Annotated in this window: 53 protein-coding genes (2 of these 53 running past the window's edge); 31 read left to right on the top strand and 22 right to left on the bottom strand. The window is 62.5% G+C overall.

Features of this window, described 5'->3' with window-relative positions:
• Both ACFQ6Y_RS03120 and ACFQ6Y_RS03125 read right to left on the bottom strand, forming a co-directional pair.
• Positions 1 to 1,250, bottom strand: the 5' portion of a protein-coding gene (locus tag ACFQ6Y_RS03120; RefSeq protein ID WP_378628862.1) for an NAD-dependent succinate-semialdehyde dehydrogenase. The gene continues 127 nt to the left of window position 1, outside the view; only the first 1,250 of its 1,377 coding nucleotides appear in the window; the start codon lies at positions 1,248 to 1,250; the stop codon falls past the left edge of the window.
• 99 nt (positions 1,251 to 1,349) lie between these two features.
• A complete protein-coding gene (locus tag ACFQ6Y_RS03125) occupies positions 1,350 to 2,663 on the bottom strand; it encodes a YhgE/Pip domain-containing protein (protein ID WP_378628864.1) in 1,314 nt (437 codons plus the stop codon).
• A 171-nt stretch (positions 2,664 to 2,834) separates the two neighbouring features.
• On the opposite strand from ACFQ6Y_RS03125, the gene ACFQ6Y_RS03130 reads away from it, so the two are divergent.
• The 10 genes from ACFQ6Y_RS03130 to ACFQ6Y_RS03175 are packed head-to-tail and all read left to right on the top strand — an operon-like array spanning position 2,835 to position 13,387.
• A complete protein-coding gene (locus ACFQ6Y_RS03130; protein ID WP_230815187.1) occupies positions 2,835 to 3,467 on the top strand; it encodes a DUF4178 domain-containing protein in 633 nt (210 codons plus the stop codon).
• The gene (locus tag ACFQ6Y_RS03135) at positions 3,464 to 3,964 is read left to right on the top strand and encodes a DUF2617 family protein (RefSeq protein WP_378628867.1); all 501 of its coding nucleotides are present in this window, start codon (positions 3,464 to 3,466) and stop codon (positions 3,962 to 3,964) included. The genes ACFQ6Y_RS03130 and ACFQ6Y_RS03135 overlap by 4 nt, the downstream gene beginning before the upstream one ends.
• 26 nt (positions 3,965 to 3,990) lie before the next feature.
• Positions 3,991 to 4,368, top strand: a complete 378-nt coding sequence (locus ACFQ6Y_RS03140; protein ID WP_378629789.1) for a DUF4247 domain-containing protein — start codon at positions 3,991 to 3,993, stop codon at positions 4,366 to 4,368.
• Positions 4,365 to 4,868: a DUF350 domain-containing protein gene (locus tag ACFQ6Y_RS03145; protein WP_269068308.1), complete on the top strand. Its 504-nt coding sequence runs from the start codon at positions 4,365 to 4,367 to the stop codon at positions 4,866 to 4,868. The genes ACFQ6Y_RS03140 and ACFQ6Y_RS03145 overlap by 4 nt, the downstream gene beginning before the upstream one ends.
• A complete protein-coding gene (locus ACFQ6Y_RS03150) occupies positions 4,868 to 6,442 on the top strand; it encodes a polyamine aminopropyltransferase (protein WP_378628869.1) in 1,575 nt (524 codons plus the stop codon). Before ACFQ6Y_RS03145 ends, ACFQ6Y_RS03150 begins: the two co-directional genes overlap by 1 nt.
• A 52-nt stretch (positions 6,443 to 6,494) precedes the next feature.
• Entirely contained in the window at positions 6,495 to 7,235 is a 741-nt protein-coding gene (locus tag ACFQ6Y_RS03155) for an enoyl-CoA hydratase/isomerase family protein (RefSeq protein ID WP_378446891.1), read from the top strand.
• Positions 7,232 to 8,794: an acetolactate synthase large subunit gene (locus ACFQ6Y_RS03160; protein WP_378628871.1), complete on the top strand. Its 1,563-nt coding sequence runs from the start codon at positions 7,232 to 7,234 to the stop codon at positions 8,792 to 8,794. The genes ACFQ6Y_RS03155 and ACFQ6Y_RS03160 overlap by 4 nt, the downstream gene beginning before the upstream one ends.
• Positions 8,795 to 8,837: 43 nt before the next feature.
• Positions 8,838 to 9,515, top strand: a complete 678-nt coding sequence (locus ACFQ6Y_RS03165) for a GAP family protein (RefSeq protein WP_378628873.1) — start codon at positions 8,838 to 8,840, stop codon at positions 9,513 to 9,515.
• An 18-nt stretch (positions 9,516 to 9,533) separates the two neighbouring features.
• Positions 9,534 to 11,429 carry an SEC-C metal-binding domain-containing protein gene (locus ACFQ6Y_RS03170; protein WP_378628875.1) on the top strand — a complete coding sequence of 632 codons (1,896 nt, stop codon included), beginning with the start codon at positions 9,534 to 9,536 and terminating at the stop codon, positions 11,427 to 11,429.
• Between the two features lie 35 nt (positions 11,430 to 11,464).
• A complete protein-coding gene (locus ACFQ6Y_RS03175; protein WP_378628877.1) occupies positions 11,465 to 13,387 on the top strand; it encodes an SEC-C metal-binding domain-containing protein in 1,923 nt (640 codons plus the stop codon).
• Positions 13,388 to 13,423: 36 nt separating this feature from the next.
• Here ACFQ6Y_RS03175 and ACFQ6Y_RS03180 read toward each other — a convergent pair whose 3' ends face one another.
• Positions 13,424 to 14,854, bottom strand: a complete 1,431-nt coding sequence (locus ACFQ6Y_RS03180; RefSeq protein ID WP_378628879.1) for a coniferyl aldehyde dehydrogenase — start codon at positions 14,852 to 14,854, stop codon at positions 13,424 to 13,426.
• A gap of 109 nt (positions 14,855 to 14,963) precedes the next feature.
• Between ACFQ6Y_RS03180 and ACFQ6Y_RS03185 the strand changes: the two genes are divergently transcribed.
• From ACFQ6Y_RS03185 to ACFQ6Y_RS03205, 5 genes are all read left to right on the top strand, one after another.
• Positions 14,964 to 15,761: an enoyl-CoA hydratase gene (locus tag ACFQ6Y_RS03185; protein WP_378531354.1), complete on the top strand. Its 798-nt coding sequence runs from the start codon at positions 14,964 to 14,966 to the stop codon at positions 15,759 to 15,761.
• Positions 15,762 to 15,806: 45 nt separating this feature from the next.
• Positions 15,807 to 17,327, top strand: coding sequence for an acyl-CoA synthetase (locus ACFQ6Y_RS03190; RefSeq protein WP_378628881.1), 1,521 nt, complete (start codon positions 15,807 to 15,809; stop codon positions 17,325 to 17,327).
• 120 nt (positions 17,328 to 17,447) lie between these two features.
• Positions 17,448 to 18,614: an acyl-CoA dehydrogenase family protein gene (locus tag ACFQ6Y_RS03195; RefSeq protein ID WP_007729538.1), complete on the top strand. Its 1,167-nt coding sequence runs from the start codon at positions 17,448 to 17,450 to the stop codon at positions 18,612 to 18,614.
• 45 nt (positions 18,615 to 18,659) lie between these two features.
• On the top strand, positions 18,660 to 19,400 hold the full coding sequence (gene fabG, locus ACFQ6Y_RS03200; RefSeq protein WP_214880049.1) for a 3-oxoacyl-ACP reductase FabG: 741 nt from the start codon (positions 18,660 to 18,662) through the stop codon (positions 19,398 to 19,400).
• Positions 19,401 to 19,488: 88 nt separating this feature from the next.
• Positions 19,489 to 20,685 (top strand): CaiB/BaiF CoA transferase family protein, encoded by a 1,197-nt coding sequence (locus ACFQ6Y_RS03205; RefSeq protein WP_378629791.1) that lies wholly within the window; start codon positions 19,489 to 19,491, stop codon positions 20,683 to 20,685.
• A gap of 6 nt (positions 20,686 to 20,691) precedes the next feature.
• On the opposite strand, the gene ACFQ6Y_RS03210 is transcribed toward ACFQ6Y_RS03205, so the two are convergent.
• Positions 20,692 to 21,912 (bottom strand): acetyl-CoA C-acetyltransferase, encoded by a 1,221-nt coding sequence (locus ACFQ6Y_RS03210; RefSeq protein WP_378628883.1) that lies wholly within the window; start codon positions 21,910 to 21,912, stop codon positions 20,692 to 20,694.
• Positions 21,913 to 22,220: 308 nt separating this feature from the next.
• Between ACFQ6Y_RS03210 and ACFQ6Y_RS03215 the strand changes: the two genes are divergently transcribed.
• Complete coding sequence (locus ACFQ6Y_RS03215; protein WP_378628885.1) at positions 22,221 to 23,411, top strand: acyl-CoA dehydrogenase family protein; 1,191 nt, start codon at positions 22,221 to 22,223, stop codon at positions 23,409 to 23,411.
• 50 nt (positions 23,412 to 23,461) lie between these two features.
• Here ACFQ6Y_RS03215 and ACFQ6Y_RS03220 read toward each other — a convergent pair whose 3' ends face one another.
• A complete protein-coding gene (locus tag ACFQ6Y_RS03220) occupies positions 23,462 to 25,132 on the bottom strand; it encodes a chitobiase/beta-hexosaminidase C-terminal domain-containing protein (RefSeq protein ID WP_378628887.1) in 1,671 nt (556 codons plus the stop codon).
• Between the two features lie 182 nt (positions 25,133 to 25,314).
• Between ACFQ6Y_RS03220 and ACFQ6Y_RS03225 the strand changes: the two genes are divergently transcribed.
• The gene (locus ACFQ6Y_RS03225; protein WP_378628889.1) at positions 25,315 to 26,205 is read left to right on the top strand and encodes a LysR substrate-binding domain-containing protein; all 891 of its coding nucleotides are present in this window, start codon (positions 25,315 to 25,317) and stop codon (positions 26,203 to 26,205) included.
• Here the strand turns inward: ACFQ6Y_RS03225 and ACFQ6Y_RS03230 are convergent.
• Complete coding sequence (locus tag ACFQ6Y_RS03230; protein WP_378628892.1) at positions 26,139 to 27,083, bottom strand: LysR family transcriptional regulator; 945 nt, start codon at positions 27,081 to 27,083, stop codon at positions 26,139 to 26,141. The genes ACFQ6Y_RS03225 and ACFQ6Y_RS03230 overlap by 67 nt on opposite strands.
• 187 nt (positions 27,084 to 27,270) lie before the next feature.
• On the opposite strand from ACFQ6Y_RS03230, the gene ACFQ6Y_RS03235 reads away from it, so the two are divergent.
• Genes ACFQ6Y_RS03235 through ACFQ6Y_RS03260 form a run of 6 tightly spaced genes read left to right on the top strand, consistent with a single transcriptional unit; the run spans position 27,271 to position 33,314 of the window.
• Entirely contained in the window at positions 27,271 to 28,830 is a 1,560-nt protein-coding gene (locus ACFQ6Y_RS03235) for a long-chain-fatty-acid--CoA ligase (protein ID WP_378628895.1), read from the top strand.
• Entirely contained in the window at positions 28,827 to 29,873 is a 1,047-nt protein-coding gene (locus ACFQ6Y_RS03240; RefSeq protein ID WP_378628898.1) for an MBL fold metallo-hydrolase, read from the top strand. Before ACFQ6Y_RS03235 ends, ACFQ6Y_RS03240 begins: the two co-directional genes overlap by 4 nt.
• Before the next feature lie 37 nt (positions 29,874 to 29,910).
• Positions 29,911 to 30,672, top strand: a complete 762-nt coding sequence (locus tag ACFQ6Y_RS03245) for a crotonase/enoyl-CoA hydratase family protein (RefSeq protein ID WP_283302961.1) — start codon at positions 29,911 to 29,913, stop codon at positions 30,670 to 30,672.
• Positions 30,669 to 31,481 carry an enoyl-CoA hydratase/isomerase family protein gene (locus ACFQ6Y_RS03250; RefSeq protein ID WP_378542429.1) on the top strand — a complete coding sequence of 271 codons (813 nt, stop codon included), beginning with the start codon at positions 30,669 to 30,671 and terminating at the stop codon, positions 31,479 to 31,481. The genes ACFQ6Y_RS03245 and ACFQ6Y_RS03250 overlap by 4 nt, the downstream gene beginning before the upstream one ends.
• A 30-nt stretch (positions 31,482 to 31,511) precedes the next feature.
• Entirely contained in the window at positions 31,512 to 32,414 is a 903-nt protein-coding gene (locus ACFQ6Y_RS03255) for a LysR family transcriptional regulator (protein ID WP_378531376.1), read from the top strand.
• Positions 32,415 to 32,417: 3 nt separating this feature from the next.
• Entirely contained in the window at positions 32,418 to 33,314 is an 897-nt protein-coding gene (locus tag ACFQ6Y_RS03260; protein WP_378531378.1) for a LysR family transcriptional regulator, read from the top strand.
• Here ACFQ6Y_RS03260 and ACFQ6Y_RS03265 read toward each other — a convergent pair.
• From ACFQ6Y_RS03265 to ACFQ6Y_RS03285, 5 genes are all read right to left on the bottom strand, one after another.
• The gene (locus ACFQ6Y_RS03265; RefSeq protein ID WP_378531380.1) at positions 33,311 to 34,273 is read right to left on the bottom strand and encodes an NAD(P)H-dependent flavin oxidoreductase; all 963 of its coding nucleotides are present in this window, start codon (positions 34,271 to 34,273) and stop codon (positions 33,311 to 33,313) included. The two genes, ACFQ6Y_RS03260 and ACFQ6Y_RS03265, sit on opposite strands and share 4 nt — an antisense overlap.
• A complete protein-coding gene (locus tag ACFQ6Y_RS03270; protein ID WP_378531382.1) occupies positions 34,270 to 35,967 on the bottom strand; it encodes a class I adenylate-forming enzyme family protein in 1,698 nt (565 codons plus the stop codon). Before ACFQ6Y_RS03270 ends, ACFQ6Y_RS03265 begins: the two co-directional genes overlap by 4 nt.
• Positions 35,964 to 36,728, bottom strand: coding sequence for an SDR family NAD(P)-dependent oxidoreductase (locus ACFQ6Y_RS03275; protein ID WP_378628900.1), 765 nt, complete (start codon positions 36,726 to 36,728; stop codon positions 35,964 to 35,966). The genes ACFQ6Y_RS03270 and ACFQ6Y_RS03275 overlap by 4 nt, the downstream gene beginning before the upstream one ends.
• A 53-nt stretch (positions 36,729 to 36,781) precedes the next feature.
• Positions 36,782 to 37,912, bottom strand: coding sequence for a thiolase family protein (locus tag ACFQ6Y_RS03280; RefSeq protein ID WP_378531386.1), 1,131 nt, complete (start codon positions 37,910 to 37,912; stop codon positions 36,782 to 36,784).
• A 134-nt stretch (positions 37,913 to 38,046) separates the two neighbouring features.
• Positions 38,047 to 39,510 carry an MFS transporter gene (locus ACFQ6Y_RS03285; protein WP_378628903.1) on the bottom strand — a complete coding sequence of 488 codons (1,464 nt, stop codon included), beginning with the start codon at positions 39,508 to 39,510 and terminating at the stop codon, positions 38,047 to 38,049.
• A 195-nt stretch (positions 39,511 to 39,705) separates the two neighbouring features.
• On the opposite strand from ACFQ6Y_RS03285, the gene ACFQ6Y_RS03290 reads away from it, so the two are divergent.
• Entirely contained in the window at positions 39,706 to 40,863 is a 1,158-nt protein-coding gene (locus tag ACFQ6Y_RS03290) for an acyl-CoA dehydrogenase family protein (RefSeq protein WP_378628905.1), read from the top strand.
• A gap of 66 nt (positions 40,864 to 40,929) precedes the next feature.
• On the opposite strand, the gene ACFQ6Y_RS03295 is transcribed toward ACFQ6Y_RS03290, so the two are convergent.
• The 3 genes from ACFQ6Y_RS03295 to ACFQ6Y_RS03305 are packed head-to-tail and all read right to left on the bottom strand — an operon-like array spanning position 40,930 to position 44,052.
• Entirely contained in the window at positions 40,930 to 42,150 is a 1,221-nt protein-coding gene (locus ACFQ6Y_RS03295) for a CoA transferase (protein ID WP_378446868.1), read from the bottom strand.
• A gap of 31 nt (positions 42,151 to 42,181) precedes the next feature.
• Positions 42,182 to 43,180 carry a MaoC family dehydratase gene (locus tag ACFQ6Y_RS03300; protein WP_378628908.1) on the bottom strand — a complete coding sequence of 333 codons (999 nt, stop codon included), beginning with the start codon at positions 43,178 to 43,180 and terminating at the stop codon, positions 42,182 to 42,184.
• Positions 43,177 to 44,052, bottom strand: a complete 876-nt coding sequence (locus ACFQ6Y_RS03305) for an HpcH/HpaI aldolase/citrate lyase family protein (protein WP_378628911.1) — start codon at positions 44,050 to 44,052, stop codon at positions 43,177 to 43,179. The genes ACFQ6Y_RS03300 and ACFQ6Y_RS03305 overlap by 4 nt, the downstream gene beginning before the upstream one ends.
• Before the next feature lie 199 nt (positions 44,053 to 44,251).
• Between ACFQ6Y_RS03305 and ACFQ6Y_RS03310 the strand changes: the two genes are divergently transcribed.
• From ACFQ6Y_RS03310 to ACFQ6Y_RS03330, 5 genes are all read left to right on the top strand, one after another.
• On the top strand, positions 44,252 to 45,403 hold the full coding sequence (locus tag ACFQ6Y_RS03310; protein ID WP_003940468.1) for an acyl-CoA dehydrogenase family protein: 1,152 nt from the start codon (positions 44,252 to 44,254) through the stop codon (positions 45,401 to 45,403).
• 31 nt (positions 45,404 to 45,434) lie between these two features.
• Complete coding sequence (locus ACFQ6Y_RS03315) at positions 45,435 to 46,181, top strand: GntR family transcriptional regulator (RefSeq protein WP_003940169.1); 747 nt, start codon at positions 45,435 to 45,437, stop codon at positions 46,179 to 46,181.
• A gap of 80 nt (positions 46,182 to 46,261) precedes the next feature.
• The gene (locus ACFQ6Y_RS03320; protein WP_378531399.1) at positions 46,262 to 46,714 is read left to right on the top strand and encodes a MaoC family dehydratase; all 453 of its coding nucleotides are present in this window, start codon (positions 46,262 to 46,264) and stop codon (positions 46,712 to 46,714) included.
• Between the two features lie 40 nt (positions 46,715 to 46,754).
• Positions 46,755 to 47,951 (top strand): acetyl-CoA C-acetyltransferase, encoded by a 1,197-nt coding sequence (locus ACFQ6Y_RS03325; RefSeq protein WP_378628914.1) that lies wholly within the window; start codon positions 46,755 to 46,757, stop codon positions 47,949 to 47,951.
• Between the two features lie 61 nt (positions 47,952 to 48,012).
• On the top strand, positions 48,013 to 48,402 hold the full coding sequence (locus ACFQ6Y_RS03330; protein ID WP_317552083.1) for a metalloregulator ArsR/SmtB family transcription factor: 390 nt from the start codon (positions 48,013 to 48,015) through the stop codon (positions 48,400 to 48,402).
• A gap of 7 nt (positions 48,403 to 48,409) precedes the next feature.
• On the opposite strand, the gene ACFQ6Y_RS03335 is transcribed toward ACFQ6Y_RS03330, so the two are convergent.
• The 3 genes from ACFQ6Y_RS03335 to ACFQ6Y_RS03345 all read right to left on the bottom strand — a co-directional run bounded on the left by ACFQ6Y_RS03335 (position 48,410) and on the right by ACFQ6Y_RS03345 (position 50,639).
• Positions 48,410 to 48,907 carry a hypothetical protein gene (locus ACFQ6Y_RS03335; protein WP_378531404.1) on the bottom strand — a complete coding sequence of 166 codons (498 nt, stop codon included), beginning with the start codon at positions 48,905 to 48,907 and terminating at the stop codon, positions 48,410 to 48,412.
• A gap of 111 nt (positions 48,908 to 49,018) precedes the next feature.
• Positions 49,019 to 49,669, bottom strand: a complete 651-nt coding sequence (locus ACFQ6Y_RS03340; RefSeq protein ID WP_378628917.1) for a pyridoxamine 5'-phosphate oxidase family protein — start codon at positions 49,667 to 49,669, stop codon at positions 49,019 to 49,021.
• Positions 49,670 to 49,685: 16 nt separating this feature from the next.
• A complete protein-coding gene (locus tag ACFQ6Y_RS03345; protein ID WP_378628920.1) occupies positions 49,686 to 50,639 on the bottom strand; it encodes a DNA-3-methyladenine glycosylase family protein in 954 nt (317 codons plus the stop codon).
• A 45-nt stretch (positions 50,640 to 50,684) separates the two neighbouring features.
• Here ACFQ6Y_RS03345 and ACFQ6Y_RS03350 point away from each other — a divergent pair, with 45 nt between their 5' ends.
• Complete coding sequence (locus tag ACFQ6Y_RS03350) at positions 50,685 to 51,236, top strand: ribonuclease H (RefSeq protein WP_317552080.1); 552 nt, start codon at positions 50,685 to 50,687, stop codon at positions 51,234 to 51,236.
• A gap of 5 nt (positions 51,237 to 51,241) precedes the next feature.
• Here the strand turns inward: ACFQ6Y_RS03350 and ACFQ6Y_RS03355 are convergent, their stop codons facing one another.
• The 3 genes from ACFQ6Y_RS03355 to ACFQ6Y_RS03365 all read right to left on the bottom strand — a co-directional run bounded on the left by ACFQ6Y_RS03355 (position 51,242) and on the right by ACFQ6Y_RS03365 (position 54,011).
• Positions 51,242 to 52,240 (bottom strand): MDR family oxidoreductase, encoded by a 999-nt coding sequence (locus ACFQ6Y_RS03355; RefSeq protein ID WP_378628923.1) that lies wholly within the window; start codon positions 52,238 to 52,240, stop codon positions 51,242 to 51,244.
• Positions 52,241 to 52,345: 105 nt separating this feature from the next.
• Positions 52,346 to 53,479 (bottom strand): 12-oxophytodienoate reductase, encoded by a 1,134-nt coding sequence (locus ACFQ6Y_RS03360; protein WP_378628926.1) that lies wholly within the window; start codon positions 53,477 to 53,479, stop codon positions 52,346 to 52,348.
• A gap of 4 nt (positions 53,480 to 53,483) precedes the next feature.
• Positions 53,484 to 54,011, bottom strand: a complete 528-nt coding sequence (locus ACFQ6Y_RS03365; protein ID WP_378446857.1) for a nuclear transport factor 2 family protein — start codon at positions 54,009 to 54,011, stop codon at positions 53,484 to 53,486.
• Between the two features lie 125 nt (positions 54,012 to 54,136).
• Here ACFQ6Y_RS03365 and ACFQ6Y_RS03370 point away from each other — a divergent pair, with 125 nt between their 5' ends.
• The gene (locus ACFQ6Y_RS03370) at positions 54,137 to 55,042 is read left to right on the top strand and encodes an amidohydrolase family protein (RefSeq protein WP_378628928.1); all 906 of its coding nucleotides are present in this window, start codon (positions 54,137 to 54,139) and stop codon (positions 55,040 to 55,042) included.
• Positions 55,043 to 55,064: 22 nt separating this feature from the next.
• On the opposite strand, the gene ACFQ6Y_RS03375 is transcribed toward ACFQ6Y_RS03370, so the two are convergent.
• Together ACFQ6Y_RS03375 and ACFQ6Y_RS03380 are read right to left on the bottom strand one after the other, a co-directional pair.
• On the bottom strand, positions 55,065 to 55,808 hold the full coding sequence (locus tag ACFQ6Y_RS03375) for an SDR family NAD(P)-dependent oxidoreductase (protein ID WP_283302923.1): 744 nt from the start codon (positions 55,806 to 55,808) through the stop codon (positions 55,065 to 55,067).
• A 27-nt stretch (positions 55,809 to 55,835) separates the two neighbouring features.
• Positions 55,836 to 56,649 carry the 3' portion of a 3-oxoacyl-ACP reductase gene (locus ACFQ6Y_RS03380; protein WP_378628931.1) on the bottom strand. 125 nt of this gene lie beyond the right edge of the window, so 814 of the gene's 939 nt are visible here — the last part of the coding sequence; the start codon falls outside the window, past its right edge; it ends in the stop codon at positions 55,836 to 55,838.

Here is a 56,649-nt window from a genome sequence, read left to right on the forward strand (position 1 = left end):
TCGTTGACAAACGCCATTCCCACGTCGAGATCGGCAGCTACCGACCGCGCGGAATCGAGATCGCTGCTCCAGACGGATCCGCTCAGTCCGTAGACCGACGAATTGGCAAGTTCCACAGCCTCGGTGGCCGACTTGACCTTGTAGACGACGCCGGCAGGTCCGAACAGTTCTTCGCTGTAGGCCCGCATGTCCGGTGTCACGTCTGCGAGCAATGTCGGTTGAACGTAGGCGCCCGGGCCGTCGATCTTCTTTCCCCCGGTCAGCAGTGTGGCGCCCTTGGACACAGCGTCGTCGATCTGCTCGATCAGAGTATCTGCCGCGCTCTGCGAAGAGAGCGGACCTAAGACTGTGGATTCGTCCAACGGGTCACCGGCAGTGACGGATTCGAAGGACGTCGCCAACTTGTTGGTGAAGTCGTCGTAGAAATCTTCGGTGACGATGAAACGCTTGGCCGCGTTGCAGGCCTGGCCGGCATTGGACAGACGTGCCTTGGTTGCGGACTTGACGGTGGCATCCATGTCGTCGGAATCGAGGACGATGAACACGTCTGATCCGCCGAGTTCGAGGACGACCTTCTTGAGATTGCGTCCGGCAGTTTCGGCGACGCTGGTTCCGGCGCGTTCGCTGCCGGTCAGTGACACACCTTGAACTCGGGGATCGGCGATCATGTCCGCGATCTGCTCATTGGTCGCGAAGACGTTGACGTAGGCGTCGTCCGGCAATCCGGCTTGTCGCAGAATCTCTTCCATCAGCAGCGCCGACTGCGGACAGTTGGATGCGTGCTTGAGAATGATCGTGTTGCCGAGCATCAGATTCGGTGCTGCGAAGCGGGCGACTTGGTAGTACGGGAAGTTCCACGGCATGACGCCGATGAGAGCGCCGATCGGTCGCCGGTACACAACCGACTCCTCGGCCCCGGGAACGTCGAGTCGTTCTTCCTCGAGCAGTGCGGGACCGTGATCTGCGTACCACTGATAGATCGCGGCCGAGAGCTGCACTTCGCCCTTGGCCTCGCGGACCGGCTTACCCATCTCCAACGAGATCATTCGAGCCAGTTCGTCTGCGCGCTCTGTGTACAGTTCGGCGGTCTTGCTCAGGACTGCCGAACGCTGCTGAGGCGCACTGTTGCGCCAGGTCAAGTAGCCGCGATGCGTGTTCGCAAGTGCGGCTTCAACTCCGGCGTCATCCAAAGTATCGAATTCCCTGACGGTTTCACCTGTCGCGGGATTGACTGTTTTGTAATTAGCCATAGTTGTACAACGTGCGGAGGGGGCTCGAAGATTCCCGAAACGCGCAATCGAAATGAATCGGCTCAACAGGTTTCGATCAAATACCTGCTGGGTACCATGTCACGCCACCTTGGGGCGATGGGTGCGTTCGTAGCCCTTGCGGTCGTAGAAACGGGTGGTCACGATGCCGAGTACGACGCCGATCAGGAGACCCACCAACGTCATCCAGATGGCATGCAGCAGGCCGGCCTCACCGCGCGCACCGAAGAACAGGATCGACCGTGTGCCCATGTAAATCTGGTGCATCGGCTCGAACTGGGCCAGCCAGGCATACAACCTGGGGCTGGCTTCGAGGGGGATGGTGCCGCCGGACGAGGGCAGCGCGAGAATGACGAAGACGAACAGGTTGATCAACATGCCCAACGAGCCGAACGCGGCCATCACCGACATTGCCGTGATGCCGACCGCTGTGATGACCAACGCCCCGTACTCCCACAACGCAAGCCCGTGAGTGACCGGCATACCGAGGGCACGACTGATCCATTGGAACAACGCGGAGACTATCCCGGACAGCACGATCATGAACGCCCATTTCACTAGCAGCGTCCGAAACCTGTTGATACCCACCACATCGTTCTGAACGAAGAGTGGACCGAATTCCGTGGGCGCATAACCGAGCATGCCGTCCACCAAGGAATTGACGACGGTTGCTCCGGTGAACCCGGCAAGTACCAACAGCAGCGCGAAATAGAATGCAACCAAACCGAATCCGGTGCCGTCGGGAAGCGGATCGTGAGCCACGGTGAGTACATTCACCGGATTCTCGAGCAGCAGGCGGCTCGCTCCGGAGATCTGGGTTCCGGTGCCTCCCGTCTCCAACTGCGCGGTGACAAGGGTGGTGAGCTGCTCGCCCATGTTCTTGTTGACCGATGCGAGCGCTGTAGTACCGATCGATTGGACCAGAGATGCGGAGACGGAACCGGCTCGAGGATTGGTGTAGATCGTGATGATCGGTTGTTCTACATCACCGGCGACGACGCTCGCCTCCGCCAGGATGATCGTCCTTTTCGTGAAATCACTGGGAATCACGATCGCCCCGTACAGCGTGCCGGAGTTCAGCCGTGATTGTGCTTCGGCGATGCCGATCTGCTGCAGGTCGATCTTCTGGTGGTCGATTCCGCTTTCGAGGCCGGCGACTATGTCGTTTCCGAAATTCTTGCGATCGGTGGGATCACCGCCCGGGAGGGTGTCACCTTCGTCTTGGTTGACCAGGGCGATCGGGAACTGGTCCAGATGTTTCTTGGGGTCGAGTATCCCGCCCATGTACAGCGCTGCCAGCGCGGACATCAAGAGGGTGACCACTATCAATGGTGTCAACCAGAATCGTGGTGTGTGCATGACGGTGCGGGCAGACGGCTCCGTGTTCTTGCTCATCGTCAGTCGACCGGCTTTCTTTCGCGCGGAGTTCCTCGGGCTGAGCGTAAACGCAAAGGTGCGCCGGGGCAGTCTTTCGATCTGCCCGCGGTGCTGGAGACCTGCCGGGCCGGCGACAGGCCGGATTGCCGGCAGTCTCATCCGAAAAGGCTGAGAACGGATCGGTAGGGTATGGCCCGCGGCAACCCTGCCGAGACGATTTCGGAGAAACCGTTGACCAACGTGCTGATAGTTGTCCTGATACTCGTGGTGATCGCTGCCGTCGCGTTTGTGGTCCTGCGTGGACGCCAGGGCAAGCCGAATGCCCGCGTCGACCCGCTCGCCGACTATCCCGAGGTGTACGACCCCCACAAGATCGGGGTCGGCGACATCATCACGTACGCGGGTATCGACCACGTTGTTCGAGGGACCATCACGCTCGACGAAGAGGGGTACATCTGGCGTGAGCACCTTCTCGACGGGTCGACCGGTCGCCGCTGGCTGACGGTCGAGGACGACGAGGGTGAACTGGAGATGACTCTCTGGATGCGTCGAGAAGGAACCAACCTGGTCCCGAACGGCGACGTCATTCTCGACGACAAGGTTCACCGCAAGATCGAAAGTGGAACGGCGAAGTTCACTGCCGAGGGTACGACGGGTACAGCCCCTGCCGGTTCGATGGAATACGCGGACTACGCAACCGCCGACAAGACCGGCCTGATCGCATTCGAGAAGTGGGCGCGTGGACAGTCGTGGGAGGTTTCCACGGGACGAGCGGTCACGCGCAGCGAACTCACCGTCATCCACTCCGGCCCACCGGAATGAGTCTGTATCTACTCGACGTGGAACCGACCGACGTGGACGCCGCTGCACTGGGGTTGGTACTGGGAGCTCCCGCGCCGCCGACCCTCGCCGAGTTGGTGATCGAAACTGCCGATGCGACGTTGACGCTGGGGGTGCTCGGGGCGTCGCACGTGGTGACGGCCTGGGTGTCGGGAACGAAGCTGACCGAACAGGTTTCGTGTGATGCTCTTGCGGCCGGCGGTGAACCGTTGCCCGCAATGGAGTCCACGGCAAACTACCGGTTCGAGTCTTCCTCCACGGTCCTGGACCGAGTCGAATTCGATTCGGAAGCTGCGTCGTTGAGAGAATCCGCCGGTCAGGACGGCTGGATCTGCGGATCGTTTCCCGGTGACGAGACGGCATTGACCGCGTTGTGTGGCGTTCGAGACCGACAGGGGTGGAGTTGGCAGAGTTGGCATTTGTACCCAGGGGAGGGGACAGGAGTGATCGTGAAGACACGTAGCAGGTGGCAACCGTGAGGGGACGGACATGGTTGCCGCCCGTGATGGTGGCGGCCGCAATTGCGTTGTCCGCGTGCGGTGGCGGAGCCAAGGACTTCATCGCGGACAACTATTCAGAGTCGTCCCAGAACGGTGACGTCGTTTTGTACTCGTCGAACGATCCAGTAGGTACGACGGTGTCGCGAATCGTCGACGCTGACGAACCGGCGGCGCGAAGTGCTGACGGCGGCAACGAATACCTGCGCTACGACGACGACATCGTCACTGTCAGTTCAGCTTCGGGCGGTGGCAGCACCATCAAAGTAGAGGACATCGACGGCACGTATCGCAGCGGCGGATACGCGTATCTGGGTCCGGGTTTCAACCCGGGATCCCCAGCGGGTGGAAGCAGCGGCAGCGGCGGCTCGGGTAGTGCCAAATGACGGTAATGCTCAATGAGAAGGAGAACGGCGTGACGAACATCTTTGCATCCACTTCCGTCGAGATCGGGACGGTGGATCCGGCATTGCTCGTCGGTGGCGTTCTCGGCACCCTCGCCTATTTCGCCGTCGGCGTAGCGGTCCTGGCCACGGGTTTCCTTGTCCTCGACCTCATGACACCCGGAAATCTCCGCCATCAGGTGTACGTCGACAAGAACCCGAATGCCGCGATTCTGTTGGCTTCCAACCATCTTGCGCTGGCGATCATCGTGGTGACGGCAATCCTGACCAGTTCGGACGGCTTTGCTCAGGGGCTCGCCGACTCCGCGGTGTACGGACTGTTCGCGATCGTGTTGCAAGCGATCGCGCTGCGTTTGATGAACGCATTCCTTCCCGGCAAGCTGGTTGCACTGGTGCAGGATCCGAAGATGTGTGGCGCCGCGTGGGCTGTGGGTGTGAGCTTGCTGTCCATCGGTTTGGTGAATGCCGCAGCGCTCACCTGATGGTTGCCGCTGATCCCGATGTGAGGGTTGACGAGCGTTCGACGATGCTCGGCCCGCGTGCACGTGTGCTTCTCCTTGCGGCTGTTGCCGCGTGCGCGGCGTGCGGCCTGATTTACGAGCTGGCGCTGTTGACGCTGAGCGTGAGTCTGACCGGCGGCGGCATCACCCAGACGTCGTTGATCGTCGCGGGATTTGTTGCGGCTCTGGGTATCGGAGCGCTGGCCGCCAAACCTCTGCTGGGACACGCTGCCGTTTCGTTCGTGACGGTCGAGATACTGCTCGGCCTGATCGGCGGATTCAGCGCCGTCACTCTGTACGTGACCTTCACCTTCTTCGGTTCCAGCGCAGCAGTTCTGGTGGCCGCAACGGCGCTGATCGGCATCCTCGTCGGTGCCGAAGTGCCTCTGCTGATGACGCTCTTGCAATCTGGTCGGAGCGACAACGACGCGCAGAGCACTGGAAAAGTGCTGGCAAACCTCAATGCCGCCGACTACCTCGGCGCGTTGATCGGTGGCCTGCTGTGGCCGTTCGTACTGCTGCCGTGGGCGGGCATGATTCGCGGCGCCGCACTCACCGGCATGATCAACCTCGTGGCCGCGGCAGTTGTCGCGTTGATCCTTCTCCGGTGGCAGCTCAGCCTGCGAGCACGATCGATCGCCGTCGTCGCAATGCTGTTGGCGGCGAGCTTGATCGGATGGCTGCTGATCGCGGCCTCGGACATCGAGACCACGTCGAGGCAGCGTCTGTACACCGATCCGGTGGTGGCCGCCGAGCGGTCGGTGTACCAGGAAATCGTCGTCACCGAGCGGGGAAACGACGTGCGCTTGTTCCTCGACGGAGACCTGCAGTTCTCCAGTGTCGACGAGCATCGCTATACCGAGTCGCTGGTGTATCCGGCACTGGTGAACGATCCGCGGCGGGTGCTGATTCTGGGCGGCGGTGACGGCCTCGCTGCACGGGAAGTGCTGCGGATGAACAGCGTCGAGCAGATCGTCCAGGTCGAACTCGATCCGGCCGTGATCGAATTGGCCAACACCCGTCTTCGCGATCTGAACGAGGGAGCCCTCGAGGATCCGCGGGTGAACGTCGTTCTCGACGACGCGTTCCGGTGGTTACGAGAAAGCCCGGAACCGGGTTTCGACGCGGTCATCGTCGACCTACCGGATCCTGACACGCCTGCACTGGGCAGGTTGTATTCCGTGGAGTTCTACGGACTTGCCGCTGCCGCGATGAATCCGGGCGGGTTGATGGTCGTCCAGTCCGGCAGTCCGTACTCGACACCGGATGCGTATTGGCGAACGGTGTCGACGGTATCGGCTGTCGGGCTGAGTGTCTCGCCCTACCACGTCTTCGTGCCGAGCTTCGGTGACTGGGGATATGTGCTCGCGCAAGCAGGATCCACTCCACCCGGCCTTCGTCTGCCCGCTGATGTGCCGGAATTACGGTTCCTCGACGAGCCGACGCTGGCGTCGGCATCGGTGTTTCCGCGCGATCGCCCGAGGCGGGAGTTGGAGCCCTCGACCCTCGACCGGCCACGCATCGTCGACGATATGCGCAAGGGCTACGAACGCTGAACTCCGGACCTAGTAGCTTGAATCGAGACTCTCGGCTACGACGGAGGTACGAATGACTGTTCGGATCGAGGAGCACACACCGGGAGTTCGGTTGCTCACGATGGACCGCCAGGAGAGGCGCAACGCGCTCGACGCGAAGACGTACCGCGAACTCACGAACGCGATCCGGGATTCGGACGGCGACGATGCAGTGCGGGTTTCGGTGCTGACGGGTGCCGGTGGTGTCTTCACCAGTGGTAACGACATCGGAAGTTTTCAGGACACTGCCGGCGAGGACGGCGGTGAGGCCAAGGATCTGTTGATCGCACTTGTCACCGCACGTAAACCGATTGTCGCAGCGGTCGAAGGATTTGCAGTCGGGATCGGCACCACGATGTTGTTGCACTGCGACCTGGCATTTGCCGGACGAGGTACACGATTCCGCTTGCCGTTCGTTCCGCTCGGGCTCTCGCCCGAGGGTGGATCGAGCTATTTGTTGCCACAGATCGCGGGCCTCAAACGCGCGACCGAACTGTTGATGCTCGGAGATATGTTCGACGCCGACGAGGCCGCCGAGGCCGGTCTGGTCAATCGCGTCGTGGAGGCCGGCACCGCACTCGACGTGGCGCTGGACCGTGCAGTTCGCATTGCAGACTCCCCGGCTGAATCGGTAGCGCTCACGAAGATGCTGCTCCGTCGACCGCATCTCGACTCCCTGCTGGAAACCATCGACGTGGAGTCGGATCATTTCGCGAGACGGCGACGATCCGATGAAGCGCAAGAAGCATTCGCAGCTTTCATGAAGAAGAGGTGACCGATATGAATGGTGCACAGTCACTTATCCAGAGTCTGGTCGACTCGGGTGTCGAGGTGTGCTTCGGTAATCCCGGAACGTCCGAGATGCATTTTGTTGCCGCACTCGATTCCGTTCCCCGGATGCGAGCCGTACTCGGCCTATTCGAGGGCGCTGTGACCGGTGCCGCGGACGGCTACGCACGGATCGCCGGAAAGCCTGCCGCGACGCTGCTCCATCTCGGCCCCGGTATGGCGAACGGACTGGCGAACCTTCACAACGCGCGCCGCGCCCACACACCGATCGTGAACATCGTCGGGGACCACGCGACATATCATCACGGTTTCGACGCTCCTCTCGAATCGAACATCGACGCGCTGACCGAATGGCTGGAGGGGTGGAGTCGACGTTCCGAATCCACTGCGACCGTCGGTAGCGATGCGGCTGACGCCGTTGCCGCGTCAATGGATTCGCCCGGAAGGATCGCGACACTGGTCCTACCTGCTGACGTCTCGTGGGGCGAAGGTGGAGTGCTTGCGGAGCCTCGGGACATACCGCCGCGAGCGGAAGCTTCTGCAGCACAGATCGACTCGGTGGTAGGCGCGCTCAATGCCGAGGGCCGCGCGACGCTACTGCTGGGCGGCGCAGCGTGTTCCGAAGCCGGACTGCGCGCCGCTTCCCGGATCGCCGTCGCGACGGGTGCGCAGATTCTGGTCGAAACCTTCCCAGCGAGGCTTCAACGGGGCGCCGGGCTACCGTCATTCGAGCGCTTAGGGTACTTCGCCGAGCACGCCACCGAACAACTTCGCGGAACAACTCAGCTGGTTCTGGCCGGCGCGGTTTCGCCGGTCTCATTCTTTGCGTATCCCGGAAAACCGAGTGATCTGGCACCGGAGGGCGCTGCGGTGACAACGTTGGCGAGCGTCGGCGACGATGTTGCCGGTGCTCTGGAAGCAGTGGCAGAACTCGTGGCACCGGGAGTCGAACCTGTTCTGCAGGAAGTGAATCGGCCAGCACTACCGAGCGGGCCTCTGGACGTTCGAAATTGGGCCGACGTTATCGGTGCCCTGCTGCCAGGCGATGCCATCATCTCCGACGAGGCTGCCACTTCCGGTTGGGCGATTCCGATCGCCCTCGCCGGAGCGCCGCGCCACGACGTGCTTACGCTCACCGGAGGGGCCATCGGCCAGGGAATTCCGGTTGCGACGGGCGCCGCGGTGGCAGCGCCGGAGCGGCCGGTGATCAATCTCGAAGCCGACGGAAGCGCGATGTACACGATCACGGCGTTGTGGACGCAGGCGCGAGAGCAGTTGAACGTCACGACGATTCTGCTCAACAATCGCGCCTACGCCATTCTGCGTGGCGAGTTGCAACGCGTCGGCGCAGAAGGCGCCGGCGTCGTCGCACAGTCGATGCTGGATCTGTCGTCTCCGAACATGGATTACGTCAAGATCTCCGAGGGCCTGGGTGTGCCGGCGTCACGGGCGAGCACGGCGGAGGAGTTGGCGGAGCAGTTTGCCGCAGCGCTGGCGGAGCCCGGTCCGCATCTCATCGAGGTCATGCTGCCACCCCCGTCATGATTTCGTGTCGGTCATCGATCGTGTGTTCAACTGGAGGTTTTCGGTGCTAGCCGCGATCGGTCTGTCTCTGCCTCTTGCCCTCGGTCTGCTTTTCGTCTCGATGCCCATGGCAGTGATCGTGCTCGTGATGGTTACCGCCGGAGCACTTCGCGGGGCGGCATCTTTTCTCCTCGGGTGGGTGCTCGGTATATCGGCGGTCGTTGCAGCGACCATCGTGATCGCGGACTACTCGTTCGCGGAGTCGGAGTCGTCGCAGACTTCGGTGTGGTCGAGCGTCGTACGAATCGTGTTGGGCCTTGTTCTGTTCGGATTGGCGTACAAGCAGTGGCGAGCGCGACCGAGAGACGGAAGTGATCCGACAGTTCCGAAGTGGATGAAGAGCATCGACGGATTGACGCCGCGCAAGGCTTTCGGGTTGGCGTTCTTGTCCGCGGCGGTCAATCCCAAGAACGCTGCGCTGGCGGTATCCGGTGCGGCCACTATCGCGGTCGCCACGAATGTTGTTGCTCAACAGATTGTTGCGGCGGTCGTCTTCACGGTGATCGCCAGCGTCGGCATCGCGTCGCCGATCCTGGTGAAGGTGTTCTCCGGCAAGCGAGCCGACGAGATCCTCGCCTCCGCGAAGGCATGGATGACCGCCAACAACGCAGTGATGATGGCGGTCATCCTGGCGATCCTCGGTGCGACCGTGCTGGGCGAGGGGCTCAGTGGACTGCAATAAGTCGCCTACCATTGGCGGGTGACTGATTTCGACGACGACGCTGCTGGTTCCATTGCCTCCGCTGCTGTGGCTGTTCTGCGCGAGCAAGGCCCGCTGAGTCTCGAAGAGTGGGCGACCCATCTCGAGGAGTACGGAACTGCGACCGAGTTGGCCGATGTACTCGAGTACCTGTCCGAACCGATGCTCGGGTACCTGCCCAACGGAAAGTACTTCGCCCTCGACGCGGCCCTCGAAGGGCTCGTGTTCACTCACCGGCTCAGTGAGCTCGAGATTGCGTCCGACATCCTTGACGCGAGCCCCGACCTGGAACCGATCTTGGCGTTCGGCGGCGGCGAAGACGGAGCGATCCGGGTGGCTTTGGCGGAAGTAGCAGCCCTGGAACGCGGAGCTGCTCCCTTCCGGAGTCGACGAGTTGTGGTTCTCCCGGTCGGAACCCTGGGCGAGTGTGCCGACGGCGATCTCGTCGGTCTTGCCGTCGAAGACGGAAGACTTGCTTTTCGCCTGGTGGAGATCGAGGACGAGCCCGATCTTGCTCCCGCCCTGGACGCGCTTTTCGAGGACGACGGAGTCGAGGCACTCGATTCCGTGTGCTGGCAACTCCTCCTCGCGGATCCGTCACTTTTCACGGTTCCCATTGCGCCGCTGGGTGAGTTCTTCGAGGCGGCAGGCTACGAACATGAGCGAGAATTGCTGGCGCGTCGGGGATTCGACTTCGACGCTTACGATCTGCAGATTCGGACAGCCTTGGTCGCCAGCACCTACGACCTGACCCACGACGAGGCTGTCTCTGCCGTCGCGTTTGTCGATCTGGCGGATCGCGGATACACCGACGCGGTCATCGCCGACTTCGATATCGCGGACTGGGCCCACCGTCATGTGAGCGCTGCCCCGGATTCTTTTGTCTCACTAGCAGATCCGGGTGCAGCGGTAGCAGTGTTCGATCTCGGATTTCGGAATCAGGATCCGGTGACCGATGCGATTCTCGAAGCGCTTGCAGCCGAACTGGCCGAGCGAGGGCCGAGGTCGGTGCGGGCGGCGGCTCATTGGCTGGCCGGTAAGGCCGTCGATCGGCTGGGACGCGTCCTCGAAGCGGAAGCGCACTACGAGAAGGCGCTACTTGCCGAATCTGGTTGGGGTCCTGCTTTGTTCGAATTGGCGCAGTTCGCGTCGGACCGCGGCGACGTGATCCGGGCACTGTCACTGCTCGGGCGGATCGACGGCGGAAGTGAAGAGAATCTCTACGCCGTACTGCAGGACTTCGTCCCGGCCGATCACCCGGAACTCGGGCGAAACGACAAGTGCTGGTGTGGTTCCGGCCGCAAGTACAAGGTTTGCCACCTCGGAAAGGCAGATGAATCCGTCAAGGCGGACGGTCGGTGGTTGTACAAGAAGGCATGTCTGTTTGCCTTTGCCTCCGAGTTCGTCGACACCGTGACCGGGCTCGACGATCTCGAAAACGAGAATCTCTCCGAGGACGAACTACTCGCCGCCACGATCTTCGACGGCTCGGCACTGGATGTGGCTCTGTTCGAGGGTGGGATCTTTGCCGACTTCCTGGCCAGACGCAGTGAACTCCTCCCGGAGGCGGAAGTAGTGACAGCCGCGCAGTGGCTCGGAACCAGCAGGTCGGTGTACGAGGTGGTCGAATCTTCGGACACCGGTGTCGTGCTGCTCGATCGTGGGTCCAAGGAGACCGTCACGGTTTCGCGCTCGGTCGAAGGCAAGCCCGGTGATGTGATCAGTGCTCGGGTCCTGACGGCCCCCACGGGCGCGCTTGCGGTGGGCGTGGTGGTCATGGCTTCGCAATCGCAGGCCGCGAGGGTTCTCGAGGTTCTTGCTTCCGAGGATCTCGACGCCGACGAACTGGTGCGTGAGTCGCGTGGAGGCGCCGATCACTCGACCGATGACCGGTGACGATGTATCGAGTCGACCCCGTTAAAGTTGGATAGGTGAACGAACCGATGGATGCCAATGACTTGATCGCCGAAGCCGCGATGGAGTTGTTGCGTGAGCACGGCCCGCAGACAGCGGCGGACTGGGGCACCCTGTTGGCTGATGCCGGGCACGGTACAGCCGAGGACATGGCCGAATTCGTCGAGTACGTCGAGGACCCACTGCTCGGATACTTGAGTGAGGAGCGGTACGCCGCACTCGACACGTTGTTCGAGCATCGAGTGTTGACCCATCGCCTCACCGAAGCGGAGATCAAGTCCGGCGTTCTCGACGCCAATCCCGATCTGATGATGCTGCGAGTTTTCCTCGATCGTGACGACGACGAGATCCACGGCATCAGCGTCGTGCATCGCGGGATCGACGACGATCTGTTGGCTGATCGTGGGATCGAAGACCCGGAGTTCCCGCACGACGAAGGTTTTCTGCTCGACACCGACACCCTTGCCGAGTGCTCGGCAGGTGACTTGATCGGATTGTTCGTCGCTGACCGCGAGTTGACGCTCTGCACCATCCCCGAGGTACTGGATCCCGCACCCGGATTCGGCGAGAACCTGGCGACGGTCCTTGCCGACATCGGTGCGGACACCCTCGATGCCATTGTCTGGCAGTTGATGCTCGACGAGCCGTCGCTGTTCCGTCAGCCGACCGCACCGCTGGGCGAGATGCTCGAGGCGGCAGGTTACGTTCGCGACGGTGATTACGTTGCGGTGGACGGTTTCGATTTCGAGGCGTACCACCTGGCGAACCGGGCCAGGATGCTCGAGATTCGAGAGAACCTGCACTCCGAAGAAGCCGCGTCGGTGATCGCCTTCGTCGATGTGGTCATGGCCGCGAAAGCCGAAGGTGTCGAGGATGTCTCGGACTGGGCGCGCAAGCAGATCAAGGAGGATCCGCAGACCTTCGTCGGCATCGCCGAGCCGCCCGCGGCTGCGGCAGCATTGGAACTGTTGTCCGAACTCGATGACCATGATTCCGCATTGCATTCTGTTGCAACTGCTCTCGCGGAGAAGGGGCCGCGCCGAGTCAAGCCGGCAGCGCACTGGCTGGCGGGCAAGGCTTCGGACCGTCTCGGCAAGATCCTGGCCGCTGAGGCGTCGTACGAATCAGCGCACGATCTTGATCCCGACTGGACTCCGGCGATCTTCGATCTGGCGCTACTGGCGGCCGATCGCAGCGACGTGACGCGAGCGCTGGCTTTGCTGGGCCGGATCGAGGGCGGCGAGTCCGAAGTTCTGCATGAGGTTCTTCAGCGCTATGCGCCGGCCGAGCATCCTGAGCTCGGTCGAAATGACAAGTGCTGGTGCGGTTCCGGTCGAAAGTTCAAGGTTTGTCATCTCGGTAAGTCCGAAGTGACTTTCGACGATCGGGCCAGCTGGCTCTACGTCAAGGCTCAGTTGTTCTCGCGCACACCGGAGTACTTCGACGCCGTATTCGATCTCGCGCTCATTCGTGCCGAGCAGTTCAACAGCGAAGAGGCACTGACGCTGGCCGTCGAAGGTGGTTTGGCCGTCGATGCTGCCTTGTTCGACGTCGGCATCTTCGAGGCGTTTGTCGAGCGCCGCGGAGAACTGCTGCCCTCCGACGAGCGGGAACTGGCCGACGAGTGGTTGAAAATTGCGCGCTCGGTGTACAAGGTTGCCTCGACGGAGCCGGGACAGTTGGTGACCCTCAGCGACGTCCGCAACGGTCATCTGGTGAAGGTCACGGACGAGTGGGGCTCGCTGAACCTCGAGCCAGGCACACTCGTGTGTGCTCGTGTTCTTCCGGCCGGGTCCACGATGCGCACCTTCGGTGGCATCGAACCGCTTGCGGTAGAAGACAAGAAAGAGCTGATCCAACTGATCGAGTCGCAGGACACCGAGCCGGGTCAGTTGGTGGAGTTCCTCAGCCGCGGCCTTGCCGGTGCGCCTTTCCGGTAGCGCGAACTACCAAAAAGGCGCACGGGGCCGGAGGCCCTAGGGCGTCACCTGAGCCAACATCATCTGCTCGAAACCCTCACCGTAAGGCGGGAGCATTCCCCACTCGCCGCGCGGATCATGCTGCGCTGCTTCGAATACCGTTCGCGCGTGACTGAACTCGAGGAAACCCTCGCGCCCGTGGTAGTGCCCGATACCCGAAGCCCCGACGCCGCCGAAGGGTGCGTCGCTCAGTCCGGGGTGAGACATCGCGTCGTTGATGGTGACGCCACCCGAGACGGTGCGTTCGAGTACGGACTCCTTCTCGTCCAGATCGGTTCCGAAGTAGTACAGCGCCAACGGCTTCGGACGTGAATTGATGTCCGCGACAACGCTGTCGAGTTCGTCGTACGGCAGGATCACGACGGCCGGCCCGAAGATCTCCTCCTTCATGATCAGTGCGTCGGTCGGAGGGTCGACCACAATTCGCAGTGGGCGACGACGAGTGTCAGCGGAGAGTTCTTCGTCGGGAACGGTGATGATTCGTGCTCCACGTTCTTCGGCGTCCTCGATGTACCCCTCGATGCGTGCAAGGTGACGATCGCTGACTATCGAGACCATGTTCTTGTTGTCGGCGATGGTGGGGAACAGTCCCGTGAACTGATCGGTGAATGCGCCGATGAACGCTTCCGTGTTCTCGCGTGGGACGTAGATCAGATCGGGAGAGACGCAGAGTTGACCGGCGTTGGTCGACTTCGCGATAGCCAAACGCGAAGCAGCAGAGGTGATATCGGCACTGCGGCTCAAGACGCTCGGTGACTTGCCGCCGAGTTCGAGGGTGACCGGAACCAGGTTCTTCGCAGCATTGGCCATGACCAGCTTGCCGACGGTCGTGCTGCCGGTGAAGACGAGGTGGTCGAAAGGCAGGGACGTCAGCAGATCAGCGACTTCCGGGCCGCCGGTCACCACCGCGACCTCCACAGGGTCGAGCGTTCGACGCGCCGCCTCGGCCAGGACGGCCGCAGTGTTGGGCACGATCTCCGACGGTTTGAGAACCGCGCGATTTCCCGCTCCCAGAGCGCACGCGAGGGGGCTCAGGAGAGTGAAGAGTGGTGCGTTCCAGGTTCCGATGATGCCGATCGAGCCCTTGGGTTGGTACGACACGTACGCCGTGGCACCGAGTTGGTCCTGCATCGCTCCGGTCGCTCTCGGTGAGCGAATCATCCACTCTTCGAGAGAATCACGAACGTGCTTGAGTGAAACCATCGATCCCAGAACGTCATTCATCACCGAGTAGGCCGGAATTCGACCGCCGAAGTCTTCGTTGATCGCTTCGGTCAAATCCTTGTGGTTTGCGACCAGGAGATCGACGACGCGTTGGATGCGCTCGCGTCGTGTCTGCGCGGACGGAAGCCCGGCGGCGCGAGTTGCTTCCTGCTGGGCGCGCAGTATCTGTTCGAGATCGGTGGTGACGGCGACATCGGTGCTCATGGGCACTCCTCGTAGTGGCGAAGTATTGACCGGACCGTATCGACGCGGCGCGAGCGGATGCCCTTTTCGTCTCGTTGACCGGGACGGATTCGATTGGTAGAGAGAACACATGTCGCAGACACAGGTAGAAAACACTGCAGTGAAGATTTCCGTCGAGGAATCGGTGGGACTCGGTTTCCTGACGCTCGATCGGCCGGCGCGCCGCAATCCGCTCTCGGCGGAGACCATGCGCGAGGTGACGGCTGCCCTTCTCGAGTTGGCTGCGGACGAGCGCGTACGGGTTGTCGTCGTGCGCGCTGAAGGCCCGGTGTTCTCCGCGGGCCACGATCTGACGGAGATGATCGGGAGAACCCTCGAGGACGAGCGGGCGATCTTCGACGGCTGTACCGAGATGATGGAGACCGTGCAGCGGATTCCGCAGCCGGTGATTGCCGCAGTCCAGGGCCCGGCTATCGCGGCGGGCTGCCAGTTGGCCGCGTCGTGTGATCTGGTCGTTGCAGCGTCGAACGCTGTTTTCGGTACTCCCGGCGTCAAGATCGGACTGTTCTGCTCGACGCCGATGGTTGCTCTGAGCAGGGCGGTAGGGCGCAAGCGGTCGATGCAGATGTTGCTGACCGGTCAGACGATCGACGCCGAGACCGCTGCGGATTGGGGTCTGGTGAACTTTGTCGTCCCGCCCGAAGACCTTGACCGGGAGGTGCGCGAACTGGCCGCCAAGATCACGACGGCCAGCCCCTTGACGGTGAAGATCGGCAAGCAGGCGTTCTATCACCAGATCGATCTGCCGCAAGCGCAGGCGTACGAGGCGATGGCGGAAACGATGGCAACCAACGCCGTGACCTGCGACGCTCAAGAAGGTATGCAAGCCTTCGTGGACAAGCGAAAGCCCGAATGGCGCAATAAGTAACGATCGCTCTTCCGGTTTAGTTGGACGTCCTATAACCTGGGGCGCATGAGCCTGGATCCACGCACCAACACCGTCGACGGAGTGCTTCGGCGCTCGGCAGCCAAGTACCCCGACCGCGTAGCCGTCGTCTTCGAGGATCGCACCCGCACGTACCGCGAACTCGACGACGCGGTCACCCGGGTCGCGGCCTATCTGCTCGGTCTGGGTCTCGAACACGGCGACCGCGTCGCGGCATACGGAACCAATTCCGACGCCTATGCAATCGGATTCCTTGCTTGTGCGCGAGCAGGTTTGGTGCATGTTCCGGTCAATTACGCACTCAAGGGGGACGAACTCCGGTACCTCGTGGCGCAGTCGGGCGCCCGCGCGGTGTTGGTGGATCCGGCATTGGCGTCGACGCTCGACTCGGTCCGCTCCGACCTTGATCTCGACCACGTGATCGCGCTGCGGGATGCAGAACTGTCGGTCGTCACGATCGGTGAGGCAGGCGAGGTACCGGTCTTCGAACCGCGTGCGACGTCGACGGATCTGGCGCAGCTGCTCTATACCTCGGGTACCACCTCGAAGCCCAAGGGCGCCATGATGTCTCACGGTGCGCTGGTTCACGAGTACGTGTCCTCGGTGATCGCGCTGGGGCTCGACAAGAGTGACAACCCGTTGATCTGCATGCCGATGTACCACTCCGCGGGCATGCACGTCTTCATGCTGCCGTACCTGTCCGTGGGCGCGACGGTCAGTCTGATGCAGGCGCCGGACATCCCGGAAATCCTGCGCCGTGTCGAAGCCGAAAAGATCGGATCGCTGTTCCTGGCTCCGACCGTGTGGGTACCGCTGGCCAACCATCCTGACCTCGAGACCCGCGATCTGTCCTCGCTGAAGAAGGCGCAGTACGGCGCCTCGATCATGCCGGTCACCGTGCTCAATCGCCTGCGTGAGCGTTACCCGGACATCGGCTTCTACAACTGCTTCGGTCAGTCCGAAATCGGTCCACTGGCAACAGTTCTCCAGCCCAGCGAGCATGCCGATCGTCCGTCTTCCTGCGGTCGCGCGGTGTTCTTCGTCGAAACCCGCGTGGTCGACGCCGACGGAAACGACGTCGCCGACGGTGAGTCCGGTGAGGTTCTCTACCGCTCGCCGCAGCTGTGCAACGGCTACTGGGAGAATCCGGAAGCCACCGCCGAGGCCTTCCGTGACGGCTGGTTCCATTCCGGCGATCTGGTCGTGCGGGATGAAGAAGGTTTCATCACAGTCGTCGACCGGATCAAGGACGTCATCAACACCGGCGGCATCCTGGTGGCGTCGCGCGAGGTCGAAGATGCGGTGTACACGCACCCCGCAGTGGCAGAAGTTGCCGTGATCGGTACGCCCGACGAGAAGTGGATCGAGGCCGTCACCGCGATCGTCGTGCTCAAGGCCGGCAACGACGAGTTGACGCCCGAGGCGTTGATTGCCCACGTCAAGGAACGGATCGCTCCGTTCAAGGTGCCCAAGCACGTCCGTTTCGTGGCCGAACTCCCGCGCAATCAGAGCGGCAAGCTACTGAAGCGGGAACTGCGCACCGTCTGAGACTTGCTATAGGTTCTGCCTTACCTTCGGTTCGTTTTCAGGTCTTTGACTCCGATTGCCTCACGGTATTGACTCCGGAGGACGGCATGGACTTCGGAAACAGCAAGGTGAGTGGTGGGAATGCAGGTCGATGCAGATGACTTCGCAGATATCTTGGCGACTGCGCGGGAGTTCATCCGAAAGGAAGTCGTTCCGCGTGAGCAGGAGATAGCCGACACCGACGCCATTCCTGAGGACATACGCAAGAAAGCCGCAGCCATCGGGCTGTTCGGCTACGCGATCCCTCAGGAATGGGGTGGGCTCGGACTCGACCTCACCCAAGACGTCGAATTGGCAATGGAATTCGGCTACACCTCCCTGGCGCTGCGCTCGATGTTCGGTACCAACAACGGAATTGCCGGGCAGGTATTGGTCGGCTTCGGTACCGACGAGCAGAAGGCTCAGTGGCTCGAGCGCATCGCCTCCGGTGACGTCGTGGCTTCGTTCGCTCTGACCGAACCGGGCGCGGGCTCCAACCCGGCCGGCCTTCGGACCAAGGCAGTTCTGGACGGATCCGACTGGGTCATCGACGGCAACAAGCGGTTCATCACCAATGCTCCACTGGCGCAGCTGTTCGTGGTGTTCGCACGCACCCGCCCGGCGGATTCCGATGGTCCGGGAATCGCAGTGTTCCTGGTTCCGGCCGACACGCCGGGCGTCACGGTCGGCCCCAAGGACAAGAAGATGGGTCAGGAAGGTGCTTGGACCTCCGAGGTCACCTTCGACAACGTCCGGGTTCCCGAGTCGGCCCTCGTCGGTGGCGACCAGGACACCGGATACCGCGCTGCGATGACGTCTCTCGCACGCGGACGAGTCCATATCGCGGCGCTCTCGGTAGGAGCAGCACAGCGAGCGCTCGACGAATCTGTCGCGTTCTCCGTGGTCACGGAACAGGGCGGTACCGCTATCGGCGACTTCCAACTGGTTCAAGCGATGCTGGCCGACCAGCAGGCCGGTGTCATGGCCGGGCGTGCGATGGTGCGTGAGGTAGCCGCGCGGTACGTGAGCGGTGAGGATCGACGTCTCGGCCCCTCGGCGGCAAAGCTTTTCTGCACCGAGATGGTGGGCAAGGTCGCGGATCTCGCCGTGCAGATCCACGGTGGCAACGGGTACATGCGCGGCGTGCCGGTCGAACGCATCTACCGTGAAGTTCGCCTGTTGCGCCTGTACGAGGGAACCAGCGAAATCCAGCGACTGATTCTCGGCGGTGGGCTCGTGGCGCAAGCGAAAAAGCAAAACCAGCGCTGACACCTTTTTACCTGACGAGCTTTTAACCTCACGAACGGAGTGGACATGGGATTGTTGGACGGCAAGGTCGCAGTGGTGACGGGCGGAGCACAGGGGATCGGGCTCGAAATTGCGCGCACCTTCATCAAGGAAGGCGCGACCGTCGTCATCGGCGACATCAACGAAGGCGTGGGAACGGCTGCGGTCGCCGAACTCGGCGGAGAGTCGGTCGCCCGTTTCGCTTCCTGCGACGTTCGGGACTCGGGACAGGTCGAGGCAATGCTCGATCTGGCTGAAAGCGCTTTCGGCCCAGTCGATGTCATGGTCAACAACGCCGGCATGACTCGCGATGCCACGATGCGGAAGATGACCGAGCAGGACTTCGATGACGTGATCGCCGTTCACCTCAAGGGAGCGTGGAACGGGACACGCGCTGCCGCAGCCCGCATGCGTGAGCGCGAAACCGGCGCAATCGTGAACATCTCGTCGATCTCCGGCAAGGTCGGCATGCTCGGGCAGACCAACTACTCCGCCGCCAAGGCCGGCATCGTCGGTCTGACGAAGGCCGCGGCAAAAGAGGTCGCATTCAAGAACGTTCGCGTCAACGCCGTTCAGCCCGGACTGGTCCGCACGGCAATGACCGAGGCGATGCCCGAACGGATCTGGAACGAGAAGCTGGCCGAGATTCCGATGGGGCGCGCAGCCGAGCCTTCGGAAGTTGCTTCGGTTGTACTGTTCCTCGCGAGCGACCTCTCGAGCTACATGACGGGTACGGTTCTCGAGATCACCGGCGGCCGCCACATCTGAAACGGTCCTGTTCGAGTGCAAGAATTCAGAGTGCAAGAATTCAGAGTGCAAAACTTCTGGGTGTAAAACTTCTGGGGTGACTACTGACATGGGACAGCCGAACTCGGACCTTCCGCTCGACGGAATCACCGTAGTTGCACTCGAACAGGCGGTGGCGGCACCGCTCGCCACCAGACATCTCGCGGACATGGGTGCGCGGGTGATCAAGATAGAACGCGTCGGTGAGGGTGACTTCGCGCGTCACTACGACCAAGCGGTTCACGGTCAGGCATCACACTTCGTGTGGCTCAACCGTTCCAAGGAATCCATCGCCGTCGACGTGAAATCGGAATCCGGCCGGCAGATCGTTCTCGACCTTGTCGCGCGAGCCGACGTGTTCCTGCAGAACCTGGCTCCTGACGCTGCCGCGAGACTGGGTTTCGGCGCGGAGCAACTGCGCGAGAAATTCCCACGGCTCATCGTGATCGACATGTCCGGCTACGGCAGCGCCGGCCCACGGCGCGAGCGCAAGGCCTACGACATGTTGGTCCAAGCCGAGACCGGAATGATCTCCGTGACAGGCACACCGGAAACGGCCACCAAGACCGGCATCCCGGTCTCGGACATCGCAGCAGGAATGTACGCGCTGACTTCGATTCTGAGCGCCCTGTTCCGTAGAGAGCGAACGGGCAGGGGAGCGCTCGTCGAGGTCTCGATGTTCGATTCGACCGTCGAGTGGCTGGGTCATCCGATGTACATGAAAATGTATGCGGACAAGCAGATTCCGCGCGTCGGTCTCGGCCATGCTGCCATCGTTCCCTACGATTCGTATCCCACGATCGACGGCGAGATCCTGATCGGCGTCCAGAACGATCGTGGATGGCGGGCACTGATGGTGGACGTGTTCGAGCGCGAGGATCTGGTCGACCATCCGCGGTACCGCACCAACATCGTGCGCGTCGAAAACCGCGGTGAGGTAGACGAATTGGTGGGTTCTCTGACTCGTCTGTACTCGACGGCAGATCTGGATCAGCGCCTGGCCGCCGCTGGTGTTCCGGCTGCGGCACTCAACGACATGGCCGGTCTGCTGGAACATCCGCAGCTGGAGAAGCGTGCCAGGTGGCGGTCCGTGGGCACCGAACATGGTCCGATCGATGCCGTGTTGCCTCCGATGACGTACTCGGATGTCGAAATGCGCATGGGTGATGTTCCAGCTCTCGGCCAGCAGACGGATTCTCTGCTGGCCGAGTTGGGGCGTACCGACGATCAGATCACGAATCTCCGAAAAGACGGATCGATCGGTTGACGCTCCCTAGCGTCGAAGGTTCTCGAACACCGCTGCAATCCCTTGTCCGCCGCCGATGCACATGGTCTCGATCCCGTACCGTCCCTGGCGCCGGTCGAGTTCGCGCAGCAGATTTGCAAGGATCCGCCCACCGGTAGCGCCGACAGGATGTCCGAGCGAGATGCCGGAACCGTTGACGTTGAACCGTTCCTCGATGTCCTGGGCGCTCAATCCCCAGGCCTTGGCGCACGCGAGAACCTGGGCCGCGAAGGCCTCGTTGACTTCGATGAGGTCGATGTCGTCGAGTGACAGGTCGACACGGGAGAGTGCCTTCGCCACGGCAGGAACCGGGCCGATGCCCATCCGGTTCGGCTCCACACCGGCCACACCCCAGCTGACCAGTTTCGCGAATGGTCGCAGGCCCAGCCGTTCGGCGTTGGCAACTGTAGTGACGATCGCGGCTGCGCCGGCGTCGTTCTGGCCGCACGCATTACCGGCGGTGACAGTGGCTTCGGGATCGACGCGACCTCGAATGGGGCGCAGTGCAGCGAGATCGGCCAACTGAATCCCTCGGCGCGGATGCTCGTCGCGAGTGACCACCGTCTGCTCACCACGGCGTCCGGGCACCGAAACGGGAATGGTCTCGTCGTCGAAATACCCGCTGTCCTGGGCATGAACTGCCCGCTCGTGTGATCGGACCGCGTAACGGTCCTGCTCGTCGCGAGTGATCGAGTACTCCCGACGCAAGTTCTCGGCGGTCTCGATCATTCCGCCCTCGACCGGGAAGTTGACTCCGCCGGAGTTCGTGCGCGGTTTGGCCAGTCGGTCGTGGAACTCGACGGAAGGGCGCTTTGTGCCCCAACGCATGTCGGTGGAGTAGAACTCGGTTCCGCTCATGCTCTCGGCGCCGCCGGCGATGACCAGGTCGCTCATCCCGGTCTGTACTTGCATCGCGGCGTAGATGATCGCTTGCAAACCTGAGCCGCAACGGCGATCGAGTTGTATTCCGGGAACGGACACGTCGAGACCGGCGTCGAGTGCCGCGATTCGCCCGATGGCCGCAGCCTCTCCGTTGGCGTAACCCTGACCGAAGATGACGTCGTCGACATCTGTGGACGCAATGCCGGTTCGTTCGACGAGGCCACGCACAACAGTGCCGGCGAGAGTGGTGACGGGAACGTCCTTGAATACTCCGCCGAATCCGCCTACCGGGGTGCGAACGGGTTCACAGATGACTGCGTCGTGCATGGAATGCGCCTGTCTCGAGGAGAGGTGGGGGATGCGTCGCGTGAAGGGACCGATCGAAGGGCCACCGCGACCTGGCCACTCGAATATCCAGCACGCGCGGCGGGATTGTCAACAGTGGGAACGACCTGTTCGGACATAGTTTCCGCCATACGGTTCGTATGTGAAATCGACTTTGACACATATACCGTTCAAGGATTGAATGGATGCACGACCTCTGCTGAGCACGGCTCGCCGCTGGTTGAAAGTTCCTGTAGTCGAATCTGTTTCGTCGACAGGAGAGTGCGAAGTACCGACTGACAGGTGGAACAGTGACTCGTTTGGCGCAGACGGCGGGATTGACCGAAACCCAGACCGACATCGTCGGGGCCGTACGAGAGTTCGTCGATCGCGTCGTCATCCCCGCGGCGCAGGAACTCGAACACTCGGATACGTATCCGGCCGACATCGTCAAGCAGATGAAGGACATGGGTCTGTTCGGACTGACCATCGACCCCGAGTACGGGGGAATCGGCGAATCACTGCTTACCTATGCGCTGTGCGTCGAAGAGTTGGCCCGCGGATGGATGAGCGTGTCCGGTGTCATCAACACGCATTTCATCGTGGCTCACATGATTTCCGCGCACGGGACGGCGGAACAGAAGGCGAAGTACCTGCCGCGTCTGGCGTCCGGAGAGCTCACCGGCGCATTCTCCATGTCCGAACCTGCATTGGGTTCGGACGTTGCCGCGATCACCACCAGGGCGCGGCGCACCGAATCGGGCGACTACGTCGTGAACGGCCAGAAGATGTGGCTGACCAACGGTGGTTCGTCGACGCTGGTTGCAGTCCTGGTCAAGACGGACGAGGGCGCGGAGAAGCCGCACAACAATCTGACGACGATATTGATCGAGAAGCCCGCAGGTTTCGGTGAGGTACTCCCGGGCCTGACCATTCCGGGCAAGCTCGAGAAGATGGGCTACAAGGGAATCGACACCACGGAGATGATCTTCGACGGTTTCGAGATCGCAGCCGAAGAGGTTCTCGGTGGCACCCCCGGTTTGGGATTTCGGCACATGATGGACGGCGTCGAGATCGGCCGGGTCAACGTCGCCGCTCGCGCTTGCGGAATCGCCCAGCGCGCTTTCGAACTGGCTGTCACCTACGCCAAGCAACGCGAGACTTTCGGCAAGCCGATCGCCGAGCATCAGGCCATCGCGTTCCGGATCGCCGAGATGGGCACCAAAGTCGAAGCGGCCCATCTGATGATGGTCAACGCTGCCAGGCTCAAGGACTCGGGTGAGCGCAACGACGTCGCCGCAGGCATGGCGAAGTACCTGGCGAGTGAATTCTGCTCGGAGGTCACGCAGGACAGCTTCCGTATCCACGGTGGGTACGGCTACTCCAAGGAATACGAGATCGAGCGGTTGATGCGCGAGGCGCCGTTCCTTCTGATCGGTGAAGGCACCAGCGACATCCAGAAGCAGATCATCAGCAAGGGCCTGCTGCGTACCTACAACTGAACCGAGAAGCGGCACCGCGAATATGCGCGGTGCCGCTTTGTCGTGTCGGGTCAGCGGTTGAAGGCCAGGGTTGTCACCGGTGACCGGTTGCCGTATGCGTCAACGGCTTCGACGCGGGCTTCGTATGCTGTGCCCGCTGCGGCATCGGGAATCGGAATGTCGAGGCTGTTCGGCCGCGGCATGAAGTAGAAGTCCGAGAGCACTTTCGACGAGACCACCTTCGCTCCGGTGGCTGTGTCCGTGACCTCGACGGCGTAGTGGTGCACCATCTGATCGTCCTTGGCCTGCGCGATCCTCAATGCGGTCGCACCGTTTTCGCCGGTCGTCACCGAGAGTGGGGTGGTCGTGGTGAATTCCGGCGCGTGCGTGTTCCGTGCCCCCTGGATGTAGCGGAAGTTGTCCTTGATCTGCTGGTTGGTCGAACCGTCGAGCTCGACCGTCCACCCCGAACCGCTCAGAGTGCCGGCGCTCGAGTACGGCGGCTGCCAACTCGCCGACCACGCGCCACCGGCGTAGATGTCGTGCTTGTCTGCCGCCATGTTGATTCGGTTGATTTCCGTGCGGTCTTGGTAGACCTCGACGAAGAGTGCTTGGGCCGTAGGTGATTCGAATCGGTTGGCGAGACCGGATTCGGTCACCATCTGATAGCCGTGATCGATTTCGATGTACGACATCGAACCGTCGTTGACCGACGTGAAGTCACGCTGATGGATCGACCGATCGTCGTTGTTGTTCAGATGCGAGTGCCCGGAGAAGAAGATTGCCTGTGGGAAGGCGCTCAAGTCCTCTGTCAGTCGTGGATTCGACGCTTGCTGGCCGTCCATGGCCGTGTTGCTGGCAGGTCGGTGGCCCTGTACGAGAATCGGTTTGGTCAGGTTCGCCGAGTCCGAGGTGATTTCGGTCAGGCGGGACTTCAGCCAATTGCGTTGTGCTGAATCATTGTTGTATGTCTCGGTGTTCACTGTGAAGAGATGGACACCGTTGACGTCGGATTCGTAGTATCCGCCACCGGAATCCGGGAACCACTCTGTCGGGTATCCCGCTCTGATCGCCGCGAGACTTGCATCGTGGTTGCCGTTGGAGATCAGCAGTTGGGTGTCGTTCATACCCTTCCTGGCGAGGTTTGCCTGGAAGATCTCTGCGACAATCTTGTGATCGGGACCCTTGCCGTCTCCGTTGTCGTTGATCATGTCGCCGTTGGACAGGATTGCGTCTGGTTTCGGGAAGATGGAACCGATTGTGTCGAAGAAGCTTTCGTACTTCTTGTCGTTGTTCGCGTGATCGCCGACGTGGACGTCGGACATCACGACGACCTGAGCCAGCGGCTTTTCCGAGGTCTTGATCAGGTAGCCGAACGAGACGGCCGCGCTCGCGTGATCGCCGCGGAAAGCGGCGACAGTGACGTTGGTGTCCTGTGCGATCTGCAACGGATGTCCCGGCGTGGCAGCTTGGCTGTCGGTGGTGGGTGTCGTTCCGTCCACGGTGTAGCGGACGGTGGCGCCGCGCTCGGCGGTGAAGGTCAGGTCGACGGGGTGCTCGTACCGTCCGCCGGGGACACTGACGCCGGGCGCTGCGGGCGGCGTGTTGTTCTCACCCGAAGAGCTGCCCCATTCGAAGGACGAACTGCCCCAGCCGGGTTCGGCTTGGGATTCGGCGGGGGCGATGCCGGGAACGGCGAGAGCCGCGGTCACGGCTGCTATCGCGATGGTCGTACGTCTCACGAGGATTCCTTGTCTTCGACGCGGTGGTTCAGACCTATCCGTAATTGGTCTGGACCAATTACGGTAGGTGGCGCCGGGTAGAAGAAGGTGTGTCCTGAATGTCCGATTAATGAAGGGTGCATGAACACCCTGCAGTGCTTGCTACCGGTATACCTGGCTGCGTTTATGGCAAAGTCGACGGCGTGGACCTACGTCAGATCGAGTACTTCCTCGCCGTTGCCGGTGGGGAGTCTCTGTCGACGGCAGCGCAGAATCTGTCGGTCACCAAGCCGTCGCTGTCGCAGGGGATTCGTGGTCTCGAGCGCGAACTCGGAGTCGAACTGTTCCACCGTGTCGGTCGCGGTTTGGTTTTGACGGCAGCAGGTCGGGCGTTGGTAGGACCGGCCAGGCAGATGATGCGCAGTAGTGCGGCCGCGTTCAATGTCGCGATCGGTACGGCCGACGAGCCTCGTGGGCGCCTCGACATCTTTTCCGCGGCACATGGTCTCGAAGGCCCGATCGCACGCATCGTGGCGAACTTTCGTGAGCAGTGGCCTGGTGTCACCGTACGTGTCGGTGAACTACCGCAGGGTGCGACGACCGAACAGGTCCTGGCAGACGGCGCGTGCGAGGTGGTCTTCAGCTATTGGCCCCCGGACATGTCGGCGCTGTCGACAAAAGTGATCGGGGTGAACGAGTACTGGCTGGCAGTGCCGTCGGGGGTACACCCGGATGTGTGGCCCAACGGCATGAAACCCGCTGCAGGAGAGCCGGTGTCATTGACGGAACTGCCCGATCTTCCGGTGGTGGGCGTGCTCAAACACTCGCGGGCGCGGCTCGCCATCGAGTCGTCCCTGCAGGCTGCCGGTGCCAGGACTCGAATGTCGACGGAGCTGGCGCAGCGGGAGACCGTCGGCGCGTTCGTCTTTGCGGGTTTGGGTATGGCGTTCATGGAGCGTTCGCTGGCCGAGAGATCGGTCGCGTCCGGCGCGGAGATATTTCCGGTGGAGCCGGCGATCTCGCTGAATTACGGCGTCGAATTCGATCCGGAGACGCTCTCCCCGTTGGGCAGGCTGTTCGTAGACGGCTTGTGACGTGTCGAAAGTTTCTCGATGTACGCGGACCCGGCCGGCGAGAGCGGGCCGTCGCGGTAGACCAAGATCGTCTGCCGGGTGATCGGTGGGAACAGCGAGCGAACCTCAGCTGCCGGGGAGTCTTGTTCGGCGATCGATCTGGGAAGCAGTGCGGCGCCTACGCCTTGGCCGACCATCTCCCGGACGGCAAGGCGATCAGGTACTTCCACCACGACGTTGGTGAGTTCCAGGTCGTCGTCGACCGAATGCCCGCGCCTGGCTGCAGAGGCCTCGACCACCATCGGCAAGCGCGCAACCACAGCGCGTGGAACCGGGTCGGGTAGTTCTGTGGCCAGGTGAACGGGGACAGACAAGACCGTTTCCTGGCTACTCACGGAGATTTCTCGAAGCCCGTCGGAGACACCGGCACCCGGGTGGGCTTCGAGAAACCCGAGTTCACACGCGCCTGCTCTGACCAGTGCTCGCACGTCCTGTGCGTTCGCGGCGGCGTTCGTGGAGAACCGAATTCCGGGTGCCGTCAGATGGAGGCGTCCGGCGACCTCGGCCACCGGGTCGATGGCCAGATCGGACTGGACAGCTAGGGCGAGTTCCCCGGCACGCAAGGTGGTTACCGCAGCCACCGCGGCTTCGGCCCGGGCAACGTCGGACAGCAACGCACGTGCAGACTCGGCGACTGCCAGTCCGACTGTGGTGGGAGTCAAACCGCGAGTGGTGCGCTCGAAGAGTGTGGCTCCGAGTGCTCGTTCGAGGTTGCGTACGGCCTGCGACAGTGACGGTTGCGAGATACGCAGGACGTCCGCGGCCGCAGTGACGCTGCCGTGGTCGACGACGGCGACGAGATACTGCGCGCTGCGTATGTCCATCCCGGGTGCCTGCATCTGACGAATTCTCCCAGATGACGGTGCCCTGGCTGTGGCGACTTGCTGCGACCTGCAGACATAGGTCTGAGCTATGGCTCTGTGCGCCTTCTCGTCTTTGTGGCGCAGGCCATAGCGATGGTCGACTGTTCCAGTACCACTGACCGCGGTTCGCGCTCGGTGAGTACCTGGAACACAGGAGCGTGATGTGAGCGAGCTTCACCTACCCAACCGGATACGCCACTCGGCGTCGACACGGCCGTTCGATCCGGCGATCACGTGCGGCGACCGAGCTTTGACGTGGGCCGAGCTGGACGACGAGACCAATGCCTTGGCGAGTGCGTTGGCAGAAGTAACCGCGACGGGTGCTCGTGTCGGCGCGCTACTGCGGATGGGTCTCGAAGGTGCGGAAACCTTCATCGCGTGTGCGAAGGCAGGCGCTGTGTTCATTCCGTTGAACTGGCGGCTCAACCCACGCGAACTCGTTGACATCGCCGAGGACGCAGAACTCGACGTCTTGATCGTCGACGACGAGTTCGCAGTGGGCGCGGCAGCGATTTCCACAGCGTTGCCGCACATCGAGGTCATCACCGTGGGAGCCGCAGGGGGTCTGCCGGATTCGCGAACCTGGGCGGAGTTCGTGGCGTCCGGGACGGGCGTCGACCCCGGACTTGGGCACGAGCCAGACGCAGCGGTTCTGCAGCTGTACACGTCCGGGACCACCGGCCGGCCCAAGGGAGTCGTGGCCACACATCGGAATCTGTACAACGAACCCGCTGGGTTCGACGTGTACGAATTCGGTTCGAATGCAGTGGCACTCGACGCGCTGCCTCTCTTTCACATCGCCGGTGCAGGCTGGATGAGTACGTGCCTGTCCGCCGGAGTGCCTTTGGTGCTGCTCGGAGACATGGCGCCGGCTCGGGTCGCTGATGCCATCGCGACTCACCACGTCACCCACGCATTTCTGGTACCTGCGGTCATTCAGACGCTGGTAGATCTGCCCACCCTCGACAGTTTCGATCTCTCCAGCTTGCAGGTGGTCGCGTACGGGGCGTCGCCGATCACGCCGGCACTCCTCGCCCACGCGATGAACGTGTTGAACTGCAAATTCGTTCAGCGATACGGGATGACCGAGACAACGGGTTCGGTATCCGTCCTTCGCGCCTACGACCATCATGTGAGCGGGCCGCGATCGGACTTGCTCCGCTCTGCAGGAAAACCGATGATCGGCGTCGAGATCTCCATTCGAGACGTCACGACTGGTGCAGAATTGCCGCCCAACGAGTCCGGTGAGATCGTCGCGCGCAGTAGAAACAACACTCGCGGGTACTGGCGACGTGAACGTGAGACCGCCGAATTGTTCACCCACGACGGTTTTCTCCGAACGGGCGATGCCGGTCATCTGGACGACGAGGGCTATCTGTTCGTCACCGATCGTCTCAAGGACATGATCATCACCGGCGGCGAGAACGTCTATCCGATCGAGGTGGAATCCATTCTGGCCGAGCACCCTTCGGTTTCCGAGGTCGCGGTGGTCGGGGTTCCCGACACGCGCTGGGGTGAATCCGTGACCGCAGTCGTCAAACTCGTCGACGGTGCCGCGGTGCCCAGCGTCGAGGAGTTGATTGCTTTCAGCACAGCGAAGTTGGCGTCGTACAAGAAGCCTCGCCAGATCCATTTCGTGGACTCTCTACCTCGCAATGCGAGCGGGAAACTGCTCAAGTCGAGCCTGCGGACCATGCTGAACGCGAGCGGAGAAGCATCATGATCGTGACCGAAGACGTCGGCGTCGCACAACGTGAGGCGTGGGCGAACAAAGTCCTTCCACCGGTGGAGCAGGTACGGGACGGATTGTGGTCGATCCCTGTTCCCATGCCGGACAACCCTTTGCGCTACGTGCTCGTCTACGCACTCGCCCTCGACGACGGACTAGCCCTCATCGACGTCGGTTGGGATCACGAACAGTCGTGGCAGGCTCTGGTCGACGGCATAGCGTCGATCGGATACCACGTTTCCGAAGTGCGGTATGCGGCAATCACACACCTGCATCCCGATCACTTCGGCCTGGCGCCGCGCCTTCGGCAGGTCAGCGGTGCAACGCTGGCGATGCACATGGCCGACGCGACGCTTCTCGGATACCACGGCCCCGAGCAGACTCGCAACGACATCAGTGGTTGGAACTTGCAGTTGTCCGAACTCGGCGCGCCGGCGGAAGTGCTCGACGCCTCTCGGGTCGACCTGGTGCGGTTCGCTGAGCACGAATCCATCGACGTTGTTCTGGGCGATGGGGATTCACTCGACCTACCAGGATGGAATCTTCGCGCCCAGTGGACGCCCGGCCACACCCCTGGACATCTCTGCTTCGTGGAAGAGGACCGGGGGTTGTTGTTCAGCGGCGATCACATGTTGCCGAGGATCAGCCCGAACATCTCCACGATTCCCGGTGAACTCGAGAACCCGCTCCATCGTTATCTGCTCTCGCTCGAGGCGACGACAACCCTGGGTGAATGCGAAGTCCTTCCGGCACACGAATATCGATTCCGGGGGATCGCTGATCGTGCACGTCAATTGATGGGGCACCACGAGGAAAGATTGGCGGAAATTGTGGAGGCGGTGCAGGCCGAGCCCGAGTCCACGGCCTGGGACCTCTCGCGCACGATTTCTTGGTCTCGCCCGTTCGATCAGATGTCGCCGCGGCTACTTCGCCTGGCAGTCCGCGAAACACATGCTCATCTTGTTGTTTTGGCCAAGCGGGAGATCGTGACACCGTCCGGCGGCACGCCCGTGCGATGGAGCCTCCGCGCTCAGTGACCTTTCAAAAATCTCATCACGGAAGTAGGAACCGAACATGAGCGTCGTGCTCACCGACTTCGCCGACGGCATTGCCGTCATCACACTCAATCGTCCCGAGGCCAAGAACGCGGTCAACCTGGAACTCGCGAAGGCCTTGGCGGCCGCGATCGACGAGTTCGAGGAACGGTCCGATCTCACCATCGGAATTCTGACCGGGGCTGGTGGAACCTTCTGCGCAGGTATGGATCTCAAGGGATTCGCACGCGGCGAACGACCATCGCTGCCCGGTCGTGGGTTCGCCGGTTTGACCGAAGCTCCGCCGTCGAAGCCGCTGATCGCAGCCGTCGAGGGTTGGGCACTCGCCGGCGGTTGTGAACTGGCGTTGGCAGCGGATCTGATCGTGGCATCCTCCGACGCGAAATTCGGCTTACCCGAAGTGAAGCGGGGGCTTGCTGCGGCCGCCGGTGGCCTTCTGCGTCTGCCCAAGATTCTCCCGTATCAGCTCGCCATGGAGATCGCTATCACGGGTGACCCACTCAGTGCCGCCGTGGCGCATCATCACGGGCTGGTCAATCGACTCGCCGAACCGGGACAGGCTCTGGCTGTCGCACGCGAGCTGGCGGCACGAGTAGCGGCAAACGGTCCGCTGGCTGTGCGCGCGACGAAGCAGGTGCTGGCAATGTCCGCCAAGTACACCGATCCGGATGCCTTTGTCGCGCAACGCGAATTCATCGATCCAGTCTTCGCATCTCGGGATGCCAAGGAAGGTGCCACCGCATTCGCCGAGAAGCGCTCTCCCGTGTGGAGTGGTTCATGAGTGCCGAAACCGTCGAGCGCGCGGCCGTAAGCATCGAACGCACGGGCGCTGTCGCAACGATCGTTCTCGATCGACCGCATCGCCGCAACGCGCTCGATCTTGACGCCTGGATCGCGCTCCGTGAAGCGGTCCTCGAACTTCAGGAGGACTCGCAGATTCGCTCGGTGATCCTGACTGGCGCGGGTGGCACCTTCTGCGCGGGTTCCGATCTGGACAAACGCGGCTCGTCGCATCCGCTCGATCGGATGCGCGTCATCAACGCAACGGCAGCTGCCCTGGGTGAGTTTCCCAAGCCTCTGGTGGCAAAGGTCGACGGGTTTGCCGTCGGAGCCGGATGGAACATGGCGTTACTCTGCGACTTCGTCGTGGCAGCCAAAGGCGCGAAGTTCAGCCAGATCTTTGCCAAACGCGGGTTGTCGGTCGACTTCGGGGGTTCGTGGATCCTGCCGAGACTGGTCGGACTCCAGCAAGCCAAGCGACTGGTGATGCTTGCCGAGACGATCGACGCTCAGGAAGCCTACGAACTCGGACTGGTGACCTATCTGGTCGAACCGGCCGAACTGGACGAACACGCGTCGACACTGGCGCTACGGCTCGCCGACGGTCCGCCTGCTGCATTGAGTCAGTCTGCGGCCATGCTCGAACATCACACTTCGCTCTCGTTGCGGGAAGCACTCGACAACGAGGCAAAGGCGCAAGCCGTCAATTTCGCGACGGACGCTACCGACGCGGTTCGTGCCTTCGTGGAAAAGCGGGATCCGATCTTCACCGGAGAGTGGGCGGTACCAGGGGTAACTCGCGTGGAGTGAGCGACAGATCGCTGGTCGTATGATGAGTGAGTGGACCTGCACTTTGTCACCTACTTCGTCGCTGTTGTCGACCACGGTGGGATAACGAAGGCCGCTCAGGCTCTCTACATTTCGCAGCCGTCACTTTCACAGGCAATTCGTACGCTCGAGCGTCGACTCGGCGCCACGCTGTTCGACCGGACGGGTAGACGGTTGGTTCTCACCGATGCCGGACGAACTTTCGATCTCGCGGCCAGGCGAATACTTGCCGACGTCGAGCGCGCGAAGGCCAAGGTGACCGCCGTTCGCGAACTCGAGTTCGGCCGTGTGGACGTCGTCTCGTACTCGGCGTTCTCGATCGATCCGATGGTCGAGTTGGTCCGTCGATTCCGGGCCAACTTCCCGAAGATCGTCGTGCGCGTTCTCGACACGTACGGCCCGGCCGGGGTGGACAACGCGTTGCGGCGCGGATCGGCCGAGGTCGGTGTCACCGATCTGAGTATCGGGTACGAAGGATTGGTCACGGCTCCGATCGTCACTCAGGAGTTGGTGCTCGCCACGCACGCGTCGTTGTCCGGCCGCTTGGTGGCGCCGTTGATCGATCCGGTTCCTCGAGCGCTACTGCACACTTTGCCTCTCGTCGTCGACCTCGGTGACCAATCGAACCAGTTTCGTGGTTTGCTCAGCGAAGGCGCCGAGAACGTCGTCGTGGATTGTGTCCATCCGGTCACGACGTGGGACCTGGTCCGTCGCGGAATCGGCGCCACCGTTGTTCCGAGAAAGGTTGCACAACAGCAGATGTCCGATGTGTGTGCCTTCTCGTTCGATCCGCCGCTTCGGCGCGACGTCGGCATCGTCTACCGCTCGGGCGAGCAATCGCCGGCCGCTGCAGCGCTCATCGCGACGGCTGCCGAGATGGCCGCGACGTACTCTTCATCCTCTGGGAAGGACTGAGCGGTGGAATTTCGACAGATGGAGTACTTCCTCGCGGTGGTCGAGAACAAGGGAATCAACGGCGCTGCAGCGGCTTTGGGTGTTGCTCAGCCGACGGTGTCCCAGGCGTTGCGCGGGTTGGAACGTGAACTGGGAGTGAGGCTTTTCCACCGGATCGGGCGCGGAATGGTGCTCAGTGCAGCCGGTCGCAGCTTGGTCGGCCCGAGTCGACAGGTTCTGCGAGACGTTGCAGCCGCGGCGGAACAATTGACGGCATCCGACGGTGCGATTGTCGGTCGACTCGACATCATGGCTTTTCCTGCTCTGACCTCCGGGACGATCGTCGATCTGATCGCGGAGTTCTGTCGACGGTATCCGCAAGCGCGAGTCAGATTTTCGGAACTCGAGCGGGAGGACAATCTGGAAAGTCTCATCCGGGACGGTCACTGCGAATTCGCGGTGGCACATCTGCCGCTCGAGGCCGGCGAAGGGCTCGAGATCGTAGAATTGGGGGAGCAGGAGTACCGCCTGGTCTACCCGGCGGGAACTGATCTACCCGAGGGGCCGGTACGCCTTTCGGAAATGCCGGACATTCCCATGGTATTCGTTCCTCGCGGGGCGGCGATGGGTGACGCGATCGAAGATTCGATCCGAAAGGCCGGTACGAGAACGGAACTCGCAGTGGTCACGGAGCAGCGGGAGTCGCGGCTACCGATGGTCATCGCTGGGCTCGGCGGTTCGTTGGTCGAGCGCTCGGTGGCGAAATCGATGCCAGGTCAGGTGGTGGAGCGAGCCTGCGAGCCGAGATTCCTTCGTGCGTACGGTCTCGCCTTCGACCCCTCGACTTTGTCGCCGGTGGGACAGGCATTCGTGAGCTTGGTCCACGAATACCTGTCCGACGACTATCTGTCGCAGCCCTAGCGTCGGCAGATACGCTCGCGGGCCGCCTCGTACTCGGATGCGAGACGCTCGACCACTGCATGCGTCGGAAGAACTGCGTCGACCGAACCGATTCCCTGGCCCGCGCCCCAGATGTCGCGCCAGGCCTTGGTGTCGGTATCGGTGGTCGCGAAACTCATTGCGGAAGGATCGGATTCGGCCAAGTTTTCCGGGTCCAAACCGGCGGCAACGATGCTGCCACGCAGGTAGTTCCCGTGTACGCCGGTGAACAGATTGGAGTACACGATGTCCGAAGCGCCGGAGTCGACGATCATCTCCTTGTACGCCGGATCGGCGTTGGCCTCTTCCGTAGCGATGAAAGCCGAACCGACATAAGCCAGGTCGGCACCGGCCGCGAGTGCAGCAAGAATCGAATCACCGTGAGCGATGGCACCCGACAGCAGTAGCGGACCGGCGAACCACTCACGAATCTCCCGAATCAGGGCGAACGGCGACTGTCTACCGGCATGTCCGCCTGCCCCGGCGGCGACCGCGATCAGCCCGTCCGCGCCCTTCTCGATCGCCTTGCGTGCAAAGCGGTTGTCGATGACGTCATGGAGAACGATTCCGCCGTACGCATGTACCGCATCGTTGATGTCCGTGCGTGCACCGAGCGAGGTGATGACGATCGGGACCTCGAACTCGGCGATGGTGGCAAGGTCCTCTTCCAGGCGGTTGTTGGACCGATGGACGATGAGGTTGACCGCAAATGGTGCGGAGGGCTTCTCCGGGTGTTCACGATCATGCTCCTCGCGCGCCACCGTGATCAGCTTGAGCCAATCCCGAAGCGCTGACTGCGGACGGGCATTCAGGGCCGGGAAAGACCCGATGATCCCGGACGTGCACTGCGCGATGACGAGGTCAGGCGTCGAGATGATGAACATCGGTGACGCGAGAACTGGTACCCGCAGTTGCGACGTCAGATCTGCGAAGGTCGTCATTTGGAACCTGCCTTGTCGACCGACTCGAGAAGCCTCGACCGGAGATCGGTTTTGAGCACCTTGCCGGCGGCGGACGTCGGGAGTAGCTCTACCTCGACGACATCGCGAATCTTCTTGTACGGCAGCACTTGCTCGGCGACAAACGCCTTGATCTGCTCGGCGTCGAACTCGGCGCCCGGAATCATCACCACGAAGGCGACGGGTTCTTGACCGTTGCTCCCCACTTCGCGGCCGACGACCGCGGCAGTCGAGATTGCCGGATGCGAGACCAGAATCTCTTCGAGTTCACGCGGATAGACGTTGTACCCCTTGTAGATGAGCATGTCCTTGGCCCGGTCACAGATGAAGAGGTATCCGTCCGAGTCCACGTACGCGATGTCGCCCGTGTCCAACCAGCCGTCGACGAACTGTTCTGCGGTGGTTTCCGGATGTCCGAGATAGCCGTCGGTGACCTGAGGTCCACGTACCCACAGTTCGCCGCGTTCGTTCTCGCCCAGAACAGTCTTCCGGTCGAGTTGATCGCGAATCTGTATCTCGGTGTCGAAGATCGGGAGGCCGACGCTGCTCTGACGGTATTGCGAGCCGTTGATCAGCGGTGCGGCCGTGACCACACAAGTGGCTTCCGTCAGTCCGTATCCCTCGACGACCAGCGCTTTGGGAAATGCGCGGCGGAGCGCAGCGAGCGTGACGCTGTCGATCGGGGCAGCGCCGGAGGACACGACACACACGCTGTCGGTGTTACGCACCGTAGCGTCGGGATGAACCGACAGTGCGTGCCACATGGCGGGAGACCCGGTGAGGTAGGTGGCGCCGTGCTTTTCGATCAGCTCGAGCATCCGGCCGGGTTCGAACCGGCCGGCAAATACCTGAGTGAGCCCGGAAATCAACAGGAACGACGTGTTGAGCAACGAATGTGCGTGGAAGAGAGGTGAGACCACGATGGTCGCACCGGTTCCCGGCGTCGGACCGAGCACGTCGAGGCCGTCGATGCGTCGTGGCGTGACCAGACCGTCGGCACCTGCCTCCAATTCGTGCCCGGTCCGCCAACCACACATCTGCGTGATGTTGCCGACGACGTTGCGGTGAAGAACGCGAACACCTTTGGACACCCCGGTGGTTCCGCCCGTGAACGCGATGTGCGCGATGTCGTCGCTACGGACGGTGGCAGGGGTGAATTCGGTGGGTAGGTCCGCGATGAAGGCGTCGAACGCGACGACCGACTCCGGTGCGTCGAGCGCGCCCTCGGTGTCCTGGACCATCACGATCGTACGTATGGTGGTTCCTGCAGAAGCCGCCAGAAGGACGTGCAGCTGCGAACTCTGAGTGACCGCAGCAACGGCGGACGTCTCTTCGATCTGCTTGCGTAGGCCGAGTTCTGGCTGCAGCGGATTGACCAACGTAACGGTCGCTCCGGCTTGCAGGCAGCCGTAGTAGGCCTGGAGGAACTCGACGCAGTTCCCGAGGTGCATCAACACCACGTCACCGACGCCCACTCCGGCTTGCCGCAATGCACCGGCGAATTGTGCACTGCGCTGGCCGAGTTCGCGGAAGGTGCACGCGCGCTCTCCGTCCACGACGGCGAGGCGATCACCGTACAGTGACGCCATGCTGGGTGCCCAGTAGGCCATCGTGGTATCCGGGTAGTGCATGTTGTGGCGCAGTTGTGGATTGGCGATCACGCTGGCGCCCGTCACCGGGGAGCCATCCGGATAGCGCCGTCGAGCCTGATGGTTTCGCCGTTGAGATAGCCGTTCTCGAGTATCGAGACGGCCAGCTGACCGAACTCGTCGGGGCGACCCAACCTTGAAGGGTTGGGAACCGAGGCTTCGAGGGCGGTGCGCACGTCTTCGCGCAGGCGCGCCAGCAAGGGAGTGTCCATGATGCCAGGAGCGATGGTGTTGACGCGGATTCCTCGGCTGGCGAGATCGCGAGCAGCGGTGACCGTCATACCGACGATGCCGGCTTTGGATGCCGTGTAATTGATCTGACCGATCTGACCTTCGAATGCCGCGACCGACGCCGTCATGACGATGGCACCTCGCTCACCGTCCACGGCGTCGAGTTCGGCCATCCGCTCGGCGCCGAGTCGGAGTGCGTTGAACGAACCGACCAGATTCAGTTTGACGACGAACTCGAAATCCTCGACCGATCCGGCTTTCCCGTCCTTGTCGAGAATGCGCATACGACGCCCGGCGCCCGCGCAGTGGACGACGCCACGCAGTCCGCCGCGCTCGTGCGCCGCGTCGAGTGCTTCCGCGAATTGTTCGCTGTCGGTGACGTCGGCCGCGGCGAATTGTGCGGCAGCTCCGAGATCGGCCGCCACCTGCTTACCGTCGGAGGAAGGCAGATCGATCAACGTGACCTGCGCCCCGGCGTCGAGCAGTCGTCGAGCGGTGGCCAGGCCGAGACCTGAAGCGCCGCCGGTGATCGCGGTGGAAAGTCCCTCGAGTTTCATGAATCAATTCTTCTTTCCTGCTGGATGACGTGTGACCCGAAAGCGTTGTCGGGTCAGATCAATTCGAGAATGGTCGCATTGGCCATGCCGCCGGCCTCACACATCGACTGGAGTCCGTAGCGAATTCCCTGATCGCGCATGTGATGTGCCAGGCGAGTCATCAAGATCGCGCCCGATCCGCCGAGTGGGTGCCCGACCGCGATCGCGCCGCCGAGCGGATTCACACGATCTACGGCCGCGCCGGTTTCGGCCTGCCAGGCAAGCGGGACGGGCGCGAATGCCTCGTTGATTTCGAAGGCGCCGATGTCGTCGATAGACAAGCCGGAGCGATCCAATGCCTTTGCGGTGGCGGCAATCGGACCGGTGAGCATGATGACCGGGTCATCGGCCGCGACCACTGCGGTGTGGATACGGACGAGAGGCTTCCACCCGCGTGCCCGGGCGTACTCACTGGTCGTGACGAGTGTGGCGCCCGCTCCGTCGGAAATCTGAGAAGAGTTGCCGGCGTGGATGACTCCGTCGGCGTCGAAGGCCGGGGGCAGCTTCGCGAGCGACTCCAGACTTCCGCCTCGCCGAATGCCTTCGTCTTGGGACAAGCCGGCGATCGGAGCGATCTGCCCGGTGAACGCACCTGCATCGGTGGCGGTGGCCGCGAGTTCGTGTGAGCGAAGTGCGTATTCGTCCAGAGCCGTTCGTGTGAGCGCCCATTTCCGGGCCATCATCTCGGCGCCGGTTCCCTGGCTGAAACTGTCCACCCCGAAGCGTTCGAGTACCGAAGCGGGGAAGTGCTCACCGTTTTTGCTGGCGGTCCCCATCGGTACTCGCGACATCGATTCGACGCCTCCGGCTACGACCACGTCGTTCTGGCCGGAGATGACGGTGGCCGCAGCGAAGGACACTGCCTGCTGGCTCGATCCACAGGCTCGGGTCAGCGTGACACCGGGAACGCTGTCGGGCCAGCCGGCGGCGAGTGCCGCTGTGCGGGCGATGCTTCCAGCCTGCTCACCCACCTGACTGACGCATCCCCAGATCACGTCGTCGACCGTCGCCGCGTCGAGTCCGGTCCGTTCAGCGAGCGCACGCAGTACATGTGCGGACAGCTCGGCCGGATGGATCTCCGAGAGGGCGCGGCCGCGACGGCCGATCGGTGTACGTACTGCGTCGACGATGACGGCATCTCGCATGTATCTCTCCTGCTGTTCGTGCCCGGTGTTGCGACGGTGCGGTTGGGGCGTTACTCGAGTCGATCACGAGCGGGACAACCCGGCAATGTCTTTCGGTGAATGGCTGTGTTAGCGAATGGCTATACGTGGAGTGCTCAGCCGCGGATGAGCTTGCGGTCGCGTTCGGGGTTGGCGAAGACGAGGACCAGAACCGCGGCGACGACTCCGATGATGCCGATTGCCTGGAAGGACTGGGCGTAGCCATCGGCCGGTGTTGCAGCGTTGTCCACGATGACTCCCGTTGCGTAGGGAGCAATCAGGCCGCCGATCGACATGATGGCGAGGAAGAATCCCATCGTTCCGGCAGTCTGCTGCGGCGGGCACAGTTCGGAGATCGCAGCGTTGATGAGCGGGAAGGTGATTGCCGAGAATCCGTAGCCGATCGAGACCATGGCGACGGCGACGATGGGAGTGGAGATCTGAGGCAGGAACAGGAGGATCGATCCGCAGATCAGAACGCCGACACAGGGGACGATGACACGAACCGTGCGAGAGGTGTAGCCGCGGCCGATCAACTTGTCCGTGACCGAACCGGAGGTGATCATGAGAACCAGACCGACGATCGAGGGCAGCGCGAACATCGAACCGGCTTGCATCGCACTGTATCCGAGGCCGACCTCGAAGTACGACGGCAGCCAGGTGAGAACGACGGTGGTCAGCGCGTAGATGGTGGCGATGAGGAAGCAGCAGCTGATGAAGGTGCGGGAGAGCAGGATCTTGCGCCAAGGAACGTTGGGCTCGGTGACTGCCTTCGTTGCTGTCCCGGCTACCTCGCTTGCTTCTGTATCTGCATTCTTGGTCGCCTTGACGGCCTTGCTCGTGTACGGGCCCTCGGACCAACCGGCCAGCCAGCAACCCATCCACACGAGTCCGAGGACGGAGAGCGAGAGAACCGCTGCACGCCAGCCGTAATGAACGGCGATGAAGGTCAGTACCGGTGCGAGGGCGATCTTTGCGACAGAGGCGGATCCGGCGAGCATTGCGCCGGGAAGGCCGCGCTTGGCCGGCGGGTGCCACGAGTACGCGGCGGTGTGCATCAGTGCCGAGCTGGGACCCTCGGCGAATCCGAGGAGCATGCGCGAGACGATCAACATCGCGAGGCTGGCGCCGAGAACGAGGGGAAGCATGACCACGGACCAGATGGCGGCCAGGATCAACAGCGCCCAACGTAGGGTCAGATACTTGTTGAGCGGTCCGGCGAGGAATCCGCCGATGCAGAACATCAGGAAGAAGAGCGAGCCGACCATGCCGATTTGCGACGACTTCAGTCCGAGCTCACGAGCGAGGGGCTGAGCGATGATGCCGAGGACTGCCTTGTCCGCGTAGTTGACGATGTAGAGGAAGACGACGAGCCCGGTCATCGTCCACGCACGCTTGCGGGTACCGAAGACAGGGACTGCTGACGAATCTGGCGTTGCTGTTGCTTCGGGCTGGACGTCGTTACGCTGTGGCGCGATGGGGGTCACGTGGCGTCCCTTCGAGACTGGTGGGCGGATGCGATCGTGCTCGAAGCGCGGCCTCGAAGCGATCGATGGTGTTGTAATTGCCGGCTGACCCATTCAACGTGTTCTGGATCACTTTGAGCAATGTCGCGTCGATGATCGGAACGATAGCGGTTGCCTATGTATCGCAGGTCAGGCCATATTGGTACGCCCTATCGGAGCCATAGCCGATGAGTGTTGGATCGGATGCGGAACAGTGAGGCAAGGTGAGATCAGGATCACCCTGTCCCCTTGACCGACTGGAGTTCATACATGCAGCGAACCGTGTTCAACGAGGATCACGAGGCATTCCGGGCTACCGTCCGCGATTTCATCGCGAAGGAAGTCACCCCCGTCCACGAGAAGTGGGAAGAGGACGGTTATCCGCCCCGTGACTTCTACCGGCGGCTGGGAGAGCTGGGCGTACTCGGCATTCAAGTCCCGGAGGAGTACGGCGGAGGCGGTGAGAAGTCGCTCAAGTTCAACGTCGTCGTCGCCGAGGAAGTTGCTGCCGCCGGGGCGTCCTTCGGCTCGCAGTCGGTGCATACCAACCTGATCCTGCCCTACCTGCTCGAGTATGCGAACGACGAGCAGAAGAGCCGCTGGTTGCCGGGCTTCGCTTCGGGAGATCTGATGTTCGCGATTGCGATGACCGAACCGGGGACGGGTTCGGATCTGGCGAACATCGCGACGACGGCCAAGCTGTCCGAGGACGGTACGCATTACGTTGTCAATGGTTCGAAGACGTTCATCACCGGCGGGGTACTTGCCGATCGCGTCCTGGTTGTGTGCCGCACCGCGCCCAGCACGGCGGAGAACCGACGCACTGGTTTGTCGATTCTGGTGATCGATACGTCGTCACCCGGATACTCGGTGGGGCGCAAGATCAACAAGATCGGGCTCAAGACCTCCGACACTGCGGAGCTTTCGTTTGTCGACGTACAGGTGCCCGTCGAGGACCGACTCGGAGAAGAAGGTGACGGGTTCAGCTATCTGACTCACAACCTGGCTCAGGAGCGGTTGACCATCGCGTTCGGAGCAGCGGCCACCGCGAGCGCCGCGCTTCGCTTTGCGATCGACTACGTCAAGGACCGCAAGGTGTTCGGCAAGCCCGTCGCGGCATTCCAGAACACCAAATTCGTTCTGGCCGAATGTGCTACCGAGGTCGATGCCATCCAGCTGGTGTCCGACAACGCACTTGAATGCCATGACCGCGGCACGCTGACGATTCCCGACGCAGCGAAGGCGAAACTGTTCTGCACCGAGGCGGCAAGTCGAGTGATCGACAAGTGCCTTCAACTGCACGGCGGATACGGCTACATCACCGAGTACCCCATCGCACGTCTGTACGCAGACACACGTGTCACGCGAATCTACGGTGGCACAAGCGAAGTCATGAAGACCATCATCGCGAAAGATCTTGGTCTCTGAATTGCAAGCGACAAACTTTCGGCCTCGGAACGATGTTCCGAGGCCGAAAGTATTTTCGTGGGTGGGTCAGTTCGCCGGAACCCCGACGACGCCGTCCGCGATCAGCGTCGAGGCGTGATCGGCGTTGGTTCCGAGGATGTCGGCGAGAACCGCGATCGAGTCGCCGCCGACCTCGGAGGCGGGTCCGGTGCCCAGGTGCGCGCCGTCGAACGAGGCGGGGTTGGCGGCAGCCAGATAGCGTCCGATTCGAGGTTGATCGAGTGCGGAGAACATCGGGTTGTTCTCGAGTTCACCCGATTTCACAACCTCTTCGAAACTGCGGTACCTCTCGAACAGAACTGACGATGTGTCCAGCGCTGCAGCGATCTCGGCGCCGCTGTGTTCCCGGAACCAGTGTGAGAACAGGGCAGTCAGCACCTCTCGATGACGGTAGCGGTCCGCTTCGGTGGAGAAGTCCGCTCCGAGTGCGGTTTCGACGGCGTCGACAGCCGCCGTGGTGCCGGTGACCGACGCAAGGTCGCGGAAATGGCGAGTAGTGAGGGCGACGATCATGAACCGTTCGTCGTCACTGGAGACGAAATCGATTCCGTACGTGCCGTAGACGGCGTTGCCACCGGACTCACGACTGCGGCCGTTCACCTGCACTTCGGTGAGGTAGCCGAGAGTTCCTGCGGTGGCCAACGCGACGTCTTCGAGCGGGAGCGTGATCCGAGATCCATGTCCGGTCGAGTCACGTTGGCGCACTGCGGCAGTGATCGACAGGGCGGCGTAGAGCCCGCATGCGACGTCCCAGGCAGGCAAGGCGTGATTGACAACACCGGCGTAGTCCGCGGGGCCGGTGATCTGTGGAAATCCCAACGCGGCGTTGACCGTGTAGTCGACTCCGGGGCTGCCGTCGCGGCGCCCGAGGATCTCGAGAGTGATGACGTCGCTGCGCAACTGGGCCAGGGAGTCGTGGCTCATCCAGTTGCGGCCGCCGGCATTGGTGACCAGGATTCCGCCGCCAGGTCCCGGAGCCGTGACCAGTTGGCGAATCAGTTCCTGGCCGCGCTCGGCACGCATGTCCACCGAGAGTGAGCGTTTGCCCTTGTTGAGCCCGGTCCAGTAGATGCTTTCACCCTCGGCCGTCACCGGCCATCGGTTGTAGTCGGAGGCTCCTCCGATCGGATCGATCCGGATCACGTCGGCACCGAGTTGTGAGAGAGTCAGCCCGCACAGGGGTGCGGCGACAAAGCTCGAGACCTCGACGATGCGAAGCCCGGACAGCGGGCCGGGGGTCTGAGTCATCTGTGTTCCTCCGGGGTAGAAGAGTGTGCGCTCATGCCATCAACACGGTGAAACGCCAGTCGAGGACCGGAGTTTGTGTTGCAGAAGCATTGTGGGAGAACACGAGTGAACGCAGCTGCACTGCGGTTCCGTGTTCGAGGGGCGACGAACCTTCGACGTGCAGTTCGCTCGAGAGGGTATCGCCCTCGTGAACGGGTCCGGCGTGATCGCACGAGTGCCACCCCAGCACTGTCACCACGTTCGGCAGTGCGCGAGTTGCCTGGGCGAGAGCAATCCCGATGGTGTGGCCGCCGTAGACGAGGCGACCGTGAGTGCCGACGCGCTCGTCGTGATGCGTTGCTGCGATGTTCAAGCTCAGGCGGGCAAGTTCGGGGGCGCTCGAGACGACGTCGCCGCTGCTACGGAACACGGAGCCCACCAAACCTGATTCGAAGTGCTTGCCGGGCACCCGCTCTCGATATGTGTCGAGGTCCCAGCCACTTGGTGAGACGTACGGAGCCGGTTCGAGCGGACCGATCGCACCGAGGTCGTCGGCGTGGCGGGTTCTCGTCTCGATCGGGTCGGGGCTCAGCGGGAGCATGGCGCAGCGGTAGAAGTCGAGGACCGTGTTGCCGTTCTGGTCAGCGGACGTCATCCGTAGCGCCGCAAGTCCGGTGGCGGCGCGTCTCGGCTTGGCCGAGTTCTCTCGTAGACCGACCACTTCGGTCCGTGTGTACAGGGTGTCGCCGAGCACGGGGAAGCGATGGAATCGCAGTCCACGGTAGAAGAGGTTCGCCTTGACGTGGTGAGTGACCACGGTGGACTGACCGATGGCAATGTCGGTGACCAGTCCTGGATTCGCCACTGGTGCAGCAGAACCCGTGACGCTCGACGACAAGTGTGCGTCGAGGGGCAGGCGCATGCGGTCGCCGAGAATTGCCTGATGTGCGGCGGCGAGTCCACTGGTCAACGTCACCGCGGGGGCTTCGTCGAAGATCTGTCCGTGGGTCAGCTCGTCGAAGTACGGTCCTCCTACGTAGTGCTCGCTCATACGGAGACTCCTTCAGCTCGGGCAAGCGTACGACGCGCTGCCACGGCCACAGCTTCGTCGAGCATCTGACCGTCGAGTTGGGCGGCGCCCGAACCCAGGGTCTCGGCTTCTTCGAGTGCGGTCAATACCCGCCGGGCCTCACTGACTGTGTCCTCCGAAGGGGTGAATGCGCCAGTGGCCGAGTCGATCTGCGCCGGATGGATGACCCATTTGCCGTCGAATCCGAGAGCGCTGGTCCAGTGCGCAGCGCGCCGGAAGGCGTCGTCGTCGGCGATACCGAGGAAGGGCCCGTCGATTGCTGCGATGCCGGCCGCACGGCAGGCGATCAGGATTCTGTCCTGGACGGCAAGCCAGTGTTCCGGCAGCGCCGAGCGCGAGCGACCTAGTGCTGCACCGAGATCGGCGTATCCGATGATCGCGCCCTGGAGGCGAGGAGTCGCGCGGGCGATGGAGTCGGCATTCTGGACGCCGAGCGGAGTTTCGATCAGTGCTTGCAAGGTGGTGTGGTGCCCGCCTGCAGTCGCGAGGATCTGTTCGGCCTCGAGCAGTTCGTCGGACGACTCGACCTTCGGGACGATCACGCTGTTCAGTGATTCTCCGAGGGTGCCGCAGGCGATCAGGTCGTCGCGGGCCCACGGCGTTGCCAGGCCGTTGATCCTCACCGAGATGGTGCGCGTCGCACCGAACTCCTGCACCAGCGCGGTGACGAGGGCCCGCGCCAGGTCCTTGTTTGCCGAAGTGACGGCATCCTCGAGGTCGAGAATCACCTCGTCTGCGCTCGATGCGATGGCTTTGCGCGCCTTGCGCTCGTCCGAACCCGGTGCGACCAGGGACGCGCGGCGTCTGGTCGAGCGGTAGTGGTTCTCGTCCATGTGTGTCGATTACCTCGATCTGGGGTTCAAATGTACGGCCAGTTGTGAAAGTGATGAGCTGCCGTGAACGGCGTTGATGTGCAACGAACTGCCTCGATGCTGGCAGTTGCTGCGTATCCATGTCAAGGAGCGGTATTGACATTGCGCGAACAATATCGAAATATGGCCGTACAAACTTTTTTCAAGTCGAGGCGGATTCATGCTCAAGCTCAACGACGAAGAGACATTCCTGATCGAAACCGTGCGCCGGTTCGTCGACCGAGAGGTCAAGCCCACAGTTCAGGAGGTGGAGCACGCGAACGAGTATCCCGAGAAGTGGATCGATCAGATGAAGCAGATCGGGATCTACGGTCTCGCGATTCCCGAGGAGTACGGCGGATCGCCGGTGTCCATGCCCTGTTATGCGCAGGTGACGCAGGAACTGTCGCGAGGGTGGATGTCCCTGGCGGGAGCGATGGGCGGTCATACGGTGGTCGCGAAGCTCATCTCACTGTTCGGTACCGAAGAGCAGAAGGTGAAATACCTGCCGCGAATGGCAACCGGTGAGATCCGGGCAACCATGGCACTCACCGAGCCTGGCGGTGGCTCCGATCTGCAGGCCATGACGACCAACGCCAAGAGCGACGGCACAGATCTGGTCGTCAACGGGGCCAAGACGTGGATCACCAATGCCCGCCGGTCCGGCGTGATCGCCTTGCTGTGCAAGACCGATCCGAGTGCAAGCCCTCGGCATGCGGGCATCTCGATCGTTCTCGTCGAGCACGGCGAAGGACTGACGGTCTCCCGCGATCTCCCGAAGCTCGGGTACAAGGGCGTCGAGAGTTGTGAATTGTCCTTCGACAACTACCGAATCTCCGAGTCGGCCATTCTCGGTGGCACTCCTGGCAAGGGATTCGGGCAGATGATGAAGGGGCTCGAGACCGGCCGTATCCAGGTGGCCTGCCGTGCGCTGGGCGTCGCCACGGCTGCACTCGAGGATTCGCTTGCCTACGCGCAGCAGCGCGAGAGCTTCGGGCAGCCGATCTGGAAGCACCAGTCGATCGGGAACTATCTCGCCGACATGGCAACCAAGTTGACTGCGGCACGGCAGCTGACCTGGCACGCGGCGCAAATGTACGACAGCGGCGAGCGGTGCGACATGGAGGCAGGCATGGCCAAGCTGTACGCCTCCGAGGTGGCAATGGAAATCGCGTTGTCCGCCGTCCGCATCCACGGTGGTTACGGCTACTCGACGGAGTACGACGTCGAACGGTATTTCCGTGATGCGCCGCTGATGATCGTCGGTGAGGGAACCAACGAAATTCAGCGCAACGTGATCGTTTCGCAGTTGGTTGCCCGCGGCGGTCTGTGACGGCCCGGTGAGCAAGTAGGATCATGTCGCTATGAGCGGTAAGGAAAGAGAGACGGAGCCGGCGTACCAACGCCTCTCTCGTGAGCTTCGTCAGCAGATCTCTGCCGGTACCTACCGCGACGGCATTCAACTGCCCACCGAATCCGAACTGGCGCAGCATCATGGCGTGAGCCGGCAGACGGTCCGCCGAGCCTTTCACGACCTCGTTGCCGAGGGCATCGTGTACCGGGTACCCGGGCGCGGAACGTTCGTGACCGAGAACAGTGGCCGCTATCTCCGTCATCTCGGGTCCATCGAAGATCTCATGAACCTTTCGCGGGACACGACGATGGAAGTAGTCTCACCGCTGCAACGGCGCGTGGACATCGAGGCTGCCAGTCGGCTTCGGCTCGACACCGACGTCGTGTACACCGTGGTCTTTCGGCGGATACACGAAGGGGTTCCGTTCGTTCAGACGACGGCGCATCTGCCGGAGGCGATAGCTCGTCAGATCATCGACCTACCCGCAATGGCCGCCGGTGCGGTGAGCGCAAATACCGTGATCGGCTTGCTGGAACCGCTGATCGACAGTCCGATTGTCGAAGCAGCACAATCGATCACGGTGTCCCCGGCGACGGCGGACGTGGCCAGGGACGTCGATTGCGAGATCGGGCACGCCATGCTGCGGGTGGATCGGTTGTACTCCAACGCGCAGGGCGTCGCCAACGAGCTGTCGGTGAGTTACTTCTTGCCGGAGCAGTACACGTATCGGGTGACACTGCGCCGGGGCGCACATTAACACTGCGCCGGGGCGCACATTAGAACTGCGCCGGGCGTTGTTGCTTTCCTTTGCTGTTCAACACTTTTCAGGAGAGAACTATGCGAATTTTCAACGGAATCGACGAAGTAGAGACGGCTGTGGGTGAGCACTTGGGCTACAGCGCGTGGTTCCCGGTCACACAGGATCGGATCGACAAGTTCGCCGACGCCACCGAGGATCATCAGTGGATTCACGTGGATCCCGAGCGCGCAGCGCAGGGCCCTTACGGCGGTACCATTGCCCACGGCTATCTGACCCTGTCGTTGTTGCCGGTGCTGGGCGCTCAGGTGATGCGCGTCGACGGAATTTCCATGACCGTGAACTACGGCAGCAACAAGGTGCGATTCCCCGAACCGGTCAAGGTCGGTTCGTCGGTGCGAGCGGGCGCGGAGATTCTTTCCTTCGAGCGCACGGCGAAGGGCGCGACGATTGTCGTGCGGTACACGATCGACATCGAAGGAGCGGGCAAACCTGCGCTGGTGGCAGACACCGTGCGCCTGCTGGTTGCCTGAGCCCTTTTCCATTATTCCAGAACGAGATTCGAGGTCAGTTGTGAAACGAGCAGCATTGGTCGCGCCGGTCCGAACCGCGGTGGGCCGCTTCGGAGGGGCACTTCGAGACGTGCCGGCGGAAAGTTTGGCTGCCACCGTGGTCAAGGAGACTGTGCGTCGTAGTGGAATCGATCCGTCTCGCATCGACGACGTCGCGATGGGGCAGTCGTATGCCAATTCGGAGGCGCCGTGCATCGGTAGGTGGGCGGCGCTCGAGGCCGGGTTGCCCATTTCGGTGGCCGGCTTCCAAACGGATCGACGATGCGGAACGGGCCTGCAAGCCATCGTCACTGCGGCCATGATGGTCCAGACGGGTGCTGCCGACGTGGTTCTGGCGGGCGGTGTCGAATCGATGAGCGGGATCGAGCACTACACCACCGGAGCGCGGTGGGGCACCAAAGCCGGTGGGCTGCAACTGTTCGACCGCCTCGATCGTGGTCGCGAGCGCTCGCAACCCGAGTGGCGTTTCGGCCTGATCAGCGGAATGATCGAAACGGCCGAGAACGTCGCGACACGCTGCGGGATCAGTCGGGAAGAGTCGGACGCGTTTGCCGTCGACAGTCACCGAAAAGCAACACTGGCAAGAGATTCCGGCCGGTTCGACGCCGAAATCGTCACCGTCGAACTGAAGGATCGAAAAGGGAACGTCACACAGTTCCGTGCTGACGAAGGGATCCGTTCGGACACCTCACTCGAAACTCTGGCACGGCTGCGTGCGGTAACCGAGGGTGGCGTCGTGACCGCCGGTAACGCCAGCCAACAGAATGACGCTGCCGCAGCGATGTTGGTGGTCGCCGAGGATCGTCTGGACGAACTGGGGCTGGAGCCCATCGGGTTCCTCGACAGCTGGGCCGCAGCCGGTTGTGAACCGGCGCTGATGGGACTCGGGCCGGTCGCCGCCGTCTCGAAACTGTTTGCCAGGACGGGTGCAGGCTTCGCCGACTTCGAGCTGGTCGAACTCAACGAAGCGTTCGCGTGCCAGGTTCTCGGTGTCGTGAAGGAATGGGGTTTCGAGGACCTCGATCGCCTGAACGTCAACGGTTCCGGCATCTCGCTCGGGCACCCGGTGGGAGCGACGGGTGCGCGTATGGCGACGACGGCCCTTCACGAACTCGGCCGTCGCGGCGGCGGAAAAGCGCTGTTGACCATGTGCATCGGCGGTGGCCAGGGCATGGCGGCCGTGGTGGAGTCTGCCTGACCAGGTCGCGCTTCTGGGTACACTTGCGGCGGGGGATCGGAAGTTCTACGGAGGCAGTCGGTTGACGAATGCAGGTGCAGCAGACACCAGCGGCGCGCTGAGCATCGAGGATGTTCGTCGCGCCAGGGCTGCACTCGAGGGTTTGGACGTCACCAGTTGGTCCGGTCGCTTCGAACTGCTCTCCGACGCCAACCGTCTGCGTCTGCTGCTCTGCCTTCACCACGCACCGGGTATCTGCGTCACGGATCTGTCCGTGGCGCTGGGGATGAGCGGCACAGCCGTCTCACATGCGCTGCGACTGCTGCGTAGCCAGGGATGGGTGAGCGCGACGCGCGACGGCCGATCGATGCGGTACCAACTGGCAGACGACACCGTTCACCAGTTACTGCATTCGATCGGCGCCACGCATTTTCACGAGGAGTCACACACCCCCGGGCACACGCACAGCTGAGCGGCTCTCAAGGAGTCGCGAAGAACTTCTCGACGGCCGGTGCAGCGTTCGGGTTTCCGTTGGTGATTCCTGCGCCGACTCCGGCAACCGTGCCGATGACTCCACCGACAATGCAGCCGGCGATGAAGTTCGGGAAGATCGACAGGCAGCCGATTCCGACGCCTAGGTTGGCCCCGATCAGCGTCGACTGCAGGCCACCGTTGTTCCAGCCGGTATTGACCTCGTTGGCCATGGTGTCGAACGCGGCCTGCTTCGGATCGTTTCCGGGGAAGAGCATCAACGCCGCCTGGCTGTTCGACTCGGCGGTCGGGGTGAACAGGGGTTGGGACGGATCGAAGCCCGCATTCGGGGGCGCTGCGACGGCAGTGCCGGCTCCGGCGCCGACAGCGGCGACAACGAGAACGGACATCGTGAGAGTTCGGGACAGTTTCATGGGGACGGCCAATCTGTCTGTGTGGAACCGGTCGTGAATGGTGGCGGTGCAGTTCGTCAGCCTGAACTCCACCGTCAGGATCGATCGTGCGGACCTCCTCGGGCACAACGGGACCCGTCGTCTTCGCGCGACGGGCCGTGTTTGGTGGCTACCCGACTCCGGGTGCCCTGAAACCGCCTAGTCTCATTCGTTTTTCGACAAGCGAGCGCGCAGTTCTTCGACCTCGGCAGTAAGGCGATCGACCTCGGCTTGCAAGGGTTGGCGTGCCAGAGCGAGGGATTCGTCCATGCGTTCCTTGTCGAAGCGAGGCGTGATGTTTCGACTGCAGTTCCAGTCGAACGCTTCGACGTCGATGACGATGGAGCGCTGAGCTTTTGCCGTCATCGTGCCGCCGGGAACCTGCAAGAGTTGTTGCAGCAGTTCGGGGTCCTGATCCGCTTCGATCACCTGCGCGCGCCCGTAAATCTTCAATCTGGTCCGCGTCGGGTAGTCGATGACGAACAGCGAGATGCGATTGTTCTCTTCCAGATTGCCGAGTGTCACGAATTGCTGATTGCCGGGCAGATCGGCGAATCCGATTCGATTCGGACCCAACACATGCAGGAATCCACGCGGGCCGCCGCGATGTTGGACGTACGGCCAACCGTCGGGTGTCACCGTGGACATGTAGAAGGAATCCACGGATTTCACGAATCCCTGAGCGCGGAAATCGAATTCCATCGGGCCTTCGTCGGGCTGATCGAGTTTCGAACCGTAGACGGTGAAGCTACCGGTCGACCGCTGACGCTCCACCGCAGCGGGTGAGAAGGCGATGTGTGCGTATCGGGTCGACATTTTTCTCTCCTGGTGCTTAGTGCCAGCGGTGGTCGGCAACGGCTGTTCGCGGACCGAACTTGGGTTTGACTGCTTGACCGCTGACCTGCAGCAGTCGCACAGCGCGGTATCGATGCGGTTGGAGGGGAGCGAGGTACTGCACCATCTGGGCGTCGTCGATCGGTTCACCCAGCAGCGACCACCCGACGACCGCGGCGAGGTGATAGTCACCGACCGAGAGTGCGTCGGAATCGCCGAAGGCACGCTGCGCCACTTCGGCGGCAGTCCAGATCCCGACGCCGGGGACCGCTCGCAATCGTTTGGTCGCTTCCGCCCTGGAGAACGTGGATGCCTGCTCGAGGCGGTCGGCGACGCGAGCGCACTGAACGATCGTCTTGGACCTCGCGGGATCGACGTTCGCACGATGGAACTCCCACGACGGCATTCGACGCCATTGGTCCGTGGTGAGTGGAACTCGCATTCCGTCGGGCGCGGGGCCGGGTGGGAGCTCACCGAACTTGGTCAACAGGCGGCGCCACGCGGCAAACGCGTCGATGCCGTGAACTCGTTGCTCGAGGATCGCTGGTACGAGAGCCTCCATGACGCGTCCGGTGCGGCCGATGCGCAGATGAGGGAAGCGTCGATGGGCTTCGGCGAGCTTGGGATGTTCGGGAGCAAAATCTTCGGCTTCGTCGTCGAGGCCGAGCAGCGCGTCGGCGCCTTCCAGTAATTCCGTGGCACCGGGACCCCACGCCTGCACGCGGACCGTGTGCCGATCCGACTGCGTGATGCGGTAGGTCACAGGACCCGAAAGTTGGCGGGAAACTCGCCAGATCGCTCCGTCGGCGGACCGCCGATGTGCGGGGTCGCCGGGTCCGCGCTGATGCGGGCTGAGCGTCAGCGCGGCATCGAGTGGTCGCTGAGAAGTCACCGTGACTTCGTCGGCCGGAGATAGCGGCGTCATCGAGGTCAGCGTATCGCCACCGTCCATCCTCCGTTAAGGCGTGTGTCGGTGGCGCAACGTATTGTCCGAGCCATGATCATCGTGAGCACCGACGGATCCTGTCTGCGAAACCCCGGTGGGGCTATCGGCTGGGCGTGGGTCAATCACGAGGGTCCGAGCATGTCCGGCGGAGAAGCGTCCGGCACCAACCAGATTGCCGAGTTGCGTGCCCTCTTCGAGGCCGTCGTCGCGCATCCGGGCGGGGATCCACTGCTCATCGAATCCGACTCGCAGTACGCCATCAAGTGCGCGTCGGAATGGCTGCCGAGTTGGAAGCGCAAGGGATGGAAGACCGCGAGCGGCGGGGCGGTCAAGAATCTGGAACTGGTGCAGAGCATCGACCGAGCCATCACCGACCGTGTCGGACCGGTGCGCTTTCGCTGGGTGCGCGGGCACGTCGGCAACCACTACAACGAAATGGCCGACAAGTTGGCCGGCGAAGCCGCACGCGCCATCGTCTCGGGGGACATCGCGTCGGTCCCGCTTGCGGCGCCGGTGAAGAAGGAACCGACCGTCGTGAACTCCTCGTACAAAGAGAAGTCCACGACGGCCGAAGAACCGGCAGATTTGTTCACACTGTTCTGAGCGGTTCAGAAACCGTCGGCAACCTGAACCAGCGCCCGGCCCGTGTACTTACCCTCGCGTACCTGATCGATCACCGAGACGACGTCGCGGACGGCAACGAGGTTCGTGATTTCCTTTAGATGACGTGGCGCAAGGTCGGAGCCCAGACGTGCCCACAGTGCACGACGGGGTTCGATCGGCATCAGTACCGAGTCCATGCCCAGCAGTGAGACTCCGCGGAGAATGAACGGCAGCACGGTCGTAGGCAGCGCGGCGCCACCGGTCAATCCGCTGGCAGCGACAACACCGCCGTAGTTGATCGTGCTCAGCACGTGGGCGAGGGTCTTTCCGCCGACGCAGTCGACGGCCGCAGCCCACTGGGATTTTCCGAGCGGACGGGGCTTGACGTCGGGATCCTCGGGGAGCCGGCCGATCACCGAAGACGCACCGAGAGACGTTAGAAGGTCTGCCGCACCGGGCTTGCCACTGGAGGCGACCACGTCGAAGCCTGCGCTTGCCAGAAGGTCGACGCTGACGGTGCCGACGCCGCCGCTCGCGCCCGTCACCAGGACGGGACCGTCGGCGGGCTTCACTCCGCTGGCCAGAATCGCTTGGACACACATGGCGGCGGTGAATCCAGCCGTGCCGATTGCAGCAGCGTCGGCAGTGGAGATGCCGTCGAGCTTCACCACCCACTCGGCAGGCAGCCTGGCGATCTCCGCGTAGCCGCCGTTGCGGGCGGTCCCGATCTCGTATCCGTGGGCCACCACCTTGTCGCCGGGGGCGAACGCGTCGGACTCGGAGGCAATGACCTCGCCGGCAACGTCGATACCGGGGACGATCGGGTAGTCGCGAACCACCCCGCCCTTCGGGGTGACCGCGAGGGCGTCTTTGTAGTTGACGCTCGAATATTCGACACGAATGGTGACCTCACCTGCAGGGAGGAAGGATTCGTCGACGGTTTCGGGGGCGAAGTCGATGGAGCCGTCGCTGTCGCGGGCGACCCAGGCGTTGAAAGTAGTCATAAGTCGAACATAAAGGCCTTCGGCCCTGTGCGCCTTTTTGGTAGTGCGAACTACCGGAAAGGCGCACAGGGGCGGAGCCCCTAGATCAACACAGGGGCGGAGCCCCTAGATCAAGCTGCCCTCATGCACCGCTCGATCGAAAGCCGGCAGCGGACCGCCCGCGCGCAGGGTCGTCGCCAACGCAGGATCGGCGAGATGGAGACGGCCGATCGCGATCAGATCGAACTCACCACTGCCGATGCGCTCCTCGAGTTGCGGGATGTTGTCCACGACAGGTGCGGCGCCTTCGATGCGACTGTCGCGCAGTGACTTTCCGATCCCGACGCTACCGACGGCCATCGTGACGGCACCGGTCAGCTTCTTTGCCCAACCGGCCAGTGAGAGGTCGCTGCCTTCGAAGGCCGGGACGTCGAAACGCCTGATGCTGGCGTCGAGGACGTCGACTCCGGCGTCGACCAGCGCACCCAGGATGACACCCAACTCCTCGGGAGTTTCCGCGATCTTCGCGGTGAAATCCTGCTGCTTGTGCTGCGAGAAACGGTAGATGATCGGCAGATCCGGGCCGATTGCCGCGCGGATTGCAGCGACGACGGCGGCCGGGAACTTGGTACGACGCTCCAGGTCGCCGCCCCACGCGTCGTTGCGCTGGTTGGTGCCCTCCCAGAAGAAGGAATCGAGGAGGTAGCCGTGACCGCCGTGGATCGCGATACCGTCGAAGCCGAGTTCGACAGCGTGCTTCGCGCTGCGGACGTAGGCGTCGATGACGTCCTGGATGTCCTGCTCGGTCATCGCCTCGGTGCTAGCCTGCGCGCGCTCGACGTAGGCAGCGGAGTACGAGGTGACGCCGAGCGGGCCCCATTCACCGGAGGGGCGCATCGGCTTGAGCGACGGGTCCATCTGCGTCATCGCGCCCCACAGCGGTCCGACGTGCCAGAGCTGAGGCACGATCTTGCCGCCCGCAGCGTGCACGTCGTCGACGACCTTGCGCCATCCAGCCTGCGCAGCGGGGGTATGGAGGTTGGGGACGTTGGCGTGATCGACAGCAGTCTCGTGATCGATCGCGACGCCTTCGGTGACGATCAACCCGGTGCCGCCCTCAGCGCGTCGGCGGTAGTAGTCGGCAACGTCGCGGCCGGGCACACCCTCGATGGAGTACGTGCGCGTCATCGGCGACATGACTATTCGATTGGACAGTTCGAGCGAACGGATGCGGAGCGGTTGGAACAGCGGGTTGGTCACTTCGTCACAGCGCTTTCATGAATCGGAAGAATCCGGGGTCCTGGTCGACTCGGAGCCTGGTGAGGGTTCGGTAGCTGATCAGCCACTTACCGTCTTCTTTGCGGTATTCCTCGTGGTAGTGGCCGTAGCCGTGCAGATGCAGCTCTTTCTCGCCGTCGTTCCACCACAACATGTCCTCCATTGCCCAGATACCGGTTGCGGTGGTGGGCGAGGTGAGCACAATTTCGGGGGTGTGTGCGTGGTGCGCTGTGGTGAGGGGGATGTCGCCGTCGAGCATGTTCCGAATTGCTGCGGTGAGCTTGTCGATTCCCACTACCTGGTTCGAGGTGTCACCGGTCTTGGGTTGCTTGTCTGTCGGGAGTCCGCCCCACGTCTCGCTGACGACGTCTGAGGTGTGCAGGGTTGGGTAGACGTGCCACTGCTTGGTGTCCATACAGCGTAGGCGCGCGGCGAAGACACGCTTGATTTCCTCGATGGCGAGCAGTTCCTCGACGGCACTGATCGACTCCACTTCGGACTCGGTCTGAGACATTCAACCTCCAACAGTGATCGGCAATATGGGTTCACATTCGGGTGCTCGGGTCAGGCCGTCAACGACCTGTCCCGGTGAGCGCGACGGCACTCGGTATGGTCGAGCGAACGAAAGGGGTGTCAGACGTGTGTACCGAAGAGGTCCCATCGACCGGACCGGAAGAGATTGCCGAGGTTCGGGCTTTCTGGCGCGATTTGGGTGTTCCGGGTGTGATCGACGTCCATACCCATTTCATGCCGAAGAGTGTCATGGACAAGGTGTGGGGCTACTTCGATTCCGCGGGACCGATGATCGGTCGACCGTGGCCCATCGCCTACCGACTTGCCGAGGAAGAACGGGTACACCGTCTCCGCGAGTTCGGCGTCCGGGCTTTCACGTCGATGATCTACCCCCACAAGCACGCGATGGCCGAATGGCTCAACCAGTGGGCCGTCGAATTTGCCGCGCAAACACCTGATTGCCTGCACACGGCCACGTTCTATCCCGAGGAGTCGGCGGCGTCGTACGTAGGGAAGGCGTTGGAGTCCGGGGCGCGAATCTTCAAGTCCCACATCCAGGTCGGCAATTACGATCCGAACGATCCTCTGCTCGACAAGGTCTGGGGTCAGCTCGAGGACTCCGAGACGCCCATCGTGATTCACTGTGGTTCGGGACCGGCTCCGGGGGAGTACACGGGGCCCGATCGCATCGCTTCGCTGCTGGCACGGTACCCGCGCCTGCCGTTGATCGTCGCGCACATGGGGATGCCCGAGTACAGCGAATTCCTCGATCTTGCAGAGGCTTACGGCAACGTCCGCCTGGATACGACCATGGCGTTCACCGACTTCACGGAAGAGCAGTGCGCCTTCCCGAAGGCCGATGTCTCTCGGCTCGTCGACATGCAGGACCGGATTCTGTTCGGTAGCGACTTCCCGAACATTCCGTACCCGTATCTCACCGCCTTGCAGGCGGTTACGCGCTTCGATCTCGGTGGCGAGTGGCTGCGAGCCGTTGTGCACGACAACGCTGCCAAGCTCTTCTCGGTGAGCTGAGCCCACCGAGAAGACCTTCGACTCAGCGCAGTTTGATGCTGCCGCCGTCGGCCATCAGCGTCTGACCTGTCATGTACTTGGAGTCCTCGCTCGCCAGGAACACCACGACGGGAGCGATGTCGGTTTCGGGATCACCGATGCGTCCGAGAGGTACCTTGGCGACGGATGCGGCTGCGCGCTCGGGGAAGGCTTCCTGCCACTTGACGACGCCTTCGGTGGCGGCGAACGGGCAGACAACGTTGACCCGAATGCCCTCTGGCGCCCACTCGTTGGCGACTACGCGAGTCAGGCCTCGCACAGCTTCCTTGGCTGCCGCGTAGGACGTCTGGGTGGGCATGCCGTCCAGGCCGGAGCCCGACGCGAAGTTGACGACCGAACCCTTGGTCTTCGCGAGTTCGTCGTGGCATGCCTGCATCAGGTGGACGACAGGGTAGAAGCCGGTGTTGAAGGACAGGTCGAACATGTCCTGCGTGGTTTCGAGCAACGGAGCCTGACGGGACGCGTGAGCGTTGTTCACCAGGATGTCGAGCTTGCCGAAAGCCTCGAGCGCGGCGTCACGGATCTGCTCGGCAGAACCTGCGGCAGCGAGGTCGACGTTCAGGAATTTGCCGGCCCCGGCCAGTTCCTCCTCGAGTGCCTGGCCCTGCTCGTCGTTGATGTCGACGAACAGGACCTTCGCGCCTTCACGAGCGAAGACTCGGGTGATGGCACGACCGATTCCGCCGGCGCCGCCGGTGACGATCGCTACCTTGCCGTTCAACCTCATGAAAACGCTCCTCTTCGTAGGTGCTTCTTAAACTGTTGCGGTCTCGTCGACTGCAAGGGCAATCTTTTCGAGGCCGGCGATGCTGTAGGCAGCGTAGGTCTCGTACGGTCCGCGGCCTGAGAAGTAGGACGAGAGCTGGCCACCGAGCTCTTCGACCGTGAACGCGGATCCGGCTGCGTCGAAACGATTTTCGACCTTGGGTGCTTCCATCAATGCCACCATCTTGCCGTAGACGACGAAGACCTGGCCGTTGATCTCGTCGGAATCGGGGGATGCGAGGTAGCTGACAAGGGTCGCGACGCGCTCGGGTGCCAGCGGATCGAGACCGCTTACGCCGGTGTTGTTCTCGCCGAAGGCTTCTGCTGTCATGGCGGTGCGGGCGCGGGGGCAGATCGCGTTGGTGCGGACGCCGTAGCGGGAGAGGCCTGCTGCGCTCGAGAGCGTCAGAGCGGTGATACCGGCCTTGGCCGCCGAGTAGTTGGGCTGTCCGGCGCTGCCGAAGAGGAAGGCCTCGGAAGAGGTGTTGATGATGCGGCCGTAGACCGGTGCGTCGGCTGCCTTGCTGGCTGCGCGCCAGTGGACTGCGGCTGCGTGCGAGGTGGCGGCGTGACCCTTGAGGTGCACGCGGATGACGTCGTCCCAATCGGATTCGGTCAGGTTGAAGATCATCTTGTCGCGCAGGATGCCTGCGTTGTTGACGAGGATGTCGAAGGATCCGAAGTTCTTGACAGCTTCTTCGATGATGCGCCCGCCGAGCGACCAGTCGGAGACGTCGCCCGTGATGGCGAGTGCCTGTCCACCTGCGGCCTTGATCTCGTCGACCACGTCGTTGGCCGCTGCA

The organism is Rhodococcus sp. NPDC056516 (genome assembly GCF_042794655.1).
Lineage (GTDB): Bacteria > Actinomycetota > Actinomycetes > Mycobacteriales > Mycobacteriaceae > Rhodococcus_F.

Excerpts from the sequence above, each read along its gene's own strand:
- ACFQ6Y_RS03245 (WP_283302961.1), top strand. The coding sequence starts at position 29,911 with ATGAGCGTCGTGCTCACCGACTTCGCCGACGGCATTGCCGTCATCACA.
- ACFQ6Y_RS03135 (WP_378628867.1), top strand. The coding sequence starts at position 3,464 with ATGAGTCTGTATCTACTCGACGTGGAACCGACCGACGTGGACGCCGCT.
- fabG (WP_214880049.1), top strand. The coding sequence starts at position 18,660 with ATGGGATTGTTGGACGGCAAGGTCGCAGTGGTGACGGGCGGAGCACAG.
- ACFQ6Y_RS03295 (WP_378446868.1), bottom strand. The coding sequence starts at position 42,150 with ATGACTCAGACCCCCGGCCCGCTGTCCGGGCTTCGCATCGTCGAGGTC.
- ACFQ6Y_RS03150 (WP_378628869.1), top strand. The coding sequence starts at position 4,868 with ATGGTTGCCGCTGATCCCGATGTGAGGGTTGACGAGCGTTCGACGATG.
- ACFQ6Y_RS03275 (WP_378628900.1), bottom strand. The coding sequence starts at position 36,728 with ATGAAACTCGAGGGACTTTCCACCGCGATCACCGGCGGCGCTTCAGGT.
- ACFQ6Y_RS03365 (WP_378446857.1), bottom strand. The coding sequence starts at position 54,011 with ATGTCTCAGACCGAGTCCGAAGTGGAGTCGATCAGTGCCGTCGAGGAA.
- ACFQ6Y_RS03280 (WP_378531386.1), bottom strand. The coding sequence starts at position 37,912 with ATGCGAGATGCCGTCATCGTCGACGCAGTACGTACACCGATCGGCCGT.
- ACFQ6Y_RS03155 (WP_378446891.1), top strand. The coding sequence starts at position 6,495 with ATGACTGTTCGGATCGAGGAGCACACACCGGGAGTTCGGTTGCTCACG.
- ACFQ6Y_RS03145 (WP_269068308.1), top strand. The coding sequence starts at position 4,365 with ATGACGGTAATGCTCAATGAGAAGGAGAACGGCGTGACGAACATCTTT.
- ACFQ6Y_RS03345 (WP_378628920.1), bottom strand. The coding sequence starts at position 50,639 with ATGGACGGTGGCGATACGCTGACCTCGATGACGCCGCTATCTCCGGCC.
- ACFQ6Y_RS03190 (WP_378628881.1), top strand. The coding sequence starts at position 15,807 with ATGAGCCTGGATCCACGCACCAACACCGTCGACGGAGTGCTTCGGCGC.
- ACFQ6Y_RS03195 (WP_007729538.1), top strand. The coding sequence starts at position 17,448 with ATGCAGGTCGATGCAGATGACTTCGCAGATATCTTGGCGACTGCGCGG.
- ACFQ6Y_RS03300 (WP_378628908.1), bottom strand. The coding sequence starts at position 43,180 with ATGAGCGAGCACTACGTAGGAGGACCGTACTTCGACGAGCTGACCCAC.
- ACFQ6Y_RS03185 (WP_378531354.1), top strand. The coding sequence starts at position 14,964 with ATGTCGCAGACACAGGTAGAAAACACTGCAGTGAAGATTTCCGTCGAG.
- ACFQ6Y_RS03285 (WP_378628903.1), bottom strand. The coding sequence starts at position 39,510 with ATGGGTCAGCCGGCAATTACAACACCATCGATCGCTTCGAGGCCGCGC.
- ACFQ6Y_RS03230 (WP_378628892.1), bottom strand. The coding sequence starts at position 27,083 with ATGCAGGCACCCGGGATGGACATACGCAGCGCGCAGTATCTCGTCGCC.
- ACFQ6Y_RS03375 (WP_283302923.1), bottom strand. The coding sequence starts at position 55,808 with ATGAGGTTGAACGGCAAGGTAGCGATCGTCACCGGCGGCGCCGGCGGA.
- ACFQ6Y_RS03240 (WP_378628898.1), top strand. The coding sequence starts at position 28,827 with ATGATCGTGACCGAAGACGTCGGCGTCGCACAACGTGAGGCGTGGGCG.
- ACFQ6Y_RS03140 (WP_378629789.1), top strand. The coding sequence starts at position 3,991 with ATGGTGGCGGCCGCAATTGCGTTGTCCGCGTGCGGTGGCGGAGCCAAG.
- ACFQ6Y_RS03340 (WP_378628917.1), bottom strand. The coding sequence starts at position 49,669 with ATGTCGACCCGATACGCACACATCGCCTTCTCACCCGCTGCGGTGGAG.
- ACFQ6Y_RS03250 (WP_378542429.1), top strand. The coding sequence starts at position 30,669 with ATGAGTGCCGAAACCGTCGAGCGCGCGGCCGTAAGCATCGAACGCACG.
- ACFQ6Y_RS03320 (WP_378531399.1), top strand. The coding sequence starts at position 46,262 with ATGCGAATTTTCAACGGAATCGACGAAGTAGAGACGGCTGTGGGTGAG.
- ACFQ6Y_RS03265 (WP_378531380.1), bottom strand. The coding sequence starts at position 34,273 with ATGACGACCTTCGCAGATCTGACGTCGCAACTGCGGGTACCAGTTCTC.
- ACFQ6Y_RS03315 (WP_003940169.1), top strand. The coding sequence starts at position 45,435 with ATGAGCGGTAAGGAAAGAGAGACGGAGCCGGCGTACCAACGCCTCTCT.
- ACFQ6Y_RS03310 (WP_003940468.1), top strand. The coding sequence starts at position 44,252 with ATGCTCAAGCTCAACGACGAAGAGACATTCCTGATCGAAACCGTGCGC.
- ACFQ6Y_RS03125 (WP_378628864.1), bottom strand. The coding sequence starts at position 2,663 with ATGAGCAAGAACACGGAGCCGTCTGCCCGCACCGTCATGCACACACCA.
- ACFQ6Y_RS03205 (WP_378629791.1), top strand. The coding sequence starts at position 19,489 with ATGGGACAGCCGAACTCGGACCTTCCGCTCGACGGAATCACCGTAGTT.
- ACFQ6Y_RS03130 (WP_230815187.1), top strand. The coding sequence starts at position 2,835 with ATGGCCCGCGGCAACCCTGCCGAGACGATTTCGGAGAAACCGTTGACC.
- ACFQ6Y_RS03355 (WP_378628923.1), bottom strand. The coding sequence starts at position 52,240 with ATGACTACTTTCAACGCCTGGGTCGCCCGCGACAGCGACGGCTCCATC.
- ACFQ6Y_RS03210 (WP_378628883.1), bottom strand. The coding sequence starts at position 21,912 with ATGCACGACGCAGTCATCTGTGAACCCGTTCGCACCCCGGTAGGCGGA.
- ACFQ6Y_RS03305 (WP_378628911.1), bottom strand. The coding sequence starts at position 44,052 with ATGGACGAGAACCACTACCGCTCGACCAGACGCCGCGCGTCCCTGGTC.
- ACFQ6Y_RS03290 (WP_378628905.1), top strand. The coding sequence starts at position 39,706 with ATGCAGCGAACCGTGTTCAACGAGGATCACGAGGCATTCCGGGCTACC.
- ACFQ6Y_RS03180 (WP_378628879.1), bottom strand. The coding sequence starts at position 14,854 with ATGAGCACCGATGTCGCCGTCACCACCGATCTCGAACAGATACTGCGC.
- ACFQ6Y_RS03350 (WP_317552080.1), top strand. The coding sequence starts at position 50,685 with ATGATCATCGTGAGCACCGACGGATCCTGTCTGCGAAACCCCGGTGGG.